Raw genomic sequence first — 55,947 nt, forward strand, 5'->3', positions numbered from 1 at the left:
CGCGTACGGCATCACCGTCAACGCGGTCGCCCCCGGCTTCATCGAGACGCGGATGACGGCCGCCGTCCCCCTCCTCATCCGGCAGGCCGGCCGCCGGATGAACTCCCTCGGCCAGGGCGGACTGCCGGAGGACGTCGCCGAGACGGTGGCCTGGCTGGCCCACCCCGGCTCGGCCGCCGTCAACGGGCAGGTGGTCCGCGTGTGCGGGCAGAGCCTGCTGGGGGCGTGAGCGCGATGGTGCTGCACATCCTCGCGGGCGCCGCCCGCTCCCCCTTCAAGCGGACCCCGGGCGCGGGGGCACCACTCTCCGCGCCGCCTCTCGTACGCAAGGGCGTCCAGCTCGGCTCGCAGAAGCTCGCACCGTACGCCCGTATCTGCGGCTTCGACCGCGCGGCACCCGTACCGCTCCCCTACCCCCACCTCCTCGGCTTCCCGCTCGCCATGCGGATCATGGCGGCCCGCGACTTCCCGCTGCCGCTGCTCGGGCTGGTACACACGGGCATCGAGATCACTCAGCGGCGGGCACTGAGCCCGGCCGAGAAGGTGGACGTGACGGTGTACGCGGACGGGCTGCGCGAGCACCGGCGCGGTACCGAGGTGGAGATGGTGACGGAGGTACGGGCACACGACGACGTACCGGGCGGCGCGGCGGAGCCGGTGTGGGAGTCCCGGAGCACGTACCTGGCGCGGACCGCGTCCCGCACCCGGGCCGACCCGCCGAAGGGCACGCCGGACGCCCCCGCCCCCACCGCGCGCTGGGATCTCCCCGGCGACCTGGGACGCCGCTACGGCCGCGTCTCCGGCGACCTGAACCCCATCCACCTCTCGCCGCTCACCGCCCGCCCCTTCGGCTTCCGGCGGCCCATCGCGCACGGGATGTGGACGTTCGCACGCTGCGTGGCGGAGGTGGAGCCCGCCGAAGCCGCCCACGTACGAGCCGACTTCAGGGCCCCGGTGCTGCTCCCGGCCCGCGTCTCGTACGCGGCGACCGGCGACGGCGGCTTCGAGCTGCGGGGCACGGACGGCAGGCTCCACCTGCGCGGGTCGGCGACGGCGCTGCTCGGCTGAGGCGGACGGCAGCCGTCAGCGCGGGCCCGGCCCCGACATCGATGTCGTCTCCCGCGCCGAGCCCGTCGGGGACCAGCTGACGCCCTTCATCAGGTTCTCCAGGCCCGCCCAGGCGAAGTTCATGAGGGTGGCGGCGGCCTCCCTGGCGGTCACCGCCGGAGTGTCGTTGGCCCAGCCCGCCAGGGACTCGGCGGCGCCCACCAGCGCCTGCGCGAGACCGGCCACCTCGCGGTCCGCGAGATGCGGATCGCAGCGGGCCTCACGGGCCGCGTCCCCGATCAGGTGGGTGACGAAGGCGACGATCTCCGCACGCATCGCGGCGACCTCGGCGGCGAAGGGCTCACCGTGCGTACGGGCCTGGCTGTGCAGGACCGACCAGCCGTCGGGGTTCTGCGCGGTGTGCGTGAAGAAGGCGGTGAGCCCCTCCCAGAGCTGCCGGTCGGCGGGCGCGTCCGCCTCGACCCCCGCCTGCACCGCATCCACGAGCGCCTTGGCCTCCCGCCGGATGCACGCGGTGAACAGCTCGTCCTTGGAGTTGAGGTACAGGTACACGAGGGGCTTGGACACCCCCGCCAGCTCCGCGATCTGATCCATCGACGCGGCCCGGTAGCCGAGCCGTGCGAAGGACTGCACGGCGGCATCGAGCATCTGCTGCTCCCGCACGGCCCGCGGCATCCGCTTCCCCCGCCCGGGCCCCCGCCCCGGCCCGCTCTCCGCCCCACCCGCCGCTGTCACCCTGTCGGCCCCCACCATCGCCCTGTCCCCTTCGCCCCGCCGCATCCCGCCCGATTGACGCCCGGTCAAGCCTACGGGTCCGGGCAGCGCCGAAGGGCCCCCGGCCGAGGTGCTCGGCCGGGGGCCCTTCGAGGGTGGTGCGGGCGGTGCTTACGCGGGAACCGGCTCGCGCTCCTTGGACTCGACGTCCACCGCGGGCTTCGCCTCGTGGTCGTCGTCGTCGATCGGGGACGCGCTCGCAGAGTTGTACATGTCGTGGTCGAGGATCTTCTCGCGGGACGAGACGATCACCGGTACGACGACCTGACCTGCAACGTTCGTTGCCGTGCGCATCATGTCCAGGATCGGGTCGATCGCCATCAGGAGGCCGACGCCCTCCAGGGGCAGGCCCAGGGTGGAGAGGGTCAGGGTCAGCATGACCGTCGCGCCGGTGAGGCCTGCCGTGGCGGCCGAGCCGATCACCGAGACGAAGACGATCAGGATGTACTCCTTGATGCCCAGCTGCACGTCGAAGATCTGCGCGATGAAGATCGCGGCGAGTGCCGGGTAGATCGCGGCGCAGCCGTCCATCTTCGTCGTCGCGCCGAACGGCACGGCGAAGGACGCGTACTCCTTCTGGACACCGAGGCGCTCGGTGACCCGCTGGGTGACCGGCATCGTGCCGACCGAGGAGCGGGAGACGAAGGCCAGCTGGATGGCGGGCCAGGCGCCCTTGAAGAACTGGATCGGGCTGACCTTGGCGACCGTGGCGAGCAGCAGCGGGTAGACGCCGAAGAGCACCAGTGCGCAGCCGATGTAGATGTCGGCGGTGAACGTCGCGTACTTGCTGATCAGGTTCCAGCCGTAGTCCTCGATGGCGTGGCCGATGAGGCCGATGGTGCCGATCGGGGCCAGCAGGATGACCCACCACAGGGCCTTCTGGAGCAGTTCGAGGATCGAGGAGGACAGGTTCAGGACCGGCTTGGCCTTCTCGCCAAGGGCGAGGGCCGCGATGCCGGCGACGACCGCCAGGAAGACGATCTGGAGGACTTCCAGGTCCTGGAACGGCGTGATGATGTCCGTCGGGATGATCCCGGTGAGGAAGTCGATCCAGGAGCCGGCGCCCTCGGGCTTCTTGCCGTCCGCGGCGGTGAGGCCGGTGCCGGCGCCCGGGTTGGTGACCAGGCCGATCACGATGCCGATGGCGACCGCGATCAGTGAGGTGATCATGAACCAGAGCAGCGTGCGGGTGGCGAGGCGGGCGGCGTTCTGGACCTGCCTGAGGTTGGTGATCGACACGAAGATCGCGAAGAAGACCAGCGGGGCGACGGCCAGCTTCAGCAGCTGGACGAAGAGGCTGCCGACGGTGTCCAGGGTGGTGGCCAGCCAGCCGATGTCCTGGCTGTTGGCCAGCCAGCCGAGCAGGACACCCAGGACGAGACCGGTGAGGATCTGCGCCCAGAACGGGATCTTCGATATCGGGTTCTTCTTCTTGGGCTTCGCAGGCTGCTGATCAGCCTGGTCGGCCTGGGGCGCGGGCGCTGAGGACGCGGACACGGACACACTCCGGTGAAGGAAGCTGCGGGAGAGCAGGGAGGTCGAGAGAGAAGGAGGTCGCGCTGAGCTTCGAAAGCCTGGACTTCGAGAACTTCAGACGGAGCGGCGACACGCGGCCGAGACACGGCGGCAGAGATCGACATCGAGGCGCGCCACGAGCGGAACGCTCATGGGGTTCTGGGGCGCGGCGGATGTCGTCATGGCGAACACGTTAACACTTGTACTTTGAGATCATCAAAGGTGTTCTTTGGGGAAGTCCGGGGCGGGTCCCCGGTGGGCGCGGGGCGGGTCCGGCGCGGATGTGGTGAAAAACGGGCGGCGCCCCGGGAGTTGAGCCGTTGGCTCGGTTCCCGGGGCGCCGTCGGGTGTGACGCGGCTTACAGCCTGGCGAGGGGCCCTATGCCAGGTCCTCCTGGTTGCGGTTGGCCTCCAGGCGGGCCTTGGTCCTGTCGACCCGGCTGACGATGTGCTCGGACATCGCGTCGCGCTGCTTGCGCAGCAGTACGAAGCTGAGCGGCGCGGAGACGACGATGGCGAGCAGCAGCACCCACAGCACGTTGGACATGCCGCCGAGGCCCGACGGCAGCACGCGCAGGCTGACCAGGCCCCCGATCACCGCGAAGCAGGCGACGAAGATGCCCAGGCGCATGGCGGTGTAGCGGATCGTGGCGTGCTTGGTGCTCACGCCGGTGGCGCTCTCGGCCTTGGTGCTCACGGCGGGACCTTCTTCTCAACGGCGGCCTGACGGACTTCGTCCAGTCAAGCACAGGGGGCGGATGATCAGTTCGGCACGTCAGACGCGCATGGCCTGCGGGCTCTCGCGGCGGTCCGCGTCCGGGCCCTCGTACTCCTTGATGATCTCGTAGCGCGTGTTGCGCTCGACCGGGCGGAAGCCGGCGTCGCGGATGAGTTCCAGGAGGTCGTTGCGGCCGAGCTTGTTCGGGGTGCCGTAGTCGTCCGCGTCGTGCGTGATCTTGTATTCGACGACCGAGCCGTCCATGTCGTCGGCGCCGTGCTGGAGGGCGAGCTGGGCGGTCTGCACGCCGTGCATCACCCAGAAGACCTTGACGTGCGGGACGTTGTCGAAGAGGAGACGGGAGACGGCGAAGGTCTTGAGGGCCTCGGCGCCGGTGGCCATGGTGGTGCGGGCCTGGAGCTTGTTGCGGACCTTGCCGTCCTTCATGTCCACGAAGTCGTGCTGGTAGCGCAGCGGGATGAAGACCTGGAAGCCGCCGGTCTCGTCCTGCATCTCACGCAGCCGCAGCACGTGGTCGACGCGGTGGCGGGGCTCCTCGATGTGGCCGTAGAGCATGGTGGCCGGGGTCTTGAGGCCCTTCTCGTGGGCGAGGCGGTGGATGCGCGACCAGTCCTCCCAGTGGGTGTTGTGGTCGACGATGTGCTGCCTCACCTCCCAGTCGAAGATCTCGGCGCCGCCACCGGTGAGGGATTCCAGGCCGGCCTCGATCAGCTCGTCGAGGATCTCGGATGCGGAGAGGCCGGAGATCGTCTCGAAGTGGTGGATCTCGGTGGCGGTGAACGCCTTGAGGGAGACCTGCGGGAGGGCTTCCTTCAGGGCGGACAGCGAGCGCGGGTAGTAGCGCCACGGAAGCGTCGGGTGCAGGCCGTTGACGATGTGGAGTTCGGTGAGGTTCTCGTTCTCCATCGCCTTGGCGAGGCGGACGGCCTCCTCGATGCGCATCGTGTACGCGTCCTTCTCGCCCGGCTTGCGCTGGAAGGAGCAGTACGCGCAGGAGGCGGTGCACACGTTGGTCATGTTGAGGTGGCGGTTGACGTTGAAGTGGACGACGTCACCGTTCTTGCGGGTGCGCACCTCGTGGGCGAGGCCGCCCAGCCAGGCCAGGTCGTCCGACTCGTAGAGCGCGATGCCGTCCTCGCGGCTCAGCCGCTCGCCGGCCCGGACCTTCTGCTCCAGTTCGCGCTTGAGTCCCGCGTCCATACCCGGCCGCCTCCATTGTCTGCGTACGTACCTGTTCAAGCCGTGGACAACGGTACTCCCCCGCCTTTCCGGCGGGAGGGGCCCCCGTCCTGCGCGCAGACGCGCCTACGACTCCTCGGGGAGTTCGCCGACCCGGTTCTCCCACTTGGTGGAGAGCACGATCGTGGTGCGGGTCCTGGACACGCCCCGGGTGCCGCTGAGCCGGCGGATGGTGCGCTCCAGGCCGTCCACGTCACCGGCGCGGATCTTGAGCATGTACGAGTCGTCGCCTGCGATGAACCAGCAGTCCTCGATCTCCTCCAGGTCCTTCAGCCTGCGTGCCACGTCCTCGTGGTCGGCGGCGTCGGAGAGCGAGATGCCGATCAGGGCGGTGACGCCGAGGCCGAGCGACTTGGCGTCGACGGTGGCGCGGTAGCCGGTGATGACTCCTGCGGTCTCAAGCCGGTTGATGCGGTCGGTGACGCTCGGGCCCGAAAGGCCGACGAGGCGTCCCAGCTCTGCGTACGAGGCCCTGCCGTTCTCCCGAAGGGCCTGGATGAGCTGCCTGTCCACGGCGTCCATATGCCTGAAGCCTTCCATTGTTCAGCGATACCGCGAGTTGGGTGCAGAAACCAGTGCGCTACGGGGTGCGGGAGCCTCTGCCGAGCTCCCCCTCCCACCTGCGGTACAGACCGTGCGGCACGCCTGCCGCGTCGAGCGCCCGGCCCGCGACGAAGTCCACCAGGTCCTGGATGTGCGTCGCGCCCGCGTAGAAGGCGGGGGACGCGGGCAGCACCACGGCGCCCGCCTCGTCCAGGGTCACCAGGTGCTTGAGGGTCTGGCCGTTGAGCGGGGTCTCGCGCACCGCCACCACGAGCTTGCGCCGCTCCTTGAGCGTCACGCTGGCCGCCCGCTGCAGCAGGTCCTTCGAGAGCCCGAGCGCCACCCCGGCGACGCTCGCCGTCGAGGCCGGGACGATCAGCATGCCCTTCACCGGGTACGAGCCGGAGGAGGGGCCTGCGGCGAGGTCGCCCGCGCTCCAGTGCCGTACGCCGGACAGGTCCAGGCCGGTGAAGGTGTCCGGTTTGCCGTCGGCGCCGCGGGCCAGCCACTGGGCGAGGTCCTCGTGCCAGTGGCTGTCCCGGAAGGAGATGCCCGTCTCGTCCAGGAGCGTCAGGCGCGAGGCCCGGCTGACGACGAGGTCGACGCTCTCGCCCGCGTCGATCAGGCCGCGCAGCACCGCGGCGGCGTACGGGGTTCCTGAGGCGCCCGAGACCCCCACCACCCAGGGGGTGCGCGGGCGCTGCTCGGGCGGGGCGGCGGCGGGATCGGTCATGGGCGGAGCTTATCGGGGGCCCGGCCGCGGGGGCCGGGCAAGGGTGCGTCAGAGGGTCAGGCCGCGCACCAGCAGGTCGAGCAGCGCGCAGACGAACAGGGCGATCCCGATGAATCCGTTGACCTGGAAGAACGCCCTGTTCAGGCGGGACAGGTCGTGGGGGCGGACGATGGTGTGCTCGTAGACGAAGGCCGCGGCGACGATCACCATGCCGGCCCAGAAGAAGATTCCGGCGTCGGTGCGCACCCCGTACCAGACGAGGAGCGCGGTGGTGATCACGTGGCAGGCGCGGGCGCCGTGCAGGGCGGCCGGGATGCCGAACCGGGCGGGGACCGACTTCACGCCGTGCGCGCGGTCGGCCTGGACGTCCTGCGAGCCGAAGATCAGGTCGAAGCCGCCGATCCAGACGCCGACGGCGAGGCCGAGGACGACCGCGTCGCCCGACCACTGCCCGGTGATCGCGATCCAGGCGCCGACCGGGCCCATCGCCTGGGCGAGGCCGAGGATGGCGTGCGGGAAGTTCGTGAACCGCTTGCCGTACGGGTAGACCACCATCGGGATCACGGCGACCGGGGCCAGCGCCAGACAGAGCGGGTTCAGCAGTGCCGCGGCGCCTAGGAAGACGACGAGGGCGATGCCGGCGCCGGTCCAGGCGGCCTTCACGCTGACCGCGCCGGTGACGATCTCGCGGTTGGCGGTGCGCGGGTTACGGGCGTCGATCTCGCGGTCGATGATCCGGTTCGCCGCCATGGCGAAGGTGCGCAGGCCGACCATCGCGACGGTGACCAGGAGCAGCTTGCCCCAGTGGATGTTGCCGTCCAGCTGGAACATGGCCGTCAGGGCGGCGATGTACGCGAAGGGCAGCGCGAAGACGGAGTGCTCGATGAGGACGAGGTTGAGGAAGGCCCGCACCTTGCCGGGCTGTTCCTTGGGTGCGGCCGCGGCCGCAGAGGCCGCGCTCACAGGCCGTACTCCTTCCAGCGGCGGTCCACCTTGGCCGCCGTCGCCGGGTCCGACTCGACCATGTTCGGCCAGCCGCCGTCCCGGGTGTAGCCCTCGGCGGGCAGCTTCTTGGTCGCGTCGACGCCTGCTTTGCCGCCCCAGTACTGCTGGTAGGACGCGTGGTCGAGGTGGTCGACGGGGCCCTCGACGACGGTGAGGTCGCGGGAGTAGTCGACGTTGCCGAAGGCGCGCCAGGCGACCTCGTGGTAGTTCCGTACGTCGCAGTCGGAGTCGACGACCACGATCAGCTTCTCCAGGGACAGCATGTGCGCGCCCCAGATCGCCGACATCACCTTCTGTGCGTGCTTGGGGTACTTCTTGTCGATCGACACGATGATGCAGTTGTGGAAGCCGCCCGCCTCGGGGAGGTGGTAGTCCACGATGTCCGGGACGATGATCTTCAGGAGCGGCAGGAAGAAGCTCTCCGTGGCCCGGCCGAGCGGTCCGTCCTCCGTCGGCGGGCGGCCCACGACGATCGACTGGAGCAGCGGCCGCTTGCGCATGGTGACCGTGTCGATGGTCAGCGCGGGGAAGTCCTCCTGCGGCGTGTAGAACCCGGTGTGGTCGCCGAACGGGCCCTCGGGCAGCATCCGCCCCGGCTCCAGCCAGCCTTCGAGCACGACCTCCGCGTGCGCGGGCACCTGGAGCGGCACGGTCTTGCAGTCGACCATCTCGACGCGCCTGCCCTGGAGGAAACCGGCGAAGAGGTACTCGTCGATGTCGCCGGGCAGCGGGGCGGTGGAGGCGTACGTCACGGCCGGCGGCGCGCCGAAGGCGATCGCGACGGGCAGGCGCTCACCGCGCCTGGCCGCCACCTGGTAGTGGTTGCGGCTGTCCTTGTGGATCTGCCAGTGCATGCCGATGGTGCGCTTGTCGTGGCGCTGGAGGCGGTAGAGGCCGAGGTTGCGGATCCCGGACTCGGGGTCCTTGGTGTGGGTGAGTCCGAGGTTGAAGAAGGAGCCGCCGTCCTCGGGCCAGGTGAACAGCGCGGGCAGCTTGTCGAGGTCGACGTCGTCACCGCTCAGGACGACCTCCTGGACGGGGGCGTCCTTGACCTTCTTCGGCGGTACGTGCGCCATCGAGCCGAGCTTGCCGAAGGCTTCCCGTACGCCCATGAAGCCCTGCGGCAGCTCGGGCTTCAGCAGGCCGCCGATCTGCGCGCTGATGTCGTCGTACGACTTCAGGCCGAGTGCCTTGAGGAGGCGGCGGTCGGTACCGAAGACGTTCATGGCGAGGGGCATCGCGGACCCCTTCACCTTCTCGAAGAGGAGCGCGGGGCCGCCGGACTTGTTCACCCGGTCGACGATCTCCCCTACCTCCAGGTACGGGTCGACTTCGGCCTTGATGCGCAAGAGGTCGCCCTCACGCTCCAGTGCACGGAGGAACGAGCGAAGATCGTCGTAAGCCATGCCGTCCAGTATCGGACACCGACTACCCTGGGCCCCCCACCGGGGCCGCCGATTTGGCCCCTCTGACGCCATTACGCTCCCAGGGGGAAGCCACTCCATGCTCAGGGCACTGCTGTTCATCCTGCCGCTGGCGCTGACGATCTACGCGTTCATCGACTGCCTGAACACCCCCGAGGACGAGGTCAAGCACCTGCCGAAGGTGGCCTGGGTCTTCATCATCCTGCTGTTCTGGGTGGTGGGCCCGATCGTGTGGCTGGCCGCGGGCAAGAACCGGCACCCGGTCCGGGGCGGCGGCGCGGCAGGCGGCTACCGGGGCCGGCGGGCACAGCAGTGGGTGGCGCCCGACGACAACCCGGAGTTCCTGAGGTCCATCAAGGACGAGCAGAAGAAGGACGCGCCCCCCTCGCCGGACGCGGCCGAGAAGGACGAGAAGCAGCGGGACGAGCCCCGCGGGGACGGTGAGCCCGGCCCGGGCCCCGGCGGCCCCGAGGACTCCCCGAAGTAACGGCCGGCACCGGACAGCCGCTCCCTGTCGCGCAATCCCCTGGCCGCGCGCCGCCTCGGTGCGCCAGTCTGGGCGGCATGTCACACGAGGACGTACCGCAGCACCAGATACGCGCGCTGCACACCGCGGACACGGTCACCGTCTACCAGGCGTACCCGGCCTCCATCGGGGTGCCCGCCGTGCGCGACGGGAGGTTCCCGTGGAACTGGAAGCGGGACCGGATGACGTGGATCAAACCGTCGTACCTGTGGATGGCGTACCGCAGCGGCTGGGCCTCGAAGCCCGACCAGGAGGTCGTCCTGGCCGTGCAGATCCGCCGCGACGGCTTCGACTGGGCGCTGCGGAACGCGGTGCTCTCCCACCACGACCGCCGGCTGCACCGCGACAAGGCAGCCTGGAAACGGCAGTTGCAGTCCTCGCCGGTCCGCGCCCAATGGGACCCGGAACGCGACGTCCGCCTCCGGCCGCTCCCCTACCGCTCCCTCCAGCTCGGCCTCCGCGGCGAGGCGGTCGAGCGGTACGCGGACGAGTGGCTCGTCGGCATCCGCGAGGTGACGCCGCTGTTCCGGACCATGCGCGAGATGCATCCCGACGGCGTGTCCCTGCTGCTGCCGGTGGAATCGCCGTACCCGGTGCCGGCCGGAGCGCGCATTGTTCCGGGCGGGTGAGCGGGCGGGGACGGGACGCGTCGCTCTTCCTTCAGCGGTCCCCGTAGTCCGCCAGGAGTTCCCGGTAGCGCTCCAGGGACCAGGAGGACCAGTCGTAGGGGGTGCCGGCGAGGGCCGCGGCCAGGAGTTCGAAGTGGACGTGCCAGCCTGCGAGGCGGCTGTTGCGGTCGGCCTCGTCGAGGTCGTCGACCTCGTTGGTGAAGCGCAGGACGGTGGCGGCGGGGCCGTTGGGTTCCAGGTGGAAGCGGGCGCGGCCGTTGACGGTCATCGTGTACTCCGCCACCCGGCCGGGGTCCCAGGACGTGATGCGGCTGTCCTCGGTCATCCGCGCGCCCGCGTAGTGCCAGGTGAAGGTGGTCGCGGCGCCGAGGTGCGGGTCCCACGGGTCGGGGACCGCGAGCCACTGGCCGAGGCCCACCGGGGTGGCCACCGCCGCCCAGACGTGGTCCAGGGGGTGCGGCAGCGGCATCTCGTAGCGGAGGAACCAGGCGTCGCTCCGTGGTTCTGCCGTGCCGTAGGGGATGGAGGGTGTCGCCGTCGTCATACGCAACAGCCTGGCCCGGTCGCGTGGCGGACGCGACCGGGCCGGGCTGGATGGACGAAGCGGATCAGACGCCCGCGTAACTGTGCTTGCCCGTGATGAAGATGTTCACGCCGTAGTAGTTCCACAGCCAGGTCGCGAAGGCGAACAGGGCCAGGTAGGCGGCCTTGCGGCCCTTCCAGCCGGCCGTCGCGCGGGCGTGCAGGTAGCAGGCGTAGGCGATCCAGGTGACGAAGGACCAGACCTCCTTGGGGTCCCAGCCCCAGAAGCGGCCCCACGCGTCGCCCGCCCAGATGGCGCCCGCGACGATGGTGAAGGTCCACAGCGGGAAGACGCCGGCGTTGATGCGGTACGAGAACTTGTCGAGCGTGGCGGCGGCGGGGAGGCGGGAGACCGTGCTGTCCATCAGGCGGCGCAAGGGCACGCGGGCCTTGCGGACGGCCATGACGAAGCCGTTGGCGGGCGGCAGCGTCGCCAGGTGGGCCTTGAAGGCGTCCGCGTCCTCGCCGAGTTCGGCGCGGATCTCGTAGCGGTCGCGGAGCAGGTAGCCGACGGTGCCGACCGCGCCGACGTAGAAGACGGCGCCGCAGATGATCGCGGTGGAGACGTGGATCCACAGCCAGTACGAGTCCAGGGCCGGGACCAGGGCGTCGCTGTCGGTGTAGAGCCACTTGGTGGCGATGCCGAGGTCGAGGAGGACCGTGGTGACCAGGAGCAGGCCGATCCAGCGGACGTTCAGCTTGGTGAGGAGCAGGGCGAGGTAGACGCCGACCGCGACCGTGGAGAACGTGATGGAGAACTCGTACATGTTGCCCCAGGGGGCGCGCTGCACGGAGAGCGCCCGGCAGGCGACGCCGCCTGCCGCGACCAGGAAGCCCAGGAAGGTGAGCGAGACGGCGATGCGGCCGTAGAGGTCACCCTTCGCCGTGCCGCCGGCGGCGCCCGCGCCGTCCTCGGAGTCCCGGGTGCCGGCTGCCGCGCGGGTGACGACCTGCGGCTTGTCGAGGACCGCCGTCGAACCCTTGGCCCGTACCGTCACCGCAGGGGCGGCGGCGGGGGTGGTCGTCAGCGCGGCGGCCGTGCGGCCGACCTTGCTGCGGCTGCCGAAGGTCCACTCGGCGATGTGCGCGAGGAAGGCCAGGGTGTAGACGGCCATCGCGGAGTAGATCAGCACGTTGCTGATCTGCGCGAGGCTCTCGTTGATGGGGGTGACTGCGGCGGCTGCGAGGATCACGCGCGCGCTCCTTCGGCAGGGGGTTCAGCAGGAGGGGGCGTCGCGGAACTCGGCGCCGGGTCGGTGGGCGGCGTCGCGGAACTCGGCGCCCGGTCGGTGGGCGGCGTCGCGGAGGTCGGCGCCCGGGAGTGGAGGGAGCCGGCCAGTGCGGCCAGTTCCTCGGGGAGACGGCCCGACTCGCTGCGGCCGAGCCCGGCCATCTCGACGACGGTGACACCGTCGTCGCCCCGTACGGCACGGATCCAGATCCGGCGCCGCTGGATGAAGAGGGACGCGGCGAGGCCGAGGATGGCCGCGACGGCGCCCGCCAGCGCCCACATGTTGCCGGGCTGCTGGGAGATCTGGAAGGTCGCCCACTCCTTGACGTCCTTCTCGAAGGTGACCGAGCCGGCCCCGTCGGGGAGGTCCATCTTCTCGCCGGGCAGCAGCATCTTCGCGAAGGGGCTGCCGTCGGGCTTCTTGAACTGGGTCATCTTGCGGGTGTCGAGCTGGTACACGTTCTGCGGCAGGCCCGCGTCCACGCCGAGGCTGCCGTGGTAGCCGGTGAGGGCGAGGGCCGGGTAGTCCAGCCCCGGGTACTTGGAGAACATGCTGCCCTTGCCCGCGCCGCCGAAGGTCGGGACGAAGACGGCGGTGAAACCGAGCTGGGTCTTCTTGCCGGCCGCGTCCTTGTAGCCGTCCATCACCTTGACCGCGCCGGTGGAGGTCACGTTGGCGTCGGTGGGCAGCAGGGGGGCGGGGCCGCTGAAGACGACCTTGCCCTTGCCGTCGCGGATCGTGAGCACGGGCGCGTACCCGTGGCCGATCATGTGGACCTTGGAGCCGCCGACGGTGAGGGGGGTGTTGACCTCGATGACGGCCTTCTTGGCCGGGCCGTCGGCGCCCTCGGAGTACGTGATGTGGGACTCGTAGACGCGGGGCGTGCCGCGCTGCGGGCCCGAGCGCTCGTAGGTGCCGACGAAGTCGTCGAGGTGGAAGCTGAACGGCTCCAGGTCGTGGTCGCGGTCGAAGAGCGAGCCGGACTTGAAGTCGTCGTACTGGGTGAGCGTGTTGGAGAAGCCGCCGCCCTCGGTGATCAGCTTGCCGCCCTCGGACTTGAACAACTGGCCGGTCGCGAAGGCCAGCAGCAGCACGATCAGCGCGATGTGGAAGATCAGGTTGCCGGCTTCGCGGAGGTAGCCCTTCTCGGCGGTGACCGCGTTGCCGTCCTGGTGCGCCCGGAAGCGGCGCTTCTTCAGCATCGCGAGGCCCAGCGTGCGGACCTCGTCGGGCGTCGCGTCGGTGCGCCAGGTCGTGTACGCGGGCATCCGGGTCAGCCGGCCCGGCGCGCCCGGCGGACGGCTGCGCAGCTGGCCGACGAACTGCCAGGTGCGGGGCACGATACAGCCGATGAGGGAGACGAACAGCAGGATGTAGATCGCGGAGAACCACACCGAGCTGTAGACGTCGAACAGCTGCACCTTGTCGTAGAGCGGTGCCAGCGTCTCGTGCGCCTTGAAGAAGTCGGCGACCTTCGTCTCGTCGACGCTGCGCTGCGGGATGAGCGAGCCGGGGATCGCGCCGAGCGACAGCATGAACAGCAGGATCAGGGCGACCCGCATCGAGGTGAGCTGGCGCCAGAACCAGCGGACCCAGGCGATGACGCCGAAGGAGGCGGGGGCGGGAGTGGTGTCCTCGCGGTCGTCCCTGGGCGCGGTCGACAGGCGCTCGCCCGCCGCCCGCTCGTCCGTCTCGACGGCCGGTTCTTCGGTCTTGCTCATGGAACTAGATCCCCACCTGGAAGCTGTCGGACCAGCTTTGCATGCTCTGTACGGCGCTCGCCCAGAGGCCCGTGAGGAGCAGCAGCCCGGTCGCGATCATCATGATGCCGCCGATGCGCATGACCCAGACGTAGTGCTTCTTCACCCAGCCGAACGCTCCGAGCGCCTTGCGGAAGGCGATGGCGGCCAGGATGAACGGCACGCCGAGACCGACGCAGTACACGGCCGTCAGGATCGCGCCGCGGCCCGCGCTCGCCTCGTTGATCGAGAGCCCCATGATCACGCCGAGGGTGGGTCCCAGGCACGGCGTCCAGCCGATGCCGAAGAGCACCCCGAGCACCGGCGCCCCGATCAGCCCGGCGACCGGCTTCCTGTGGAAGCGGAACTCGCGCTGGGTGAGGAAGGGGAAGGCGCCCATGAAGAACAGGCCCATCAGCACCATCAGGATGCCGAGGACGATGTTGGTGGTGCCCTTGTACGACTGGAGGGTGCTGCCGAAGTAGCTGAACAGCGCGCCGCCGGAGACGAACACCGCGCTGAAGCCGAGGACGAACAGCGACGCCCCGGCGAACATCCGGCCCCGCCGCTGCTCGGCGAGATCGGTGCCGCTGGTGCCGGTGACGTACGAGAGGTAGCCGGGGACCAGCGGGAGCACGCACGGCGAGAAGAACGAGACCAGGCCCGCGAGCAGCGCGATCGGCAGCGCCAGCAGGAGCGCGCCGGACTGGACGGTCTCGGTGGTGTCGGCGGCGAGCAGGACCTGCGGGGCGGCGGCGAGGGCGGTGACGTCCACGCCCGTCACTTCTCGGCGATCAGCGGGTCGATCATCTTGCGGAGCTTCTTCTCGTTGAGTGCGGCCAGCGAGCGGCCCGCCACCTTGCCGTCGCGGTCGATGACGATCGTGGAGGGGATGGCCTGCGGGTTGAGGCTGCCCTTGGGGAAGCGCAGCATCAGCTTGCCGTCCGGGTCGTACAGGCTGGGGTACTCGATGCCCGCGTCCTTCTCGAACTGGATCGCGAGGGCCTTCTGGTCGTCGCGGGTGTCGATGCCGACGAACTCCACACCCTTGCTCTTCAGCTCCTTGGAGACCTTCGCGAAGGTCGGCGCCTCGGCCCGGCAGGGCGGGCACCAGGAGCCCCAGATGTTCAGTACGACGACCTTGCCCTTGAGGGAGGAGACGTCGAGGTCCTTGTCCTGGAGGGTCTTGCCGTCGAGCTTGGGCGCGGGCTCGCGGTCGGCGGCCGGCACCGTGTCGATGCGGTCCTTGCCGGCGACGAAGTTGCTGCCGCCACCGCTGGACGACTTGTCGCCGTCGCCGCCGCAGGCCGACAGGGCGAGTGCACCGGCGAGCACTCCGCAGACCGCGAGAGCGGTACGGGAGGCTCGGGTCGAGCGGCGGCGGGGGGCGCGGGCAGGACTCATGTGAAAAGTTTCGCATGGCAGTTCCATCGATCTTCCGCACCCCCCTACGTGCCCGCAAAGCCCCTTGTCAAGGGCCCATAAGGGACGCCGGGGACGGTTTGCCGGCTACGCGCCCGGGGTGCTGCCGGGTGTGGTGCCCGGGGTGCCGCCGGGTGTCGTGCCCGGGGTGCCGCCCGTCTTGCTGCCCGGCTTCAGGAAGGTGTTCCAGCCGCCCGCGGGCTGCTGCCCGACCTCCAGGGAGCGCAGCTTCGCGAGGACCTGGGGGTCCTGCACGTCGAGCCAGTCGACGTACTGCTTGAAGGAGACCAGCCGGGTCTCCTTCGTACCGGCTATGTGCTTCAGCGCTTCCTCGACGGCGTCCATGTAGATGCCGCCGTTCCACTGCTCGAAGTGGTTGCCGACGTAGAACGGCGCGCGGTTCGTGGAGTGCGCGCGCTGGAATCCCTTGATGTAGGCGCCCGTTGCCTGCTTTTTCCACTCGGGGTACCGCGAGGTCATTCCCTTGGTGGAGTTCTTCGACTGGTTGGCGAGCATGTTGTAGTCCATCGAGAGGACCTCGAAGCCGCGCCCGGGGAAGGGGATCTGCTGCAGGGGCAGGTCCCATACTCCGCCCCGCTTCACCGGCCACATCTGCCGGCCGCCGGGCGAGCTCGCGTCGTAGCGCCAGCCGAGCTTCTTGGCGACGGGCAGCAGGTTGTCCTGGCCGAGCAGGCACGGGGTACGGCCGCCGACCAGTTCCTTGCGGTAGTCGAAGGGCAGCGGGTCGAGGTCGCTCCAGCCGGAGTTCGTCCGCCACTCGGTGACGAACTTCACGGCCTGCTCGATCTCGCTCTCCCACTGCGCGGACGTCCAGTTGCCGACGGTGCCGTGGCCGGAGCAGAAGTGCCCGTTGAAGTGGGTGCCGATCTCGTGCCCTTCGAGCCAGGCCTGACGCACGTACTTCAGCGTCATCTTGATGTGCTCGTCGGTGAGGTAGCCGATGTCGGAGGCGCCGACCTTGTTGTTCGGCGGCTTGTAGAGGTTCTTCTTGGTCTCCGGGAGGAGGTAGAGCCCGGAGAGGAAGAAGGTCATCGCCGCGTCGTGTTCCTTCGCCAGCTTCAGGAAGCGGGGGAAGAGGCCGTTGCCGACCTCGCCCGCGCCGTCCCAGGAGAAGATCACGAACTGCGGCGGGGTCTCGCCCGGTTCCAGCGGCACCGGCTTGTCCGGCTGGTTCGGCTGCTTCCCGGTGTCGGCGGTCGAACCGTCACCGATCGGCCTGGCGGCGTCGGTCGGCGAGGGGGTGCCGCCCGTGCCGGGCTGCCGGGTGCTCCCGCCCTTGTCCGCGGGCGGGGCCGTCGGGTCCCCTCCCTTGCAGGCGGCGAGTCCGAGCGCCGCCGCGCCCGCCGCCCCGGCTCCCAGCAAACCCCTTCGACTGATGTCCCGCATAACTCCCCATCCGCATTCGTCGCGCCTTCGGCCCATCAGGATGGACACGTGGTGAGAGGGCGCGACGCACGCTCGGGTTCCGGCAAATTGCACATAATTCGCTGAGTGTTCGTGAAAACACGCGGCGAATATGCGCAGTTCGTGTGTACCCGCGGCTGCTACCCGGCGGACCGGACGCCGAACCTCCGCCCGGCCCCGCCGGAAACCGGGAACCGGCCGCCGAACCTCCGCCCGGCCCCCGCGAGAACGCGGGAGCCGGGCGCCGGGCTGAGGTCCCGCCGCGGGCGGGTCAGGCGCCGAAGGCCTTCGACTGCCCCTTCGCGGGCTTCGCCCCCGCCAGCAGGTGCGCCGGTACGAGATCCCTGGCGGGCTCGGAGTAGCCGACCGACACGATCTTGTCGCCCTGGTAGGTGAACGTGGTCAGCGAGGCCAGCGTGCACTGCCGCTTGCGCGGGTCGTGCCACAGCCTGCGCCGCTCGACGAAGCTCCGGACGGTCCAGATCGGCAGCTGGTGGCTGACACAGACCGCCTCGTGCCCGCGGGCGGCGTCCCTGGCCGCGTTGAGCGCGCCCATCATCCGTACGACCTGCTCGACGTACGGCTCGCCCCAGGACGGCTGGAACGGGTTGGTCAGGTGACGCCAGTTGGCGGGCTTGCGCAGCGCGCCGTCGCCGACCCCGAAGGTCTTGCCCTCGAAGACGTTGGCCGCCTCGATCAGCGAGTCGTCGGTGGCCAGGTCGAGACCGTGCGACTTGGCGATCGGCGCAGCGGTCTCCTGGGCGCGCTCCAGCGGGGAGGACACGACGTGGGTGATGTCACGGCCCTCCAGGTGCTCGGCCACCCGGTCGGCCATCTGCCGGCCGAGCTCGGAGAGGTGGTAGCCGGAACGGCGGCCGTAGAGCACGCCTTCGGGGTTGTCCACCTCGCCGTGGCGCACCAGGTGGACGACGGTGAGATCACTTCTGTTGGTCATGCGGTGGCCTCTGCTGCGGCGCGGGCGGCGGCGGGCAGGGCGGCGGCGATCCGCTCGACGGCCCGCGCGTCGTGGCTGGTGGAGACGAAGTACGACTCGAAGGCGGACGGCGGGAGGTAGACCCCCTGCGACAGCATCGAGTGGAAGAACGCGGTGAAGCGGAACGACTCCTGCTTGCGGGCGTCGTCGTAGTTGCGCACCTCGTCCTCGGTGAAGAAGACGGAGAACATGTTGGAGGCCGTCTGCAGCCGGTGCGCCACGCCCTCCTTGGTGAGCGCGCCGGTGATCAGCTCCTGGATCTCGCGGGAGACCGCGTTCACCTTCTCGTACGCCGCGTCGTTCAGCAGCCGCAGCTGCGCGAGGCCGGCGGCGGTGGCGACCGGGTTACCGGAGAGCGTGCCCGCCTGGTAGACCGGGCCGACCGGGGCCAGGTGCTCCATGACGTCCTTGCGCCCGCCGAACGCGGCGGCGGGGAAGCCGCCGCCCATGACCTTGCCGAAGGTCATCAGGTCGGGGGCGACGCCGTCGACGCCGTACCAGCCGGCCTTGCTGGTGCGGAACCCGGTCATCACCTCGTCGGAGATGTACAGCGCGCCGTTCTCCTCGCAGGCCGCCTTGAGGCCCGCGTTGAAGCCCTCGCCGGGCGGGACGACGCCCATGTTGCCGGGGGACGCCTCGGTGATCACACAGGCGATCTCGCCAGGGTGCGCGGCGAACGCGGCGTGCACCGCGTCCAGGTCGTTGTACGGCAGGACGATCGTGTCGCCGGCCTGCGCGCCGGTCACCCCGGGGGTGTCCGGCAGCGCGAAGGTCGCCAGGCCGGACCCGGCGGCGGCGAGCAGCGCGTCCACGTGCCCGTGGTAGCAGCCGGCGAACTTGACGACCTTCGCGCGGCCGGTGAAGCCACGGGCCAGCCGGATGGCCGACATCGTCGCCTCGGTGCCGCTGGAGACCAGCCGTACCTGCTCGACGGGCTCGATCCGGGCCACGATCTCCTCGGCGAGCGCGACCTCGCCCTCACCGGGCGTACCGAAGGAGGTACCGCGTGCGACGGCTTCCTGGACGGCGGCGACGACCTCGGGGTGCGCATGGCCGAGGATCATCGGCCCCCACGAGCACACGAGGTCGACGTACTCACGTCCGTCGGCGTCGGTGAGGTACGGACCGGTACCGGAGACCATGAACCGGGGCGTACCGCCCACGGCCTTGAAGGCCCGTACCGGGGAGTTCACGCCGCCGGGCGTCACGAGGGACGCGCGGTCGAAAAGCGTCTGCGAAACTGGGGCGTCATAGGGGAGGCTCACACAGCAATGGTGTCAGAGGCCCGCCCGGTCTTGCGGACAGGTGTTTCACCGCATGGGGGCTGGGGAGGTCACTGGGACGATGATCGGGTTGCGCGGCCCGGGTCGCGAGTGGTCGGGTGGAGATATGCATCGCGGTGGCGGACTGGGTGAGGGGACCGACGATCTGGGTCCCGAGCGGGCCCGGCGCGGGCGGCACAGGCGGCGTGAGCGTGCGGTGCACGCGGACGCCGACGCGGTCGCCGAGGTCGGAAGGCAAGCGGGCAGGGAGAGCAGGGTTGGCCGGGTGGGGGTGACCTACAAGTACTTCGGCGCCCCGAACGGCGCGACGGCGGCCCGCGTGCCCATTTCCATGCGCCCCGAGGAACTGGGCGGTGACGAGCTGGGCATGGGCGGCATGTTCACCAAGATCAAGCCGGAGACGATGGCCGCGATGGTCCTCACCGGCATCCAAGGGATACCCCTGCACAAGGTCCCCCCGCTGGAACTGGTCGTCCTGCACCCTGACTACGCCGTGGTGAAGCTGCCCATGACGGTCGTCGACCCGCTGCGCGGAGTCGGCGAGGAGTCGGTGGGGGCGGCCGCGTTCATCTGGTCGACGGTCCCGGACCGGGGCGGCCCGAGCGACGCGTTCAACGTCTACCAACTGCTGCACGAGTGGCAGGACTTCAGCCACCGGCTGCACGACGCGGGCCACCAGGCGTACTGCCTGGTGTGGCCCTGATCTCATTCCGCGGGCTCCGCGACAGCCCCGCAACCCTTCTCCCAGACGGTTTTCAGGCCATTCTCAGCTGCCGGGACCGGCGTTTGTCAGTGCCACCACCTACGCTTGTCCGCATGTCCTTCACCTCTCCTACCCCTGATGCCCCTGGTTCCGTGCGCTCCGCCTCCGCCGTCAACGCGGAGATCCGCGCGCTCTGGTCGCGGGTCGACGGCGCGCTGTCGCCCGCCGACGAGGCGCGGTACCAAGAGCTGCTGGTGGAGTGGGCCGAGGCGGTGCGGGCCGCTCTGGTCAAGGCCGCGTAAGTCGGCGCGCAAGGACGGCCGGGGACGGGCAGACTCCCCGTCATGCCTCTCAAGCACCTGCCCCAGCACCTCCCCCTGCAGCGCGGTATGCGCCGGCTGCGCACCGCCGCACGCCGGCGGATGGACTCCGTGCGCCGCACGGTGGATCTCAGCCATCCCGCGCGCTCACCGCTCGGCAGCGCCGTCGAGAACTGCGTGGTCTTCGAAAGGGGTGTGCGCCGCCCCCGGGACTGCTCGGCGGCCGAGGCCCTGGAGCGGGTGCGCAAGGACGACGGCGCGGCCTTCGTCTGGATCGGGCTGCACGAACCGGACCAGGCCGAACTCGACGAGCTCGCCGCACTGTTCGGACTGCACCCGCTCGCCGTGCACGACGCCTCGCAGGGCCACCGCCGCCCCAGGCTGGCGCGCTACGACGACACGCTGCTCGCCGTGTTCAGGACCGTCCGCTACGTCGAGCACGAGGAGCTCACCGCGACCAGTGAGGTCGTCGACACCGGGGAGCTGACCGTCTTCGCGGGACCCGACTTCGTGATCACCGCCCGGCACGGCGGCTCCGGCTCGCTCGGCCCGATCCGCGAGGCCCTGGAGGACGTGCCGGAACAGCTGGCGATGGGCCCCGCCGCCGTGCTGCACGCCATCGCCGACCACGTCGTCGACGAGTACGAGGCGGTGGCGGACGCCGTGCAGGTCGACGTGGACGCGGTGGAGACGGTGGTCTTCAGCGCGGACTCCGGGCGGGCGGACCCGGGCCGGATCTACCAGCTCAAGCGGGAACTCCTGGAGCTGCGGCGCGCGGTGGCCCCGCTCGCCCGCCCGCTCCAGGTGCTCGCCGACCCGCTGCGGCCGACCCCGCCCGTCGTACCCGGCCTGCAGCCGTACTTCCGGGACGTCGCCGACCATCTCGACCGCACCGTCGAGCAGATCGCCTCCTTCGACAACCTGCTCGACTCGATACTCCAGGCACACCTCGCGCAGGTGACCGTCACGCAGAACGAGGACATGCGGAAGATCACCGCGTGGGCCGCCATCATCGCGGTGCCCACGATGGGGTGCGGGGTGTGGGGCATGAACTTCGACCACATGCCGGAACTGGGGTGGACGTACGGCTACCCGCTGGCCCTGGCGGTGATGGCGCTGGCCTGCTTCACGGTGCACAGGAGCTTCCGGCGCAACGGATGGCTGTGACCGGCGCCGTACCGCGCCCCGCTCACGCCTTGCAGAGGCAGAACGGGTGGCCCACCGGGTCCGCGTACACCCGGAAGCTGCGTCGGCGGTCCTCGACGTCGAGCGGCCTGGCCCCGAGCGCGAGCACCTGCTCCTCCGCCGCGTCCAGGTCCGGCACGTCGAAGTCGAGGTGCATCTGCTGGGAGTTGCGCTCCGCGTTCGGCCACTCGGGCGGCCGGAAGTGCGGCGCCAGCTGGAAGGAAATCCGGTGCCCGCCCGGCACGTGCAGGTCCCACCACTCGTCGTTGTACTGCTTCACCTCACCGCCGAGGACATCCGCGTAGAAAGCGGCGAGCGCGGGCGGATCGGGACAGTCGATCGCGACGAGGCTGTACGTGGCGATGGGCATGGCGGCGCTTCCTCTCCTCGGGGACCGTGGTCCTTCGCAGCCATCAGGGTTCCCCCTCGGGGCCGTCCCGACGCAGGCGCACGGGTGATTTCGACCCCGTCCACGAGAGCCCGGCGTCCGGGGCCGCCCCGCGCCCCTACAGGCCCTTCTGGAAGTGGAACGCGGTGATCTCCATCCGCTCCCGCAGGTAGAACTGGTGCGCCCGCGTGCGCTGCGTCCCCGAGTCCAGGTGGAACTCCCGGCAGCCCGCCTCCCGCGCCCGGTCCTGGAGAGACCCGAGGAGATGCGCGCCGACGCCGGTCGAACGGGCCGCCCCCGCCGTCACCAGGTCATCCACGTACAGCATCCGCAGCGTGCTGGTGTTGGCGACGACCCGCCAGCCGGCCGCCCCGACACAGAAGCCCTCGTCGTCGTACACGGCGGAGAACCGCAGCCCGGCCGGGTGGCCCTCCTCGTACACCGCGGTGAAGGTTTCCGGCGTGAGGTGCGGACGCAGCTCCAGGAGTACGGGGAGCAGGTCGGCGAGCAGCCGGGGGTCGCCCGGCGCGAGATCGATCGTCTTCATCGCGGCAGCCTAACGGGCGGCGGGCCGGCCGGGCAGGGGCGCGAGGCCCGCGGGAAAGTGACGCGACCGCAACGCCCGCCGGTGGCATTCTGGCGGCGTGAACGGACCGCAGATCCAGATAACCTTCGCCCCCGAACTCCACCTCTTCGTCTCCGCCGAGCGCCGCGCGGGCCGCACCGACGCCGTCACCGACGGCGCCTCCACCCTGGGCCACGTCGTCGAGTCGCTCGGCGTACCGCTGACCGAGGCGGGTGAGCTGTACGTGGACGGGCGAGCGGTCCCCGCCGCCCACATCCCCTCCGCCGGCGAGCACGTCGAAGTACGGGCGGTAGCCCGCCCCCAGTCCGTCCCCGGCGCCCCGCTGCGCTTCCTCCTCGACGTCCATCTGGGCACGCTCGCCCGCCGGTTGCGGCTGCTCGGTGTCGACGCCGCGTACTTCAGCGAGGACATCGGCGACCCGGCGCTCGCCACCCTCTCGGCGCGCGAGCGGCGCGTCCTGCTGTCGCGGGACCGGGGCCTGCTGCGGCGGCGCGAGCTGTGGGCCGGCGCGTACGTCTACAGCGACCAGCCCGACCGGCAACTGCGCGACGTCCTGGGCAGGTTCGCCCCCACGCTCGCACCCTGGACCCGCTGCACGGCCTGCAACGGCGAACTGGAGGAAGCCACCAAGGACTCCGTGGCCGGCCTGCTGCAAGGCGGTACGGAACGCTCGTACGACGTCTTCGCCCGGTGCACCTCCTGCGAACGCCCGTACTGGCGCGGCGCACACCACGCCAGGCTGGCGGAGGTGGTGGAGCAGGCGGTGGCGGAGTTCGGCGACCGCTGACCGGACGAGGTGGCGGAGGGTCCCGTTCCACGGGTGTACGGGTCCGGGGAGGCGGGGAGGGTGCCGTCATGCCGAGCCCTCAGGACGACCCGACGCCGCACCGAACGCCACCCCACACATCCGCCGGACCGCACGGCGACCGGCCACGGACGGCCCCGGCCACGGCCCCCGCGCCGACACCCGCCCCGTCCGCCCGCCCGGCGGCCCCCGACGCGATCGTCGTCGGCGCGGGGCCCACCGGCCTGCTCCTGGCCGGCGACCTCGCCTCCGCCGGGCTGCGCGTCACCCTCGTCGAGCGCCGCGCACACACCGCCGGCAACCTCACCCGCGCCTTCGCCGTGCACGCCCGCACCCTCGAAGTGCTCGACGCCCGCGGCCTCGCCGACGAACTCCTCAAGACGGGCCGCCCCCTCACCCGCCTCAACTTCTTCGGCAGCCTCTCCCTCAACCTCGACCGCCTCCGCTCCCGCTTCCCGCTCGTGCTGATCACCCCGCAGTACGAGGTCGAGCGCCTGCTGGAGCGCCGCGCCCGCGCCGCGGGGGTCGACTTCCGTTACGACACCGAACTCTTGGGGCTCACCGCGCACACCACCGCGGTCACCGCCCGCCTGCGCACCCCGGACGGCGGAGAGGGCGAGATCAGCGCCCCGTACCTGATCGGCGCGGACGGGGTGCGCAGCACGGTCCGCGAGTCGCTCGGGCTGCCGTTCCCCGGCGAGTCCGTGATCAAGTCGATCATCCTCGCCGACGTACGCCTCACCGAGGAGCCCGACTCCACCCTCACCATCGGCGGCCAGGGCGACGCGTTCACCTTCATGGTCCCGTTCGGTGACGGCTACTACCGGGTGATGGGCTGGAACCGCCGCCACGAGGTCCCCGAGTCCGATCCGGTCGACCTCTCCGAGTTGCGCGAGATCGCCAACACCGCGCTCGGCAACGACTTCGGAATGCACGACGAACGCTTCCTGTCCCGCTTCCACAGCGACGAACGCCAGGTCCCCGCCTACCGGGCGGGCCGCGTCTTCCTCGCCGGCGACGCCGCCCACGTGCACTCACCGGCCGGCGGCCAGGGCATGAACACCGGCATCCAGGACGCCGCCAACCTCTCCTGGAAGCTCGCCGCCGTACTGCGCGGCCGGGCGGAGGACCCGCTGCTCGACACGTACCACAGCGAACGCCACCCGGTCGGTGCCATGGTCCTGCGCACCAGCGGCGCCCTGATCCGCATCGCCATGGCCCGCACCCCGCTCCAGCGCACCGGCCGCGCGGTCGCCACCCGCCTGGTCAACGGCCTGCGCCCGGTCACCTCGCGCGCGATGGGCATGGTCTCGGGCATCGGCATCTCGTACGGTGCGCCGCGCGGCGCGCATCCCCTGGTGGGCCGCCGCGTCCCGGACCTGGCACTCGCCGAGGGCCGGCTGTACGAGCTGCTGCGCAAGGGCGAGTACGTACTGGTGGCGGCGGTCGACGGCCCGCTCCCCGCCGACGTTCCGCCGCACACGGTCAGGGCGCACTGGGCACGGCAGTCCTCGGTACTGGTACGGCCGGACGGATACGTCGCCTGGGCGGCCTACGCACCGGGGAAGCGCGCCCGCAGGCGGACCGAGCGCAGGGGGTAGCTCTCGGGGGCCGCCCGTCAGAGGCAGCACACGGGAGCCGCCCGTCAGAAGTAGTAGACGTCTCCCGTGTCCGGGGCCACCACCCGCTGCCTGTCGTTGCCCGGGTTGAGGTCCTGCGCCGGCCCGCGTACGCCCTGTTCCGCGACCGCCATCCGTTCGGTCCTCACCTCCACCACGACCTCGTCGGGTGCCCGGCCCACCCGCAGGTCGAACCCGAGCGTGCGCGCGGTCAGCGAGCCGGCCCGCAGGGGCCCGGTCTCGCAGACCAGCGCGGCCGGCGCACTTCGGGCGCAGCCACGCGGCAGCTTCCCGTCCGCCAACTCGACCGGGGCCGAGAACGACACCCGCACCGCGCCCGAAGTGAGGTCCTGCGGCCCGTGGTTCCAGGTCCGCAGCTGCATGGCGAGCCGCCCGTGCCCGTACACGACCTGCCCGTGGTGCGCGAGGTCGGCCTCCCCCACGAGGGCGGCCGATCTCGCGCCCCCGCCGAAGGCATTCCCGGTGGGCCCGGCGAAGGCCGTTCCTCCCGCGCCCAACGGGACCAGCGGGAGCAGCCCCGCGACCACCAGCACGAACAGCCCCTTGCGCAACAGAGATGACATGCCCACCCCTCTACCCGTTTGTCCCCCGGCCCTCCACCCCCTCAGCGCGCACACCACCCGCATGCCGCTCCCGCGCCACCCCCCGTGCCACCCTTGTCGCCATGCACGTAGCCCGCTCAGCAGCCCTCTTCGTCGCCGCCGCGCTGTTCGAGATCGGTGGCGCGTGGCTCGTCTGGCAGGGCGTACGCGAGCACCGCGGCTGGATCTGGATCGGCGCGGGCGTGCTCGCCCTCGGCCTCTACGGCTTCGTCGCCACACTCCAGCCGGACGGCGACTTCGGCCGGATCCTGGCGGCGTACGGCGGGGTCTTCGTCGCGGGCTCGATCGTGTGGGGCACGGTCGCGGACGGCTACCGCCCGGACCGCTGGGACATCGCGGGGGCCCTCGTCTGCCTGCTGGGCATGGCCCTGATCATGTACGCCCCACGAGGCCGCTGACCACGCCCCATATCCTCGTACGTACGCCACCCCGACCCCCTCCGTAGGAGCAGCCCGCATGCCCAGCGCCCCCATCGCCGTCGTCACCGGAGCGAGCAGCGGAATCGGCGCGGCCACGGCAAGGCAACTCGCCGCCTCCGGCTACCGCGTCGTCCTCACCGCCCGCCGCAAGGACCGCATCGAGGCCCTCGCGGACGAGCTCACGGCCGCGGGCCACCAGGCCGTGCCGTACGCGCTGGACGTCACCGACCGGGCAGCCGTGGACGAGTTCGCCACCGCGTTCCGCACCGTCGCCGTACTCGTCAACAACGCCGGCGGCGCACTGGGCGCCGACCCCGTCGCCACCGCCGACCCCGCCGACTGGCGCCAGATGTACGAGACGAACGTCCTGGGCACCCTCAACCTCACGCAGGCCCTGCTCCCGGCCCTGACCGCATCGGGCGACGGGACGGTCGTCGTGGTCTCCTCCACGGCGGGCCACGGCACGTACGAGGGCGGTGGCGGTTACGTGGCGGCCAAGCACGGCAGCCACGTCCTGGCGGAAACCCTCCGCCTGGAGATCGTCGGCACACCGGTCCGGGTGATCGAGGTGGCGCCCGGCATGGTCAAGACGGAGGAGTTCGCCCTCACCCGTTTCGACGGCGACGAGGACAGGGCCGCCAAGGTGTACGCGGGCGTGGCGGAGCCGCTCTCCGCCGACGACGTGGCGGAGACCATCACCTGGGCGGTCACCCGCCCCAGCCACGTCAACATCGACCTCCTGGTCGTCCGCCCCCGCGCCCAGGCCTCCAACACCAAGGTCCACCGGGAAGGGTGACACCGGGCGGGCGGGCGGCGGGGCGGCCGGACGGGGTGCGGGGGCGGGGGCCCTCGGGAGGCGGGCCGGGCTAGCCCCAGTGCGCAGGCCGCTCCAGGCCCGCCGGGAGTGCGGTGCGGCTGTCCCCGCGGGCCGCGTTCACCTGGGTCTGGGTGAGGAAGAGCGCCGAGCCGAGGTCCGCCCCGCGGACGTCCGCGTCCCGGAAGTCCGCGCCGATCACGTCGGCGCCGCGCAGGTCGGCCCCGCTCAGGTCGGCGGCGATCAGATACGCCCCGCGCAGATTCACCCCGCGCAGGTCGGCGCCCGCCCGCCGGGCACCCATCAGATCCGCGCCCCGCAGATCCGTCCGCCGCTTCTTGCCCTTCTTCGGCGGCGGCACCAGGGCGGCCCACTCCGCCCGCACCAGCTCGCTCACCCGCACCAGCGACGCGTTCACGTGCTGCCGGTGCCCTTCCACGTCGAGCGCCACCAGTTCCTCCGCGCTCCCGCGGGTCAGCTCCTCGGTCTCGTCCCGCAGCGCCCGCAGCTCACGGTGCACGGCCCGCGCACTTCCGGTGGCGAGAGCGACCTCCACGTACCAGAGCAGCTCGTGCAGCTGCTTCATGATGGGCAGCAGGGCGAACATCAGCTCCGCACTGCCCGGCTCAGCACGCCAGTTGACCCCGGCGAAGGTCACCTGCGAGACCTTCTGCCCCGCGCCGAAACAGTCGTACACGGTGCACCCGGGAAACCCCTCGCGCCGCAGCTTCGAGTGAATCCCGCACCGGAACCCCTCCCCCAGATTGGGACAGGGCTCCCCGGCCGGCTTGTCGATCGCGAAGTCCGACGACTTGGTCAACGTAAGAGCCACGCAGCACAACCCGAAGCAACTCCCGCAGTCGGAACGCAGCTCGGACGTCTTCTCGGTCTCGGGCACGGGTAGGACTCCATTTGTACGGTTGTACGGCGCGACAGGTACGGCAATGCGGACGAACCCCCGGCACCTTAACCGGGGGTCCGTCCGTGCCGTCCGTTCAGCCCTTCACGCAGATGACCTGCCTGAGCTTGGCGACGACCGCCACCAAGTCCCGCTGGTGGTCCATGACCTGCTCGATCGGCTTGTACGCCGCGGGGATCTCGTCCACGACACCGGAGTCCGTCCGACATTCCACGCCGCGGGTCTGCTCCGCCAGATCACGTGTGGAGAAACGTCGTTTGGCCGCACTACGGCTCATCCGCCGCCCCGCCCCGTGCGACGCCGAGTTGAAGGCCGCCGTGTTGCCAAGGCCCTTCACGATGTACGTACCGGTGGCCATCGAGCCGGGGATGATCCCGAAGTCGCCGGAACCTGCACGGATCGCCCCCTTACGCGTCACCAACAGGTCCATGCCGTCGTAGCGCTCCTCGGCGACGTAGTTGTGGTGGCAGCTGATCTCCTGCTCGAAGGTGACACGGGACTTCTTGAACTCCCCGCGCATCACGTCCTTGAGCAGGCCCATCATGATCGTCCGGTTGTGTTTCGCGTACTCCTGCGCCCAGTAGAGGTCGTTGCGGTAAGCGGCCATCTGCGGGGTGTCCGACACGAAGACTGCGAGGTCGCGGTCGACCAGACCCCGGTTGTGCGGCAGCTTCTGCGCCACGCCGATGTGGTGCTCGGCGAGTTCCTTGCCGATGTTGCGTGACCCGGAATGAAGCGAGAGCCAGACAGCACCGTCGGTATCGACCAGTACCTCACAGTGATGGTTGCCGCTTCCGAGCGTCCCCATCTGCTTCGCAGCCCTGTCCCGACGGAACTTGACCGCGTCCGCCACCCCCTCGAACCGCCCCCAGAAGTCCTCCCAGCCCGCCGTCGCGAAGCCGTGCAGTCGTCCCGGGTCGACCGGGTCGTCGTGCATCGCGCGGCCCACCGGGATCGCCTGCTCGATCTTCGAGCGGAGGCGGGAGAGATCGCCGGGGAGGTCGTTGGCGGTCAGGGAGGTCTTGACGGCGGACATTCCGCAGCCGATGTCGACGCCCACCGCCGCCGGGCAGACCGCGCCCTGCATCGCGATCACCGAGCCGACCGTGGCGCCCTTTCCGTAGTGGACGTCCGGCATGACGGCCAGACCCTTGATCCAGGGGAGGGTGGCGGTGTTGTGGAGCTGGCGCATCGCGCCCTCGTCGACCGACGCCGGGTCGGTCCACATCCGGATCGGGACCTTCGCACCCGGTACCTCAACGTATGACATTTCTCCTCGTTTCCCCCGAGTAGACCCAACCCCCGAGACATCAGCAAAGTTCGCAAAGCGCAAAAAGGGTGGGAAAGGTCGGCGAAAGGGACAGCCGACCGACATCCACACCGGCGTGTGCGATAGACATTGTGGTCATCGGCCACCTACGGGCGGCAAACAATTTTCCTCCGAAGGAGGCCTGGGAACGTGCTGCGAAAGCCGACCGTGTACGTCAAGGGGCGCGCACCTGGCCTCGTACTGCTGGCAGCCCTGGCCCTGGGCGTCACCGCCTGTTCGTCCGACGGCGACAGCACGGACGGCGCCACCGACGCCAAGCCCGGGGACTCCTCCGTGTCCGCCGCCCAGCCCGGCAAGTACCGCACTCTTCCCGAGCCGTGCCGGATCATCGACCAGGGCACGCTGCAGGCCATGCTGCCCGGCGCCGAATCCCTCTCCGACGAACAGCGGCAGCGGCTGTTCGGGGGCGAACCCGCGGTGACGTACGACACGGACCGCCGGGTCGGCTGCGACTGGAAGGCGGAGTCGCCCGACGCGACGCATCTGCTGAGTGTGGACTTCGAGCGGGTCGTCTCGTACGACACCGCGGTGAGTGACGACGACCGCGCCCAGGCCGTGTACGAGGAGAAGTTGGACGCCGCCGACCTGCCGCAGCCGCGCCCCCCGGCCACACCCCCCGCCACCCCCACCTCGTCCGCAACCCCCACCTCACCGGCCTCGCCCGGCACGGCGACACCTCCCGGTGCGCCCTCCGCCTCCGCCCCGGAGCCCGACGCGTCCGGACTGGAGCCGCGTACCCTCGGCGGTCTCGGGGACGCCGCCTTCCTGGACGAGACGAAGGCGGGGTCGGGCGCCGCCCAGGACCTCACGGTCTCGGTGTACTTCCGGACGTCGAACGTGATCGTGAACGTCAGGTACGGCGAGCAGCCGGGCGGTACCGGTCAGGTCCCGGACAGCAAGGTGCTCCAGGACCGGTCGCTGGGCCTGGCCCGTAAACTCGCCGAGCAGTTCTCCTCCGACGGCGAGTGAGTGAGTGAGTGACCGACAGCGGCGAGTGACCCACGCGCGACGAAAAACGAAATGCGCCATACGCGATCAGTGAAGGAACGACAGGAACCATGTACCGAAAAGCCCCCCGTATCGCCCGCATACTGACCTGCGCGGTCGCCGCTCCGGCACTGCTCGTCGTGGCCGGCTGTTCGTCGGACTCCGGTTCCGGTTCGGGTTCCGGCTCCGGTTCCGCGGACGGCGGGAAGCAGGACCAGGGCGCCGCGGCGACGCAGCAGCCTTCGGCGCCCGCGACGGTGGCCCCGGCGAAGTTCGCGCAGCTCCCGGACGCGTGCAAGGCGCTGGCCAAGGGCACGATCGAGGAGCTGGTACCGGAGGCCGAGGAAGCCGCGGGCACGGCCGACAAGTCCTCGGACCCGGAGATCCGCCGGGGCTGCTCCTGGAAGGGCCTGGACGACAAGGGCGTGAAGGGTTCGCAGTACCACTACCTGACGTACTCGCTGCAGCGCTTCGAGTCGAACCAGGCGCTGGGCACCGGTGAGAAGCGGGCCACCGAACAGGTCGCCAAGCAGGTCACCAAGGTGAAGGACAAGGACGGGGCGAAGGACGCCAGGACCAATCCCGTGAGCGGGATCGGTGACCAGGCGTCGATGACCTCGTACAAGGCGCGCGAGTCGGGCACGGACTTCCAGCACGCGGTCGTGGTGACCCGTACCGGCAATGTCGTGGTGACGCTGGACTACAACGGCGCGGGTTACTCGGGCTCGAAGGCGCCCGAGGCGGCGGACCTGATGAAGGGCGCGCAGAAGGCGGCGAAGGAGGTCGTGGCGTCGGTCGCCACGGCGAACAAGTAAATCAAGTAGGGGACGGGCGCGGGCTCGGGCGCGGGCACGCGCCGGGGGCACGCGCCGCGCCGGGGGCACGCGTCGGGGGCAGGTAGTCAACGACTTGACCACAACTGGGCCCGGTTCAGTTGGGTTTGCGGGGGTTCGTTCCCCATCCGAGGGCCGGGCCCCCGCACGCGTGTGCCAGGCTGAGGCCCGCCGGGCAGGCTCCGCCGGGTTTGGACGTACGGGAGGGGATCGCGGGTGGCCGCGATGCAGTTGACACGCACGCACCGGGTACTGATCGGTGTGGTGGTCGCCGGTGCGGTGATCATCGCGGGCATCGGTTTCGCGGGTTCCTACGCGGCGGTGCGCGAGCTGGCCCTGGAGAAGGGCTTCGGCAGCTTCTCGTACGTGTTCCCGGTCGGCATCGACGCGGGCATCTGCGTGCTGCTGGCGCTGGACCTGCTGCTGACCTGGATGCGGATCCCGTTCCCGCTGCTGCGGCAGACGGCGTGGCTGCTGACGGCGGCGACGATCGCGTTCAACGGTGCGGCCTCCTGGCCGGACCCGCTGGGCGTGGGCATGCACGCCGTCATCCCGATCCTGTTCGTGGTCTCCGTCGAGGCGGCCCGGCACGCGGTGGGCCGGATCGCGGACATCACCGCGGACAAGCACATGGAGGGCGTGCGCCTCACCCGCTGGCTGCTCTCGCCGCTGCCGACTTTCCGGCTGTGGCGGCGGATGAAGCTGTGGGAGCTGCGCAGCTACGAGCAGGTCATCAAGCTGGAGCAGGACCGGCTGATCTACCAGTCCCGGTTGCAGGCCAGGTTCGGCCGCTCGTGGAAGCGGAAGGCGCCGGTCGAGGCGCTGATGCCGCTGCGGCTGGCGAAGTACGGGATCCCGATCGCGGACACCGCCGCGGCGGGTCTCGCGGCGGCGGGCATCGAGCCGATGCTGCTGCCGCCGGCGCCGGCGACCGCGACCGCCCCTGCGCTGCCGGCGGCTGCGGGAGGTGACGGCACGGACGACCGGGGCCCGATATCCCCGGCCCCCGAGGACCTCGGCCAGACCACGTCCGGGCCGCCGAACGGGCCGCACGAGACACAGACCGCGGCTACCGGCGTCCAGGACCCCGGGACGGACCACCCGGCACGGACGAATCTGCACAAGCAGAATCCCGAGACGGTGTCCGCACCCGCGCCCGCGTCCGTACCCGCGTCCGTACCCGCGTCCGATGCCGGACACGAGGCCGAGGCCGAAGCCGCAACGGCAGCCGCAGCCGGAATCCCGGGCACGGCGCCCGCCACAGTGCCCGCCCCCGCTCCCGCCGAGCAGCCGCAGCAGCACCCGAGTCCGTGGTTCGCCGCCCCGGCCGGACCGGGGCAGCACCAGGTGCCCGCGCAGACACAGGGTGGCGAGCAGGCTCCGTACGGCGGCCCCGAGCAGTACGAGGACCACCAGGTGATGGTGCCCTCCGGCCCCGGCCGCAGCCGCCCCCTGGGGGGCTACCACCCGGACTACGACGCCGAGTTCGGGCCGGACTTCACCTCGGCCGAGGGCGCCGACGCCGACTTCGTCCTGGACGACGACGCGTACTACGACGCGTTCCGCAAGTGTGCGGGGGCCAACGGCGCGTTCCCGACGCCGTTGCAGTTCGGTTCGTACCTGGAGGACCTGTACGGGCAGCAGCTGCCCGTGGAGGAGCTGGAGATGTACACGAAGCGGTACGAGGAACGGTTCCAGCTGGAGCTGGACGAGTACATCGCCTGAGACTTGTGAGAATTGTGAGACTTGTGGGCGGGGCCCCGGTCAGTAGGTCCTGGCCCTGACGCGCTTCTTGGCCGTCTCGCCCAGGACGGCGAGCGCGCCGCCGACGACGGCCATGGCGATGTAGAGGGCGCTGGGCGGGTCGAACCACAGGGTCAGCAGGCCCCAGTCCTTGTCGAACCAGGTGCGGCCGACGAAACCGAGAACCCCCTGGATGCCGAGGACCCAGCCGACGGTGAGGACGATTTCGTTCTTCATGCCCTCAGCATGAGTCACGTCACCTTCACCCCGCGTCCTGCCCACGGGCGAGCCCAGCCACCCCCCACTCCACCGAAAGTCGCAGTCCCCGGCCCGCTTCCCGCCGCCGGCCCGCTTGGGCAGCGGCCCCCCGGGGGCGGGACGGGTGGGCAAGGGGGCGGCCCCTCGCGCGGAGCGCACCCCTTCGCGTGCCCCCTCTCGCGACTTTTCGTTCGCGCGGGCGCGTCGTGGCTGGTCGCGCAGTTCCCCGCGCCCCTAGGAGGTGCCCCCCGGGCGGTGGGTGTGAGACGTACGGGCGCGTCGTGGCTGATCGCGCAGTTCCCCGCGCCCCCAGGAGGAGCCCCCCGGGCGTAGGTAGAGACGCGCGGGAGCGCCGTGGCTAGGCGCCGCCCAGCCACGGCGCTCCCGAAAGGTCCCCGTCCCGCCTCCGCGAGGCGAAGAGCTACGCCCCCAGCAGTCCCCGCACCCTCTCCGCCCCCACCGCCAGCAGCAGCGTGGGCAGCCGCGGGCCCGTGTCGCGGCCGACCAGGAGCTGGTACAGCAGCGCGAAGAACGTTCGCTGCGCCACCTTCAGCTCCGGCGTCGGCTTCGCGTCCGCCGGCAGTCCCGCCTGGATCTTCGGGACGCCGTAGACGAGCGTCGTCAGCCCGTCCAGGGACCAGTGCGAGTCGAGGCCCTCGACCAGGAGCCGCAGCGACTCCCGGTCCTCGTCGCCCAGCGCGCCGAGCGTCTCTGCGTCCGGCTCCGACCGCACCAGCGTCCGCTGCTCGGCCGGCACGTACGCGGAGATCCACGACTCCGCCCGGTCGAGCCTCGGCCGTACCTCGTCGAGCGAGGAGATCGGGTCCGCGGGGTCCAGCTCGCTGAGGATCCGCAGCGTCTGGTCCTCGGCGCCGGCCGTGATGTCGGCGACGGAGGCCAGCGTCCGGTACGACAGCGGGCGCGGCGTGCGCGGCAGCTCGCCGGCGGCCGTGCCGACCGCACGGGAGTGGGCGGCCGCGTCGGCCGGCAGCACGGACCCGTCCGCGACCTTCGAGGACAGCTTGTCCCACTCGTCGTAGAGCCGCTGGATCTCCTGGTCGAAGGCGATCTTGAACGACTGGTTGGGCCTCCTGCGCGCGTACAGCCAGCGCAGCAGCGGTGCTTCCATGATCTTGAGCGCGTCACCCGCGGTCGGCACGCCACCCTTCGACGACGACATCTTCGCCATGCCGCTGATGCCGACGAAGGCGTACATCGGGCCGATGGGCTGGACGCCGTCGAAGACCTCACGCACGATCTGGCCGCCGACCACGAAGGACGACCCCGGCGAGGAGTGGTCGACGCCGCTGGGCTCGAAGATCACGCCCTCGTACGCCCAGCGCATCGGCCAGTCGACCTTCCAGACCAGCTTGCCGCGGTTGAACTCGTCGAGGTGGACGGTCTCGGAGAAGCCGCACACGCAGGTGTACGTCAGCTCGGTCGACTCGTCGTCGTACGCGGTCACCGTGGTGAGGTCACGCTCGCACTGCCCGCAGTAGGGCTTGTACGGGTAGTACGCGCCACCGCTCGTGCCGTCGTCCTCGGACGCGGCGCCGGAGCCCTCCGCCGCCTCCAGCTCGGCCTCGTCGACCGGCTTCTGCTGCTTGGGGTTCTTCGCCCCGGCCGCCGGGTCCTTCTTGGTCCGGTAGCGGTCCAGCACGGCGTCGATGTCCGCGCGGTGCCGCATCGCGTGCAGCACCTGCTCGCGGTAGGTGCCCGCGGTGTACTGCTCGGTCTGGCTGATGCCGTCGAACTCCACGCCCAGCTCGGCGAGCGCCTCGACCATGGGGGCCTTGAAGTGCTCGGCCCAGTTCGGGTACGCGGAGCCGGCCGGGGCCGGGACGGAGGTCAGCGGCTTGCCGATGTGCTCGGCCCAGGAGGAGTCGATGCCGGGGACGCCGTTCGGCACCTTGCGGTAGCGGTCGTAGTCGTCCCAGGAGATGAGGTGGCGGACCTGGTACCCGCGGCGGCGGATCTCGTCGGCGACCAGGTGCGGGGTCATGACCTCGCGGAGGTTGCCGAGGTGGATCGGGCCGGAGGGCGAGAGCCCGGACGCGACGACGACCGGTTTGCCAGGCGCACGTCGCTCCGACTCGGCGATGACATCGTCCGCGAAACGGGAGACCCAGTCGGTCTCGGGGGTGCTGCTCTGAGCCACGGTCGGCACGTCCTTGTTTCTCCGGGTTCCTTGAAAGCCATTCCTTCAAAGCTGGCGTACGCCATTCTCCCAGACAGGCAGACGGCGGCCTCACGATTTAGGTTGCACCCTGGCCCCGGGAGCTGCGTGAAATACTCGGAGGACACACACCTCCATCCCCAACAGGAACGGCACCCCATGGCCTCGGTCCCTTCCCTCGCCTCGACCGTCAACCAGCGGCTCGCGGACGCGCTCTCGGCTGCCCTGCCGGAGGCCGCCCCTGCCGACCCGCTGCTGCGCCGGAGCGACCGGGCCGACTTCCAGGCCAACGGGATCCTCGCCCTCGCCAAGAAGGCGAAGGCGAACCCTCGCGACCTGGCGGCCACCGTCGTCGCGCAGCTCCCGGCGGACGACACGGTCCTCCAGGGCATCGAGGTGTCCGGCCCCGGCTTCCTCAACATCACCGTCGCCGACCGCGCCATCGTCGAGACGCTGGCGGCGCGGGCCGCGGACGACCGGCTGGGTGTTCCGTACAACGAGAACGCCGGCACGACGGTCGTCGACTACGCCCAGCCGAACGTCGCCAAGGAGATGCACGTCGGCCACCTGCGGTCGGCGGTGATCGGCGCGGCCATGGTGGAGCTGCTGGAGTTCACCGGCGAGAAGGTCGTCCGGCGCCACCACATCGGCGACTGGGGCACCCAGTTCGGCATGCTCATCCAGTACCTGGTGGAGCACCCGGGCGAGCTGGACCGCACCGGCTCCGACCAGGTCGACGGCGAGGAGGCGATGTCCACCCTGAACCGGATCTACAAGGCGTCGCGGGTGCTCTTCGACTCCGACGAGGAGTTCAAGGCGCGGGCCCGTGGCCGGGTGGTGCAGCTCCAGGCCGGCGACCCGGAGTCCCGGGCCCTGTGGCAGCGGTTCGTCGACGAGTCGAAGATCTACTTCTTCTCGGTCTTCGACAAGCTGGACATGCAGATCGCCGACGCGGACATCGTCGGTGAGTCCGGCTACAACGACATGCTCGAAGAGACCTGCCGGATCCTGGAGGAGTCGGGCGTCGCGGTCCGCTCCGAGGGCGCGCTGTGCGTCTTCTTCGACGACGTGCTGGGCCCGGACGGCAATCCGACCCCGCTCATCGTCAAGAAGTCCAACGGCGGTTACGGGTACGCGGCCACCGACCTCTCCGCGATCCGCAACCGGATCGGCGACCTCAAGGCGAGCACCCTGCTGTACGTGGTGGACGTCCGGCAGTCGCTGCACTTCAAGATGGTCTTCGAGACGGCCAGGCGGGCAGGCTGGCTGACCGACGACGTCACGGCGCACTTCCTGGGCTTCGGCACGGTGCTCGGCAAGGACGGCAAGCCGTTCAAGACCCGTGAGGGCGAGACGGTCCGGCTGATCGACCTCCTCGACGAGGCCGTCGAGCGGGCCACCACGGTCGTTCGCGAGAAGAACAACGCGAAGGTCGCTCTCTCCGAGGAGGAGATCGTCAAGAACGGCGCGGACATCGGCATCGGCGCCGTGAAGTACGCCGACCTCTCCACCTCCGCCGCCCGCGACTACAAGTTCGACCTCGACCAGATGGTGTCGCTCAACGGCGACACCAGCGTCTACAGCCAGTACGCGTACGCGCGGGCCCGCTCCATCCTGCGCGACGCGGGCGAGCGCGGCCCGGTGGCACACCCGGAGCTGCCGCTGGCCCCCGCGGAGCGGGTGCTGGGCCTGCACCTGGACCAGTTCGGCGAGGTCGTGTCCGAGGCCGCGGCCGCCGCCGAGCCGCACAAGCTGGCGGCGTACGTCTACCAGCTGTCGTCCCTGTTCACCACGTTCTACTCCGAGTGCCCGGTGATCAAGCCGGCCCCCGCCCAGGAGGTCGCCGAGAACCGGCTCTTCCTCTGCGACCTGACGGCCCGCACGATCCACCGGGCGATGGCGCTGCTGGGCATCCGGACGCCTGAGCGGCTCTGATCCTGCCGGGCCCCAGGGAGGGCCGGATCCTGGGGGCGGGCCCCTCAGGACCCGGCCCTCGGGCCTTTCAGGGGTACTGTTCCCCGCCCCCGTCGTCCAGCGTCCGCTGCCAGGCGGCGGAGCCCAGCGGGTACCCGTACTCCGGCCGCCCCGCCGAGCCGCTCGTGCGGAACGGCCTTCCGTGGTCGTCGACGACCTGGACACCGCTTCGGCCACCGCTGGACCACTCCAGCTCCAGGTACCAGGTCACGTCGTGGGCGGCGGCCCTCGCCCTGAGGTAGAAGACCTCGGGATCCTTCTCGCTGATCTTGTACGGGAAGTCCCGCTGCCCGGTCTGCGGGGTGACGGCCGGACGGTCGGCGTCCAGGTCCACGGCGAAGGACCTGGTCTCGACGCCGCCCCCGCAGGCGGAGGTGCCGGTGTAGAGGTTCCAGGGCAGGGGTGCGCCGGTGCGCACGACGCGTACGTGCAGCGCCTCCAGCACCACGGTGTCCTCGGTGCTGCCCTGGAGCGTGAGGGCTACGAGCTGTTCGTCGGCGGAGACCGCGCCCTGCGAGGCGACCCAACCCGGTGCCTCCTGCTCGCCGGGCGGCGGGGCGACCTTCCGGGGCGGGCTGTCGACCAGGAAGTGCCGGCCGCACGGGGACTCGTAGACGAAGGGCCGGACCGCGGCCGAGAAGGGCGCAGCGGCGCTGCCGCCGCCGCTCGGCGCGCGGGAGGCGACGGCGCCCGCCGCGCGGCTGCCCGCCCCCTCGCCCGGCCCGCCGGCGCCCAGCAACTGGACGGCGAGCAGGGCGGACGCGGCTACCGCAAGGGCGGCGACGCCACCGACGAGAACGTGACGCCGCCGCCTGCCGCTCGGGGCCGCTTCCCGGAACAGGGGCAACTGCGCGGCCCCGGGCTGCGGTTGCGGGCCCGGCCCGGGTTCCAAGCCCGGCTCCGGTTGCAAGCCCGGCTCCGGTTGCAGGCCCGGCTCCGGTTGCAGGCCCGGCTCCGGCCCCTTCTTGCCGCGGGCCGCGTCCGCCAGGATCCACAGCCGGTGTGCCCGCACCATCTCTTCGGGCGTGGCCCTGCACAGCCTGGCCAGCCGTTCCACGGGGGCGAATTCCGTCGGTACGGCGTCCCCGTTGCAGTACCGGTGCAGCGTTGACGCACTCATGTGCAGCCGCTTGGCGAGCACTCCGTAACTGAGCCCCGAACGGTCCTTCAGCGCGCGCAGTGCCTGCGCGAGTTCGGCAGCCGCGCCAGTTTCGGACACCGGTATCCATCCCATCCCGGCGTTCCAGGAACACCGCATCACCGCAGGTCGAAGCCGGTGCGAACGTTCCAGCGTCCCTGGCTCGCCGTCAACTGTGGTGGCCGGGACGGACCGTCGTACAGGCTCCGGGCATCAAAGCACGCCACGACGAAACGAGAATCCCGTGTCCGTACGCACCGCCCGCCGCACCCGCCTGTTCGCCCTCTCCGCGGTGGCTCTCGCCACGACGCTCTCGCTGACCGCCTGCGACAACGGCGAAGGCACCAAGGACGCGGGAGCCGCACCGACTTCCGCCCTGCCCGCCACGTCGCCCACCTCGCCCACGTCGGCCATCTCGCCCACGCCCGCCACCTCAGCCACGTCCGCACCCTCGGCCGCCTCCGCACCCTCCACCGCCTCCACCGCCTCAGCCACGAAAGCCACCCGCGTCCGTCGCGCCCGCTGCGACGCGTCCACCGTCACGGTGACCGCCCAGGTGGTGACCCGGCCGCTCAACACGATGATCCTGACGGCCACCAACAAGGGCCAGAAGCTCTGCGACCTCTACTACGCGCCGGTCCTCCGCTTCGAGGGCGCCCAGTCCGTACCGCCGACGATGGAGGACACCCAGCCGCAGGCCGTCGTCAGCCTCAACCCCGGCGAGAGCGGATACGCAGCCGTGAAACTCTCCTCGCCCGAAGGCACCCCCGACCCCGGGTACACCGCGAAGTCGCTCTCCCTCGGCTTCTACGACGCCCAGCACCACAACCTGGACGGCTTCGCCCCGGTCGCCCTGCCCGCCGGCGGCGTCCACATCGACAGCTCGCTCCGCGTCTCCTACTGGCAGTCGGACCTCGACGCGGTCAGCGGTCTGTGAGCTCCCGCGCGGTCAGCTCGCTCGGTCCCGCGTGACCGAAGCAGTCCAGGTCGTGCGCGGTGGAGTCGTAGAAGTCATCTATTTCGCAACCGCAGTTCGGCGGGTCACTCAAAAATGTGTCCGTTGTGTACATGTTTCCCCCGTCAAGCAGGCACCCAGCGGGCACATTTGGCGCATTGTTGATCACCCTAGTCATACCTGTGGCCGCAATGTGAAGAGTAGGGAGATACCTTTGTGGCTCTTGTTCATCGAGGGGAAGGGCGAAAGCCACCGTGCCGGAGATATCCGAACCGGACATATCCGTGGTCGTCATCGTCTACAACGATGCCGTCCGGCTGCCGGCCGCGGTTCAGTCCGTGCTGGACCAGACGCTCAAGAGCGTCGAGGTCGTGATCGTCGACGACTGCAGTACGGACCGCTCCTTCGCCGTCGCGCAGGAGTTGGCCGCGGCCCACCCGGGCAAGGTCCGCGCCTTCCAGCTGCCGGAGAACAGCGGGGCCGGCGGCGAACCCCGCAACGAGGGCATCCAGCGGGCCGTCGGCCGCTACGTGATGTTCCTCGACAGCGACGACGTCCTCGAACTCAACGCCTGCACCAACCTGTTCGAGGCGGCCGAGGAGACCCGGTCCGACATCGTGTCGGGGCTGTGCGTACGGCTGCACAAGGACACCCGGAACCAGAAGCGCGACGAGTGGTACTCGTGGCTCTACTCGACGACCCGGACCCTGGAGTCCGTCACCGAGCTGCCCGACCTGTTCGTGTGGGACACCCTGTCCACGAACAAGTGCTACCGGCGCGACTTCCTCCTGGACAACGAACTCCGCTTCCCCAAGGGGATGTTCTACGAGGACCTGATGTTCATCGCGGAGGCCTACCTGGCCGCCGGACGCATCACCCTCATCCCCAACCAGGTCTACTTCTGGCACGTGCACGAGCGCGCCGCGGCGAAGTCCGTGACCAACAGCCGGCACGAGATGACGAACTACATCCACCGCCTGGAGGTCCACCGGCGCATCGACGCCCTGCTGGAACAGCACGGGCTGACCGAGATGAAGCTCGCCAAGGACGTCAAGTTCCTCAAGCACGACCTGGTGCTGCACCTGCGGGACCTGCCGTTCCGGGACGACGCCTACCGCCGGGAGTTCGCCGAGCTCTCCCGGGGCTACTTGAGGACGCTGTCCCGCGAGGCGTACTCACTGTGCCGTCCCATCCAGGCCATCTGCGCCGTGCTGCTCGAAAAGGGTGACTGGGAGCGGCTGATCCCCGCCGTGGACACCCTCACCCACCTCGCGAAGATCTCCTCGCCGCTGGCGGAGGTCGACGGCCGGATCTACTGGTGCGAGGAACACCTCGACGACGAGTTCGCCCGGAGCGTCCTGGACGTCACCGACCTCGGCTACCACCAGAAGCCGGTCGGGCAGATGTACCTGCGCAACCAGCTCACCGAGCTGAGCAGCGAGGGCGGCAGGACCAGGCTGGCCGGCCGGATCACCAACCCCCTGGGGATCGTCCCGGCGGACACCGTCCTCAAGGGCGAGCTGCTGTTCAGCGCGCGCCGCCGCAGCCTCCAGTCGTTCTCCTTCCCCCTCTCGTCACTGCGGCACGACGGCGAGACGGTCCACTGGGAGGCCGTCGCCGACCTGGCGGGCCAACTGCGCCCGCTCGGCATAGTCGACACCGTCTGGGACGTCCGGCTGCACCTGGACGTGGACGGCGAGCGCACCACCACCCGCCTCACCGTCGGGGACACCGACCTGACCGGCGCCACGCTGCCGGTGCGGCCCCGGTTGACCCGGGTGGTCGCCGACCACCTCGAACCGCACTCGACCGCCCGCGGGCACCTCGCGTTCCGCCTGGTCACCGAGAATCCGTCGAGCGAGCGCGTCCAGGAGTACATCGACCGCGGCATCCACGGGAAGCCCGGCGCCCTCGCCAAGGCGACGTACCGCAAGGCGAAGGAGGTCCGCAAGACGCTCGTCTCCGGCGAGACCAAGCTGCGGCTCTACCACGAGGTGTACCGCCGGCTCCCGGTCAAGAAGCGCACCGTCGTCTTCGAGAGCCACATGGGCATGCAGTACAGCGACAGCCCGCGCGCCATCTACGAGGAGATGCGCAGGCAGGGCCTGGAGTTCGAGGCCGTCTGGTCCTACCGCGGCGAGCGGCCGCAGGGCTTCCCCAAGGACGCCACCCTGGTGCGCCAGTGGTCGCTGCCCTATCTGAAGGCGCTCGCCCAGGCCGAGTTCTGGGTGGACAACCAGAGCTTCCCGACGAAGCTGCAGAAGCGCCCGGAGACCACGTACATCCAGACCTGGCACGGTTCCGCGCTGAAGCGGATGGGCTTCGACCTGCCCTCGCAGAAGGCCGTCACCCGCGCCAGGCGCGAGGAGCAGCAGCAGAGCCTGAACCGGTTCGACCGCTTCCTGATCCGTTCCGAGCACGACGTGCACACCCTGGCCAAGGCCTTCTGCCTCCAGGAGAAGACGCTGCTGCGGGTGGGCTACCCGCGCAACGACGCCCTGGTGCGCGCCCGGCAGCGCGAGCTCGCCGCGGGCACCCGTGAACGCAACGCACTCGCCGCCGAGTTGGGGATCCCGCAGGACAAGAAGATCCTGCTGTACGCCCCCACCTTCCGGCGGACGGGCGGCCGTTACAACCAGTTCCGCCTGCCCTTTGACGTGGAGCGCTTCGCCGACGAGTTCGGTGACCGCTACGTGCTGCTGGTCCGCTCGCACTACCTCAACCACGTCGTCCTGCCGCCCACCGTGCGCGACCGGGTGATCGACGTCTCCAAGCGGCACGACATCTCGCCGATCCTCGAACTCGCGGACGCGATGGTCACGGACTACTCCTCCGTGATGTTCGACTACGCCCTCCTGGACCGCCCGATGCTCTTCTTCACGTACGACTACGAGGCCTACGTGAACGAGGACCGCGGCACCTACTTCGACCTGGCCGAGACCGCGCCGGGCCCGGTGTTCCGCACCGAGGAGGAGTTCCACGAGGCGGTCCACTCGCTGGAGCGCGAGACCGACCAGTACGCCGCGCGCCGCAAGGACTTCCTCGCGCGCTACGGCGAGTACGACCAGGGCAACGCCGCCCAGAGCATCGTCGATCAGTTCTTCGCGCACTGGAGGCGTTGATGAGCACCGAAACCACCGCCGCCGTCGAGCGGGACGTCTTCTTCGTCTCCAACAGCGTGAACGAACTGGGCGGCATCACCAGTTGGTCCCACCAGATGGCCCGGCTGTTCAGCGCGCGCGGCCACCGGGTGCACATGCTCGGCATCACGCCGGCGCCACAGGGCAGGGGCGCGCCGCTCGGCGACGACCTGCCGTACCGCACGACGACGCTGTACGACGTGCACCCACCGACCCTGGGGTCCATCAGCGGACTCAAGGGCCGGCTGAACGTCGCCGAGCAGCGCCGGCACGCCGCCCGCGCCGCGGGGATGCGTGCCCAGGCGGCGAAGCTCACCGCGCTGTTCCGGGCCGCGCGGCCGGGCGCCGTGGTGATCGTCACGCAGGTCTGGGCCATGGAGTGGGTCGCGCTCGCCGACACCTCGAGGGTGACGGTCGTCGGCATGAGCCACGAGTCCTTCGTGACCTGCCGCAAGTCCTCCCGGTTCGGGCGGGTGAAGCAGTTCTACGCGGACGTCGACCGGATGCTGACACTCACCCGCGAGGACGCGGACCTGTGGATCCGCCAGCGGATGGACAACGTCGGCTTCATGCCCAACCCACTGCCGTTCTTCCCCGAGGAGCCCTCCCGCCGGGAGGCGAAGACGGTGGTGAGCATCGGCAGGCTGCACGAGGAGAAGGGCGTCGACCTGCTGCTCGACGCCTGGTCCCAGGTCGCCCCGCACCACCCGGACTGGAAGCTGCGTGTCTACGGCGCGGGCGAGGAGGAGAGCGCCCTGCACAAGCAGAGCGCGAACCTGGGCATCGAGTCGTCGGTGGAGTGGATGGGCCGCACCGGCGACGTGCCGGGCGCGCTGCGCGAGAGCTCCCTGTTCGTGCTGAGCTCGCGTGGCGAGGGCTTCCCGCTGGCACCGATGGAGGCGATGGCGACCGCCGTTCCCTGTGTCGCGTTCGACGTGGCCCCCGGGGTGCACGAGATCATCACGGACGGCGAGGACGGGCTGCTCGCCTCGCCCGGAAACACCCGGGAACTGGCCCTCCAGATACGGAAGTTGCTGGCCGACGACGAGCTCCGCGACCAGATGGGCGAGCGCGCCAGGGTGAACATCCAGCGCTACTCGACGGACCGCGTGGTGAGCCGCTGGGAGAGCCTGTTCGCCCTCCTGGACCGGCGCTGAGGGCAGCGGGCAGGTAGGTGGGGGTGGGGGGGGGGGGGGTGGGGAGACAGGGCCCCCCCCCCCCCCCCCCCCCGGGGGCCCCGGCCCCCCCCCGCCCCCCCCCCCCCCCCCCCCCCGGGGCCCCCGCCGGCCCCCCGCCCGCCCCCCCGCCGGCCGGCGCCGGCGGCGGCCGGGGCGGGGGGGGGGGGGGCCCCCCCGCCCCGCCCCACCCCCCCCCCCCCCCCCACCCCTTCCCCCGCGTGCTCCGCCGGCCGCCGCTCAGCGCAGCAGCCGCGCCGCCTCCGTCGCCCAGTACGTCAGGATCATCTGCGCGCCCGCGCGCTTGATCCCCGTCAGCGTCTCCATGATCGCCCGCTCGCGCTCGATCCAGCCCTTCTCGGCCGCCGCCTCGACCATCGCGTACTCACCGCTGATCTGGTACGCGGCCACCGGCACGTCCACGCTCTCGGCGACCTTCGCGAGGATGTCGAGGTACGGTCCGGCCGGCTTGACCATCACCATGTCCGCGCCCTCGGCCAGGTCGAGCGCCAACTCCCGCAACGACTCACGGACGTTGGCCGGGTCCTGCTGGTAGGTCTTGCGGTCGCCCCGCAGCGAGGACCCGACGGCCTCCCGGAACGGCCCGTAGAAGGCGCTCGAGTACTTCGCGGTGTACGCGAGGATCGACACGTCCTCACGGCCGATGCCGTCCAACGCGTCCCGGATCACGCCGACCTGACCGTCCATCATGCCGCTGGGCCCCACCACGTGGGCGCCCGCGTCGGCCTGCACCTGCGCCATCTCCGCGTACCGCTCCAGCGTCGCGTCGTTGTCCACCCGGCCCTCGGCGTCGAGCACCCCGCAGTGGCCGTGGTCGGTGAACTCGTCCAGGCACAGGTCGGACATGACCACCAGGTCGTCCCCGACCTCCGCGCGCACCGCGCGCAGCGCGACCTGGAGGATGCCGTCCGGGTCGGTGCCGGTCGTTCCCGCAGCGTCCTTCTTGTCGTCATCGGGCACGCCGAACAGCATGATCCCGGAGACCCCGGCCTCCACCGCCTCCACGGCCGTCTTCCGCAAGGTCTCCAGCGTGTGCTGGTACACGCCCGGCATCGCGGAGATCGCCACCGGCTCGCTGATCCCCTCCCGTACGAACGCGGGCAGGATCAGGTCGGCGGGATGCAGCCGCGTCTCCGCCACCATGCGCCGCATCACAGGCGTCGTCCGCAGCCGGCGGGGCCGGGCCCCGGGGAAGGATCCGTACTCAGTCATGCGTCCACGCTAAACCCGCCCCGCACCCCGCGTTACCGACACCCTGCCGGTCCCGGGACCGTACGAAAGCGCGCACGGGAAAGGGGCGGGCCGCAGGAGTTCCTCCGGCCCGCCCCTCGTAGGGCCCTCGCACACCTCTCAGGTGGTGCGCCGTCTGCGCGATCCCGGCCTGCGCTCGCTCGGCCTGGCCACGTGCTCGCCCGCCTCCAGCGCCGCCGTGCGCCGCGCCGCGCCGAACTCCGCCAGCGCCTCGGCCAGCTTGTGCACCGAGGGCTCCGGCGAGAGCACGTCGACCCGCAGGCCGTGCTCCTCCGCGGTCTTCGCGGTGGCGGGGCCGATGCACGCGATGACGGTCACGTTGTGCGGCTTGCCCGCGATGCCGACCAGGTTGCGGACCGTGCTGGAGGAGGTGAAGAGCACCGCGTCGAAGCCGCCGCCCTTGATGGCCTCCCGCGTGTCGGCCGGCGGCGGGGACGCCCGCACCGTCCGGTAGGCGGTCACGTCGTCGACCTCCCAGCCGAGCTCGATGAGCCCGGCGACCAGCGTCTCCGTCGCGATGTCCGCCCGCGGCAGGAAGACGCGGTCGATCGGGTCGAAGACCGGGTCGTACGGCGGCCAGTCCTCCAGGAGCCCGGCGGCCGACTGCTCCCCGCTGGGCACGAGGTCCGGCTTGACGCCGAACTCGACCAGTGCGGCAGCGGTCTGCTCGCCCACGGCGGCGACCTTGATGCCCGCGAAGGCACGCGCGTCGAGCCCGTACTCCTCGAACTTCTCGCGGACCGCCTTGACGGCGTTCACCGAGGTGAAGGCGATCCACTCGTACCGCCCGGTGACCAGGCCCTTCACCGCCCGCTCCATCTGCTGCGGGGTGCGCGGCGGCTCGACGGCGATGGTCGGCACCTCGTGCGGGACCGCGCCGTAGGAACGCAGCTGGTCGGAGAGCGAGGCCGCCTGCTCCTTGGTGCGCGGGACGAGCACGCGCCACCCGAAGAGCGGCTTGGACTCGAACCACGACAGCTGGTCGCGCTGCGCGGCGGCGCCGCGCTCGCCGACCACGGCTATGACGGGCTGGTGGCCCTCCGGGGACGGCAGCACCTTCGCCTGCTTGAGCACCTGGGCGACGGTGGCGAGCGTGGCGTTCCAGGTGCGCTGGCGGGTCGTGGTGCCCGCGACGGTGACGGTCATCGGGGTGTCGGGCTTGCGGCCCGCCGAGACCAGCTCACCGGCGGCGGCGGCCACCGAGTCGAGCGTGGTGGAGACGACGGCGGTGGCGTCACTCGCCCCGACCTCGCTCCAGCACCGCTCGTCGGCCGTACGGGCGTCCATGAAGCGCACGTCGGCCCCGGCCGCGTCCCGCAGCGGCACCCCGGCGTAGGCGGGCACGCCGACCGCGGTGGCGACTCCCGGCACGACCTCGAAGGCGACGCCCTCGGCCGCGCAGGCGAGCATCTCCTCGGCGGCGTTGCCGTCCAGGCCCGGGTCGCCACAGACCGCACGGACGACCCGCTTGCCGCTGCGCGCGGCCTCCATGACAAGATTGACCACGACCTTGGACGACATGGGCGTCCGGATCGCAGACGTGCCCGAAGTTACTGACGAGTCGTCAACTACGGCCAGCTGAGGCGTGCTTACGCCCGCCTTGACATGGGCGCGTACGACGTCGAGCACAGCGGGCTCGGCGATCAGTACGTCGGCGCCCGCCAGCGCCTCGACGGCACGCAGGGTCAGCAGGCCCGGATCACCGGGGCCGGCGCCGAGGAAGGTGACGTGCCCGGGTGCAGAGAACACCGAGGACGCCGAGGATGCAGGTGTGGTGGTGGGGCTCAAAGTGCTCGCTCCCCCATAAGACCGGCCGCACCCTTAGCGAGCATCTCGGACGCGAGTTCGCGCCCCAGAGCCTCCGCGGCATGGTGCGACGTGGGTACGGGACCGGTAGTGGACAGCTGCACCAGCTCGGCGCCGTCGGTCGAGCCGACGACGCCCCGCAGGCGCATTTCATTGACAATCTGCCCGTCAACCAACAAGTCGGCCAGGGCACCCACAGGTGCGCTGCAACCGGCTTCCAGGGCGGCGAGCAGGGCTCGTTCGGCCGTCACGGCGAACCGCGTGTGCGGGTCGTCGAGTTCGGCGAGCACGGCAGCGAGGTCGACGTTGACCGCGGCGCACTCGATGGCCAGTGCCCCCTGGCCGGGGGCGGGCAGCATCAGGTCGGTGGCCAGGAACTCGGTCACCTCGTCGACGCGGCCGATGCGGCGGAGCCCGGCGGCGGCGAGAACCACCGCATCCAGCTCGCCGCTTCGTACGTATCCCACCCGGGTGTCGATGTTGCCCCGGATCGGCACGGTCTCGATCCTCATCCCGTGGCTACGGGCGTACGCGTTCAGCTGCGCCATCCGGCGCGGCGAGCCGGTACCGACCCGCGCCCCCTCGGGCAGCTCGGCGAAGGTCAGCCCGTCGCGCGCCACCAGCACGTCGCGCGAGTCCTCCCGCACCGGCACGGCGGCCAGCGTCAGGTCGTCGGGCTGCGTGGTGGGCAGGTCCTTCAGCGAGTGCACGGCGAAGTCGACCTCGCCCCGCAGCAGGGCGTCGCGCAGCGCGGTGACGAAGACACCGGTGCCGCCGATCTGGGCGAGCTGCTCCTTCGACACATCGCCGTAGGTGGTGATCTCCACCAACTCCACGTCGCGGCCGGTCAGTTGACGCACCGCCTCGGCGACGTGTCCGGACTGGGCCATGGCCAGCTTGCTGCGCCGAGTCCCCAGCTTCAAGGCCGGTCCGGCCTTAGCGGCATCAGTCATGCCCGCCCTCTCTTCGCACTCTCGGCACCGTCGGTGTCATCTCGGTCGGCCTGCGGGCCGCTCTCGGGGCCGCTCCCCAGGAAACCGCTCCCGGGGCCGCCCTGCGGGCCGGCTTCGAGACCGCCCTTGAGGCTGTCGGCCCTGCTCACGGCCGCGACCGTCTGCGGGTCGAGGTCGAAGAGCTCGCGCAGCGCGTCCGCGTACCCGGCGCCGCCGGGCTCGCTGGCCAGCTGCTTGACCCGTACGGTCGGCGCGTGCAGGAGCTTGTCGACCACGCGCCGTACGGTCTGCGTGATCTCCGCCCGCTGCTTCGCGTCGAGGCCGGGCAACCGGCCTTCCAGCCGGGCCACTTCATTGGTCACGACGTCGGCCGCCATGCTGCGCAGGGCCACCACGGTCGGGGTGATCTGCGCGGCCCGCTGGGCGGCGCCGAAGGCCGCCACCTCGTCCGCGACGATGGTGCGCACCCGGTCCACGTCGGCGGCCATCGGCGCGTCCGCGGCGGCGTCGGCCAGGGACTCGATGTCCACCAGGCGCACGCCGTCGAGCCGGTGCGCGCCGCCGTCGATGTCCCGGGGCATCGCCAGGTCGAGCAGCGCCAGCCGCACCGGCCGCCCGTCGTCGGCCGGCGGGCCGGTCCGGGGCTGCGCCTTCGCGGCGAGCTCCCCGTTGTCGGCCCAGGCGGCGTGCAGTTCGAGGGAGTTGGGGTCGCTCTCGGCGCGTATCTGCGGTACGTGACCGGGCTCGGCCTCCCGCGCGACGTCGGCGGGCACCCCGAGCGCGGCCGCGACGTCCTCGACGGTCAGGACCAGGCCGGTCGCGCCGGTGCACGAGACGGCGACGTCGACTCGTGTCAGCTCGCGGGCCACCTCGTCCATCGGCACGGCACGCGCGGCGCCGCCCGACTCGCGGAGGATCTCCGCGAGGCGCTCCGCGCGCTCGGCGGTCCGGTTCGCCACCACGACCTCGGCCACTCCGACGCGGGCCAGGGTCGCCGCGGCCAGCGAGGACATCGAGCCTGCGCCGATCACCAGCGCCCGCTTGCCCGCGGCCCATTCGGCGACCGGCGCACCGGCGGCGAGCTGTTCCAGCCCGAAGGTGACGAGCGACTGCCCGGCCCGGTCGATGCCGGTCTCGGAGTGCGCGCGCTTGCCGACCCGCAGTGCCTGCTGGAACAGGTCGTTGATCAGGCGGCCCGCGGTGTGCAGCTCCTGCCCGAGCGCGAGCGCGTCCTTGATCTGCCCGAGGATCTGACCCTCGCCGACCACCATCGAGTCGAGCCCGCAGGCCACCGAGAAGAGGTGGTGGACGGCCCGGTCCTCGTAGTGCACGTAGAGATAGGGGGTGAGCTCCTCAAGGCCGACCCCGCTGTGCTGGGCCAGCAGCGTGGACAGCTCGGCGACACCCGCGTGGAACTTCTCCACGTCCGCGTACAGCTCGATGCGGTTGCAGGTGGCGAGCACCGTCGCCTCGGCGGCAGGCTCGGACGCGAGGGTGTCCTGGAGCAGCTTCGCCTTGGTGTCCACGGAGAGCGAGGCCCGCTCCAGCACGCTGACGGGCGCGCTGCGGTGGCTCAGCCCGACGACCAGAAGACTCATGCCGGCATCACGGCGGGCACGTCGCCGTCGGGTCCCTTCCGGGTCGGGCCCTCTTCGCCGCGCACGGCGGTCGGCAGCCCCGCGGCAGCGGCGGCAGCCTCGGCGTCGCCGGCCTTGCGCTGCTCGTGGAAAGCGAGGATCTGCAGCTCGATCGACAGGTCGACCTTGCGCACGTCCACCCCCTCCGGCACCTGGAGGACCGTCGGTGCGAAGTTGAGGATCGAGGTGACGCCGGCCGCGATCAGCCGCTCGCTGACCTGCTGGGCGGCGCCCGCCGGGGTCGCGATGACCCCGATGGAGACCCCGTTGTCGGCGATGATCTTCTCCAGCTCGTCCGTGTGCTGGACCGGCATGCCGGCGACCGGCTTGCCCGCCATCGCGGGGTCGGCGTCTATCAGCGCGGCCACCCGGAACCCGCGGGAGGCGAAGCCCCCGTAGTTGGCGAGTGCGGCGCCGAGATTACCGATACCGACGATGACGACCGGCCAGTCCTGGGTGAGACCCAGCTCACGGGAGATCTGGTAGACGAGGTACTCGACGTCGTAACCGACGCCACGGGTGCCGTACGACCCGAGGTACGAGAAGTCCTTCCGCAGCTTCGCGGAATTGACCCCCGCGGCCGCGGCCAGCTCCTCCGACGACACGGTCGGAACCGACCGCTCGGAAAGGGCGGTCAGGGCGCGCAGATACAGCGGAAGTCGGGCGACGGTGGCCTCGGGAATGCCTCGGCTACGGGTCGCCGGTCGGTGAGTTCGGCCAGTTGCCACGGTGCTCCTGCGGGATGAGCGGGGCTGTAGGCGGCCGTATGTCCCAAGACCGCCCCGTCGGATGCAGGCTATGTCTTTGTGAACGCGTGCACAAAGATTGTGTCCGATTTGTCCAAGCAAAGTGACCGGGGTCACGCGTTCACGCCGTGTCACCTGGGAACCAGGACACACGTGGCGACGTTGCGCTCCCACGAGGGACAAACCGGTACGCACCTCTCACTAGCCTGCCCCCAAGCCGACCCAAACCGCCCTCGATGGTACGCCGCCAACCACCCCTCCCCGGCCCACCTGCCCGCGCCACCAGCCGCCCCGCGTCAGCCCCACCGGCTCGCGGCGCGCCTCGCCCCACGTCACCTGCGCCTCGCCCACGTCACCCCGCCAGCTCGCGCCGCAGGCGGTCCGCGTCGACCTTCCAGAAGGTGTGCTGCTCGCCGTCGACCAGCACCACCGGAATCTGCTCCCAGTACTCCCGGTGCAGTTCCGCGTCCACGGAGATGTCCTTCTCCTCCCAGTCCACCCCCAGCTCCGCGCAGACCGCCTCGACCACCGCGCGCGCGTCCTCGCACAGGTGACAGCCGGGCTTGCCGATCAGCGTGACCAGACGCTCACCGGGCTCCTTCTTCCTACGGCGCAGCAAAGGGCTCATCCCTCCATTCTGACCCGCCCGCACGGCGCCCCGCCGCCGGCGCCGGCACGGTACGGACGCGGAGAGTTCACGCCCCCGCACCCGGTCGACTCGGGAAGTTCCGAACAGAATGGCTATGCTCACGACATGGCCGCACTGGGATGGCTCACCCCCCGTAGGCGCTCCGCGACCGCACGGAGCGTGCTGGCGGGCGAGGCTGCAGCCGAAGCAGCACGCAAGTCGTCACAGGAACTCGAGGAGCTGGAGGCGGCCCGCGCCGCCGAGCCCGGCTCAGCCGGCCCCGCCGAGCCCGAGTTCCCGGTCGCCGGCGACACCGAGGCCGCCGCCTTCTTCGACCTAGACAACACCGTCATGCAGGGCGCCGCGATCTTCCACTTCGGCCGCGGCCTGTACAAGCGGAAGTTCTTCGAGCGCCAGGAGCTCGTCCGCTTCGCCTGGCAGCAGGCCTGGTTCCGGCTGGCCGGCGTGGAGGACCCCGAGCACATGGAGGACGCCCGCGAGAGCGCGCTGTCCATCGTCAAGGGCCACAAGGTCTCCGAGCTGATGACCATCGGCGAGGAGATCTACGACGAGTACATGGCCGAACGCATCTGGCCCGGCACCCGCGCCCTCGCCCAGGCCCACCTCGACGCGGGCCAGAAGGTCTGGCTGGTGACGGCCGCGCCCGTCGAGACCGCCACGATCATCGCCCGCCGCCTCGGCCTCACCGGCGCCCTGGGCACGGTCGCCGAGTCCCATGACGGCGTCTACACCGGCCGCCTCGTCGGCGAGCCCCTGCACGGCCCCGCGAAGGCCGAGGCCGTCCGCGCCCTGTCCGCCGCCGAGGGCCTCGACCTCAACCGCTGCGCCGCGTACAGCGACAGCCACAACGACATCCCGATGCTCTCGCTGGTCGGCCACCCGTACGCGATCAACCCGGACGCCAAGCTCCGCAAGTACGCCCGCGAGCGCGACTGGCGGCTGCGCGACTACCGCACCGGCCGCAAGGCGGCCAAGGTCGGCATCCCGGCCGCCGCCGGCGTCGGCGCCCTCGCGGGCGGCACCGCGGCGGCCCTCGCGCTGCACCGCCGCCGCCGCTGACCCGTCCGCCACCGCCGGGGGACCGCCCGCCACCGCTGACCGTCCGCCACCGCCACGGCCGCCACCGCCACGTTCCGTTTGCACGGGAGTTTCGGCGCCACCGCCGTTTCGTTCCGTTTCCGTACGGGAGTTCTGTACGAGGCAGCCGCACCACGGCCGGGCCCCACCCCCGTACTGGGGTGGGGCCCGGCTCTGCCTTGTCCTGCGGCAATCCCCGGCTCTTACCCCCCGGTTCACGCCGCCAGTCCTCTCCCCCGCACTCGGCCACAACAGAACCCGCAAGCAAGCAGACCGCGACACGAAACGATCAACAACCGGTCACGAAGCGTTGCTTGATTCGCCGCGTAGTCGACACGGAAGCGACGGAACCGGTGATTTGAGCAACTGGGTGTAGTGCTGCCTGTACGAAGCGTTATTCTCCTCAGACGCATTCCGGAACCCATTCATCAGCATCACGAGTGAACAGTCCGGCACTGCACGTGATGGAAGCTCTGCCTCTGGGAGTCCCGTGTACCCACACGTCGGGGTTGACGCCTCGGGCCTGGCTACGCTGCGCGCAACGGTCGTCGACCGACTGCGCGGCTTCGTCCCCACCGCGTACGCCGTCCCCGCTTTTGCCACCCCTCTACCCGCCGGTCCCTGCTACGCCCTTGCCGACGGCGGTGCCGCCGTCGGCAGACGTAGCCGTGGCACCGGCGGCTCGGGCACCGGCACGTCCACCGTCCGTCGGCCCATGGCCGACAGCGACAGCGCCCGCATGATGGATCTTGTCGAGCGGGCACAGGGCGGCGAGGCCGATGCCTTCGGCCGCCTCTACGACCAGTACAGCGACACGGTCTACCGCTACATCTACTACCGCGTCGGCGGAAAGGCGACGGCAGAAGACCTGACCAGCGAGACGTTCCTGCGCGCCCTGCGGAGGATCTCCACCTTCACCTGGCAGGGCCGTGACTTCGGCGCCTGGCTGGTCACCATCGCCCGCAACCTGGTCGCGGACCACTTCAAGTCGAGCAGGTTCAGGCTCGAAGTGACCACGGGCGAAATGCTCGACGCCAACGAGGTCGAGCGCAGTCCGGAGGACTCCGTCCTGGAGTCGCTCTCCAACGCGGCCCTTCTGGAGGCCGTGCGCAAGCTCAACCCGCAGCAGCAGGAGTGCGTCACACTCCGGTTCCTGCAAGGGCTGTCGGTCGCCGAGACCGCTCGTGTCATGGGCAAGAACGAGGGCGCCATCAAGACCCTCCAGTACCGGGCCGTCCGCACCCTGGCCCGGCTGCTGCCCGACGACGCCCGTTAGACATCCCTCGCGACGCCCGGTGACCGTTCGATCACCGGGCGTCGAAGTTCTGCCTCGATACGGCACAACAGGCAGTCGGATCATCCTTCGTCCGTAACCCAAGTGCCCGGAGGCTCGTTGTGCGGAATGCAGGCTCCCTGCGGTCACGCCATGCCCGCAGCCACTCACTCCATCGTGTGGATGCGCTCATGGCGTGCAACCTTCCGGACACCCAGGGAGTCGATCGTCATGACGAGAGGAGGTGCCGCCAGTGATCGCAAATGTATCGGCGCACCGGCGGGCCAACGCCTTCGCCCAGGCCCTGGAGGACCAGGAACTCCAGGGCACGGCGGCCGAACAGCCCGAAGGTACGGCCGGAGCAGCCGAAAGGCCTGCTGACCAGGGGACACTGCTGTCCCTTGTCACAGACCTGGGCGGCCTGCCCGCACCGACAATGGACCCCGAGGTCAAAGTGGTGCAGCGAGCCCAGCTCGTCGCCGCCATGGAAGCCATGATGCTGGAAGGCACCGCGGCGGGCCCCACCGGTCCGCAGGTGCCCCAACAGCGCACGGGGCGGGGCGCCCACCGGGCCTCCGCCCTCCGCAAACTGCGCCCCCGCTCCCGCTGGTCGAAAGGCCTGGCGGCGGGCGGACTCACCGTGGGTGTGGTCGGAGGAGCCTTCGGCGGCGTGGCCGCCGCCAGCTCCAACGCCCTCCCCGGTGATTCGCTGTACGGGCTCAAGCGCGGCATGGAAGATCTGAAACTCACCATGGCGGACGACGAGTCCGACCGCGGCCAGATCTACCTCGACCAGGCATCCACCAGACTCCAAGAGGCCAGACGCCTCATGGAGCGGGGCAGAGCGGCCGACCTCGACCACGAGCAACTGGGCGAAGTAAGACGCACGTTGACCGGGATGAAGCACGACGTCGGCGAGGGCCACCGGCTCCTCTACCAGGCGTACGAGAGAGACGGGAACATCGGCCCCATCCAGGCGCTGAACGCGTTCGCCCAGTCCCATCGCGACAGCTGGAGCAGCCTGCGCGGCCTGCTGCCCGCCCAGCTCGGCGATGTGGGCTCACAGGTGAGCTCGGTCTTCGACGCCATAGACCAAGAGGTCGGACCGCTGCGGTCGCTGCTGCCCAAGCCTCCGCAGACGGACCAGAAGCCGACGGCCCCGGGGGGTACCCACAAGGACCTCCCCGGCACCCCGCACCGGACCGACGGGACCCGTCCCGCCGCCCCCGACAACACGCCCGGCAGCCCGCGTCAGGGCCGGCCGGGAAGCCCACCGCCCGCGACCTCCGACGGCCGGCCGTCCGAGGGCCTGATCGGCGGTGCAGGCGACCTGTTGGACCCCCCGGCCAACAAGCCCGCCCCGCCCGCGACACCCGACAAACCGGGCCTGCCCGGAAAGAACCCGGCCGTCCCCGACGTCACGATCCCGCCCATCCTCCCGGACGTACTCCCGGGCCTGGGCATCGACGGCGAGGACCTCGACCCGCAGTGACCGCCGTGCGGCGGCGGCCGGTCGTCCCCGGACCACCGCCCGCCGCCGCGCCGGCAACGCAGGCCCCGGCCTCCCAACCAGAAGAACGCCCGGAAGAACGCCTGGCAGAACTCCTGGAGGAGGCCTGGAAGAACGCCTAGAAGAACACCGACCGCCGCTGCACCAGCAACTTGTAGAGGGTGTGCTGGATCTGCTCGCGGACCTGGTCCGTCAGGTTGAACATCAGCATCGGATCGTCCGCGGCGTCCGCCGGGTACCCCTTGGTCTCGATCGGCTCGCCGAACTGGATCGTCCACTTCGTCGGCAGCGGCACCGCCCCCAGCGGCCCCAGCCACGGGAACGTCGGTGTGATCGGGAAGTACGGAAAGCCCAGGACCCTGGCCAGCGTCTTCGCGTTCCCGATCATCGGGTAGATCTCCTCCGCGCCCACGATCGAGCACGGCACGATCGGAGCCCCCGCCCGCATCGCGGTCGACACGAAACCGCCCCGCCCGAACCGCTGCAGCTTGTACCGGTCGCCGAACGGCTTTCCGATCCCCTTGAACCCCTCGGGCATCACCCCGACCAGTTCGCCGCGCTCCAGCAGCACCCGCGCGTCCTCGGCGCACGCCAGCGTGTGGCCGGCCTTGCGTGCCAGCTCGTTCACCACCGGCAGCATGAAGACCAGGTCGGCGGCCAGCAGCCGCAGATGGCGTCCCGCGGGATGCTCGTCGTGCACCGCCGCCTGGAGCATCAGCCCGTCCAGCGGCAGCGTCCCTGAGTGGTTGGCGACGATGAGCGCCCCGCCGTCCGCGGGAACGTTCTCGATGCCCTTCACCTCGACCCGGAAGTACTTCTCGTACAGCGGCCGGAGCATCGACATCAGGACCTGATCGGTCAGCTCCTCGTCGTACCCGAACTCGTCGATCTCGTAGTCCCCGGTGACCCGTCGCCGCAGGAAGGCGAGCCCGCCCGCGATCCGCCGCTCCCAGCTGCCGCCCGGCGCGGGCGTCTCCCCGGGGGCCGTCGGGTCTGCCTCCGGCGCCTCGGGGGACGCCCCCCGCTGCTCCGGTACGGGCGCGAGCGCGCCTCCTCCGGCCGCCGCGGAGCCGCTCTTGCGCCCGCCGGTGCCGCGCTTCCCCACAGGCGGACGCGCGGCGCCTGAGCTCCGCCTCGACCGCGGCTCGTCGCCGAAGGGGATGACCTTGGCATCGGCCATGTCAGCTGCGCTCCTTGGGTTCCGTGTCCGCGCCCCGGCCCTCGTGCGGGGCGGACTGCGGCGTCGACTGCGGGGTGGACGAGGGCCGCGGGCGTACGAGGTGGGCCAGCCCGGCGACCCGGTCGGCGGCCCGGTCCACGGTACGGGCGAGCGCCTGGGGAGGCAGCAGCCCGCCGCCCCTGCTGCGCGCGAACTCCGTGAAGGTCTCCGCGGTCGTGTACCTGGGCTCGAAGCCGAGCGTCTCGCGCATCTGCGTGGTCCGCACCACCCGCCCGTGGGTGAGCAGCCGGATCTGCTCGGGCGAGAAGTCACTCATCCCCACCGTCCGCAGCGCCGACCCCACCCATCGCACGGCGGGCAGCAGGAACGGCACTGTCGGCCGCCCCAGCCGGCGCGCGCACTGCGAGAGCAGCAGCACCCCGTCACCTGCGATGTTGAAGGTCCCGCTGTTCAACGTCCCGCGCCGCGGCTCCTGCGCGGCGATCCGCAACACCTCCACCACGTCGTCCTCGTGCAGGAACTGCAGCCGCGGGTCGTACCCGAGCACGGTGGGCAGCGCGGGCAGCGAGAAGTAGTCGGCGAGCGGGGAGTCCGCGGAGGGGCCCAGGATGTTCGCGAACCGCAGCACGCACACCGCCACGTCGGGCCGCCGCCGCGCGAACCCGCGTACGTACCCCTCGACCTCGACGGCGTCCTTCGCGAACCCTCCGCTGGGCAGCGCCTTCGGGGAGGTCGTCTCGGTGAAGACGGCGGGGTCGCGCGGGGCCGACCCGTACACGCTCGTGGTCGACTTCACGACCAGCCGCTGCACGGTGGGCGACTTCTGGCACGCGCCGAGCAGCTGCATGGTGCCGATGACGTTGGTCTCCTTGACCGAGGTCC

At 70.9% G+C, this 55,947-nt stretch carries 53 protein-coding genes (2 of these 53 only partly in view); 21 read left to right on the forward strand and 32 right to left on the reverse strand.

What is annotated here, in order from left to right; translation table 11 throughout:
• Positions 1–229, forward strand: partial view of a 3-oxoacyl-ACP reductase gene (locus tag ACIQM4_RS08940; protein ID WP_401587926.1) — the end only. 1,103 nt of this gene lie to the left of the window's left edge; only the last 229 of its 1,332 coding nucleotides appear in the window; the start codon falls outside the window, past its left edge; it ends in the stop codon at positions 227–229.
• Positions 230–234: 5 nt separating this feature from the next.
• Positions 235–1,068, forward strand: a complete 834-nt coding sequence (locus ACIQM4_RS08945) for a MaoC/PaaZ C-terminal domain-containing protein (protein ID WP_401588265.1) — start codon at positions 235–237, stop codon at positions 1,066–1,068.
• Between the two features lie 15 nt (positions 1,069–1,083).
• On the opposite strand, the gene ACIQM4_RS08950 is transcribed toward ACIQM4_RS08945, so the two are convergent.
• From ACIQM4_RS08950 to ACIQM4_RS08985, 8 genes are all read right to left on the reverse strand, one after another.
• Positions 1,084–1,743: a TetR/AcrR family transcriptional regulator gene (locus ACIQM4_RS08950; RefSeq protein WP_401587928.1), complete on the reverse strand. Its 660-nt coding sequence runs from the start codon at positions 1,741–1,743 to the stop codon at positions 1,084–1,086.
• Positions 1,744–1,953: 210 nt separating this feature from the next.
• On the reverse strand, positions 1,954–3,339 hold the full coding sequence (locus ACIQM4_RS08955) for a dicarboxylate/amino acid:cation symporter (RefSeq protein ID WP_401587931.1): 1,386 nt from the start codon (positions 3,337–3,339) through the stop codon (positions 1,954–1,956).
• A 397-nt stretch (positions 3,340–3,736) separates the two neighbouring features.
• Positions 3,737–3,988: a DUF4229 domain-containing protein gene (locus tag ACIQM4_RS08960; protein WP_401588268.1), complete on the reverse strand. Its 252-nt coding sequence runs from the start codon at positions 3,986–3,988 to the stop codon at positions 3,737–3,739.
• Positions 3,989–4,132: 144 nt separating this feature from the next.
• A complete protein-coding gene (gene mqnE, locus ACIQM4_RS08965; protein WP_401587933.1) occupies positions 4,133–5,296 on the reverse strand; it encodes an aminofutalosine synthase MqnE in 1,164 nt (387 codons plus the stop codon).
• Positions 5,297–5,401: 105 nt separating this feature from the next.
• Complete coding sequence (locus tag ACIQM4_RS08970; RefSeq protein WP_401587935.1) at positions 5,402–5,857, reverse strand: Lrp/AsnC family transcriptional regulator; 456 nt, start codon at positions 5,855–5,857, stop codon at positions 5,402–5,404.
• 58 nt (positions 5,858–5,915) lie between these two features.
• Positions 5,916–6,611 carry a UbiX family flavin prenyltransferase gene (locus ACIQM4_RS08975; protein ID WP_401587938.1) on the reverse strand — a complete coding sequence of 232 codons (696 nt, stop codon included), beginning with the start codon at positions 6,609–6,611 and terminating at the stop codon, positions 5,916–5,918.
• 48 nt (positions 6,612–6,659) lie between these two features.
• A complete protein-coding gene (gene mqnP / locus ACIQM4_RS08980; protein ID WP_401587941.1) occupies positions 6,660–7,574 on the reverse strand; it encodes a menaquinone biosynthesis prenyltransferase MqnP in 915 nt (304 codons plus the stop codon).
• Entirely contained in the window at positions 7,571–9,022 is a 1,452-nt protein-coding gene (locus tag ACIQM4_RS08985) for a menaquinone biosynthesis decarboxylase (RefSeq protein WP_401587944.1), read from the reverse strand. The genes mqnP and ACIQM4_RS08985 overlap by 4 nt, the downstream gene beginning before the upstream one ends.
• 97 nt (positions 9,023–9,119) lie before the next feature.
• Here ACIQM4_RS08985 and ACIQM4_RS08990 point away from each other — a divergent pair, with 97 nt between their 5' ends.
• Together ACIQM4_RS08990 and ACIQM4_RS08995 are read left to right on the forward strand one after the other, a co-directional pair.
• Positions 9,120–9,527: a PLD nuclease N-terminal domain-containing protein gene (locus tag ACIQM4_RS08990; RefSeq protein WP_401587947.1), complete on the forward strand. Its 408-nt coding sequence runs from the start codon at positions 9,120–9,122 to the stop codon at positions 9,525–9,527.
• A gap of 77 nt (positions 9,528–9,604) precedes the next feature.
• The gene (locus tag ACIQM4_RS08995; RefSeq protein WP_401587950.1) at positions 9,605–10,195 is read left to right on the forward strand and encodes a DUF4291 domain-containing protein; all 591 of its coding nucleotides are present in this window, start codon (positions 9,605–9,607) and stop codon (positions 10,193–10,195) included.
• A 31-nt stretch (positions 10,196–10,226) separates the two neighbouring features.
• Here ACIQM4_RS08995 and ACIQM4_RS09000 read toward each other — a convergent pair whose 3' ends face one another.
• From ACIQM4_RS09000 to hemL, 8 genes are all read right to left on the reverse strand, one after another.
• Positions 10,227–10,739 carry an SRPBCC domain-containing protein gene (locus ACIQM4_RS09000; protein ID WP_401587953.1) on the reverse strand — a complete coding sequence of 171 codons (513 nt, stop codon included), beginning with the start codon at positions 10,737–10,739 and terminating at the stop codon, positions 10,227–10,229.
• A 64-nt stretch (positions 10,740–10,803) separates the two neighbouring features.
• Entirely contained in the window at positions 10,804–11,970 is a 1,167-nt protein-coding gene (gene ccsB, locus ACIQM4_RS09005) for a c-type cytochrome biogenesis protein CcsB (RefSeq protein WP_401587955.1), read from the reverse strand.
• Positions 11,967–13,730: a cytochrome c biogenesis protein ResB gene (locus ACIQM4_RS09010; protein WP_401587958.1), complete on the reverse strand. Its 1,764-nt coding sequence runs from the start codon at positions 13,728–13,730 to the stop codon at positions 11,967–11,969. The genes ccsB and ACIQM4_RS09010 overlap by 4 nt, the downstream gene beginning before the upstream one ends.
• 4 nt (positions 13,731–13,734) lie before the next feature.
• Positions 13,735–14,523 carry a cytochrome c biogenesis CcdA family protein gene (locus ACIQM4_RS09015; protein ID WP_401587961.1) on the reverse strand — a complete coding sequence of 263 codons (789 nt, stop codon included), beginning with the start codon at positions 14,521–14,523 and terminating at the stop codon, positions 13,735–13,737.
• Positions 14,524–14,528: 5 nt separating this feature from the next.
• Positions 14,529–15,152, reverse strand: coding sequence for a TlpA family protein disulfide reductase (locus tag ACIQM4_RS09020; protein ID WP_401587964.1), 624 nt, complete (start codon positions 15,150–15,152; stop codon positions 14,529–14,531).
• A 105-nt stretch (positions 15,153–15,257) separates the two neighbouring features.
• The gene (locus ACIQM4_RS09025) at positions 15,258–16,577 is read right to left on the reverse strand and encodes a twin-arginine translocation signal domain-containing protein (protein WP_401587967.1); all 1,320 of its coding nucleotides are present in this window, start codon (positions 16,575–16,577) and stop codon (positions 15,258–15,260) included.
• Positions 16,578–16,866: 289 nt separating this feature from the next.
• Entirely contained in the window at positions 16,867–17,550 is a 684-nt protein-coding gene (locus ACIQM4_RS09030) for a histidine phosphatase family protein (RefSeq protein WP_401587969.1), read from the reverse strand.
• Positions 17,547–18,854 carry a glutamate-1-semialdehyde 2,1-aminomutase gene (gene hemL / locus ACIQM4_RS09035; RefSeq protein ID WP_401587971.1) on the reverse strand — a complete coding sequence of 436 codons (1,308 nt, stop codon included), beginning with the start codon at positions 18,852–18,854 and terminating at the stop codon, positions 17,547–17,549. Before hemL ends, ACIQM4_RS09030 begins: the two co-directional genes overlap by 4 nt.
• 124 nt (positions 18,855–18,978) lie before the next feature.
• Between hemL and ACIQM4_RS09040 the strand changes: the two genes are divergently transcribed.
• The 3 genes from ACIQM4_RS09040 to ACIQM4_RS09050 all read left to right on the forward strand — a co-directional run bounded on the left by ACIQM4_RS09040 (position 18,979) and on the right by ACIQM4_RS09050 (position 21,062).
• Positions 18,979–19,575, forward strand: a complete 597-nt coding sequence (locus ACIQM4_RS09040) for a hypothetical protein (protein ID WP_401587974.1) — start codon at positions 18,979–18,981, stop codon at positions 19,573–19,575.
• 113 nt (positions 19,576–19,688) lie between these two features.
• On the forward strand, positions 19,689–19,877 hold the full coding sequence (locus ACIQM4_RS09045) for a hypothetical protein (protein ID WP_401587976.1): 189 nt from the start codon (positions 19,689–19,691) through the stop codon (positions 19,875–19,877).
• A 42-nt stretch (positions 19,878–19,919) separates the two neighbouring features.
• Positions 19,920–21,062, forward strand: coding sequence for a magnesium and cobalt transport protein CorA (locus tag ACIQM4_RS09050; RefSeq protein WP_401587979.1), 1,143 nt, complete (start codon positions 19,920–19,922; stop codon positions 21,060–21,062).
• A 22-nt stretch (positions 21,063–21,084) separates the two neighbouring features.
• Here ACIQM4_RS09050 and ACIQM4_RS09055 read toward each other — a convergent pair whose 3' ends face one another.
• A complete protein-coding gene (locus ACIQM4_RS09055; RefSeq protein ID WP_401587982.1) occupies positions 21,085–21,450 on the reverse strand; it encodes a VOC family protein in 366 nt (121 codons plus the stop codon).
• A gap of 136 nt (positions 21,451–21,586) precedes the next feature.
• A complete protein-coding gene (locus tag ACIQM4_RS09060) occupies positions 21,587–22,015 on the reverse strand; it encodes a GNAT family N-acetyltransferase (protein ID WP_401587985.1) in 429 nt (142 codons plus the stop codon).
• A gap of 97 nt (positions 22,016–22,112) precedes the next feature.
• On the opposite strand from ACIQM4_RS09060, the gene ACIQM4_RS09065 reads away from it, so the two are divergent.
• Both ACIQM4_RS09065 and ACIQM4_RS09070 read left to right on the forward strand, forming a co-directional pair.
• Entirely contained in the window at positions 22,113–22,841 is a 729-nt protein-coding gene (locus ACIQM4_RS09065; protein ID WP_401587987.1) for a Mut7-C RNAse domain-containing protein, read from the forward strand.
• A gap of 68 nt (positions 22,842–22,909) precedes the next feature.
• Complete coding sequence (locus ACIQM4_RS09070; protein ID WP_401587990.1) at positions 22,910–24,460, forward strand: FAD-dependent monooxygenase; 1,551 nt, start codon at positions 22,910–22,912, stop codon at positions 24,458–24,460.
• 44 nt (positions 24,461–24,504) lie between these two features.
• Here ACIQM4_RS09070 and ACIQM4_RS09075 read toward each other — a convergent pair whose 3' ends face one another.
• A complete protein-coding gene (locus ACIQM4_RS09075) occupies positions 24,505–25,062 on the reverse strand; it encodes a hypothetical protein (RefSeq protein ID WP_401587992.1) in 558 nt (185 codons plus the stop codon).
• Between the two features lie 101 nt (positions 25,063–25,163).
• Here ACIQM4_RS09075 and ACIQM4_RS09080 point away from each other — a divergent pair, with 101 nt between their 5' ends.
• On the forward strand, positions 25,164–25,499 hold the full coding sequence (locus ACIQM4_RS09080) for a YnfA family protein (RefSeq protein WP_401587995.1): 336 nt from the start codon (positions 25,164–25,166) through the stop codon (positions 25,497–25,499).
• A 58-nt stretch (positions 25,500–25,557) separates the two neighbouring features.
• Complete coding sequence (locus ACIQM4_RS09085) at positions 25,558–26,316, forward strand: SDR family NAD(P)-dependent oxidoreductase (RefSeq protein WP_401587998.1); 759 nt, start codon at positions 25,558–25,560, stop codon at positions 26,314–26,316.
• A 70-nt stretch (positions 26,317–26,386) separates the two neighbouring features.
• Here ACIQM4_RS09085 and ACIQM4_RS09090 read toward each other — a convergent pair whose 3' ends face one another.
• Both ACIQM4_RS09090 and ACIQM4_RS09095 read right to left on the reverse strand, forming a co-directional pair.
• Entirely contained in the window at positions 26,387–27,232 is an 846-nt protein-coding gene (locus tag ACIQM4_RS09090; RefSeq protein ID WP_401588000.1) for a pentapeptide repeat-containing protein, read from the reverse strand.
• A 97-nt stretch (positions 27,233–27,329) separates the two neighbouring features.
• Positions 27,330–28,523 carry an RtcB family protein gene (locus tag ACIQM4_RS09095; protein WP_401588002.1) on the reverse strand — a complete coding sequence of 398 codons (1,194 nt, stop codon included), beginning with the start codon at positions 28,521–28,523 and terminating at the stop codon, positions 27,330–27,332.
• 189 nt (positions 28,524–28,712) lie between these two features.
• Here ACIQM4_RS09095 and ACIQM4_RS09100 point away from each other — a divergent pair, with 189 nt between their 5' ends.
• The 3 genes from ACIQM4_RS09100 (at position 28,713) to ACIQM4_RS09110 (ending at position 32,128) form a co-directional block, all read left to right on the forward strand.
• Positions 28,713–29,552, forward strand: coding sequence for a DUF3558 domain-containing protein (locus ACIQM4_RS09100; protein ID WP_401588005.1), 840 nt, complete (start codon positions 28,713–28,715; stop codon positions 29,550–29,552).
• Between the two features lie 89 nt (positions 29,553–29,641).
• A complete protein-coding gene (locus tag ACIQM4_RS09105) occupies positions 29,642–30,385 on the forward strand; it encodes a DUF3558 domain-containing protein (protein ID WP_401588007.1) in 744 nt (247 codons plus the stop codon).
• 243 nt (positions 30,386–30,628) lie between these two features.
• Positions 30,629–32,128, forward strand: a complete 1,500-nt coding sequence (locus ACIQM4_RS09110; protein WP_401588010.1) for a DUF2637 domain-containing protein — start codon at positions 30,629–30,631, stop codon at positions 32,126–32,128.
• Between the two features lie 39 nt (positions 32,129–32,167).
• Here the strand turns inward: ACIQM4_RS09110 and ACIQM4_RS09115 are convergent, their stop codons facing one another.
• On the reverse strand, positions 32,168–32,383 hold the full coding sequence (locus tag ACIQM4_RS09115) for a hypothetical protein (protein ID WP_401588013.1): 216 nt from the start codon (positions 32,381–32,383) through the stop codon (positions 32,168–32,170).
• 442 nt (positions 32,384–32,825) lie between these two features.
• Positions 32,826–34,571 carry a lysine--tRNA ligase gene (lysS, locus tag ACIQM4_RS09120; protein WP_401588015.1) on the reverse strand — a complete coding sequence of 582 codons (1,746 nt, stop codon included), beginning with the start codon at positions 34,569–34,571 and terminating at the stop codon, positions 32,826–32,828.
• Positions 34,572–34,739: 168 nt separating this feature from the next.
• On the opposite strand from lysS, the gene argS reads away from it, so the two are divergent.
• Positions 34,740–36,515: an arginine--tRNA ligase gene (argS, locus tag ACIQM4_RS09125; protein WP_401588018.1), complete on the forward strand. Its 1,776-nt coding sequence runs from the start codon at positions 34,740–34,742 to the stop codon at positions 36,513–36,515.
• A gap of 67 nt (positions 36,516–36,582) precedes the next feature.
• Here the strand turns inward: argS and ACIQM4_RS09130 are convergent, their stop codons facing one another.
• Positions 36,583–37,773 (reverse strand): helix-turn-helix domain-containing protein, encoded by a 1,191-nt coding sequence (locus tag ACIQM4_RS09130; RefSeq protein WP_401588020.1) that lies wholly within the window; start codon positions 37,771–37,773, stop codon positions 36,583–36,585.
• Positions 37,774–37,936: 163 nt separating this feature from the next.
• Here ACIQM4_RS09130 and ACIQM4_RS09135 point away from each other — a divergent pair, with 163 nt between their 5' ends.
• From ACIQM4_RS09135 to ACIQM4_RS09145, 3 genes are all read left to right on the forward strand, one after another.
• Complete coding sequence (locus tag ACIQM4_RS09135) at positions 37,937–38,629, forward strand: DUF4232 domain-containing protein (RefSeq protein ID WP_401588023.1); 693 nt, start codon at positions 37,937–37,939, stop codon at positions 38,627–38,629.
• A 281-nt stretch (positions 38,630–38,910) separates the two neighbouring features.
• Entirely contained in the window at positions 38,911–41,769 is a 2,859-nt protein-coding gene (locus ACIQM4_RS09140; protein ID WP_401588271.1) for a CDP-glycerol glycerophosphotransferase family protein, read from the forward strand.
• On the forward strand, positions 41,769–42,944 hold the full coding sequence (locus ACIQM4_RS09145; protein WP_401588024.1) for a glycosyltransferase: 1,176 nt from the start codon (positions 41,769–41,771) through the stop codon (positions 42,942–42,944). The genes ACIQM4_RS09140 and ACIQM4_RS09145 overlap by 1 nt, the downstream gene beginning before the upstream one ends.
• A gap of 258 nt (positions 42,945–43,202) precedes the next feature.
• On the opposite strand, the gene hemB is transcribed toward ACIQM4_RS09145, so the two are convergent.
• From hemB to ACIQM4_RS09175, 6 genes are all read right to left on the reverse strand, one after another.
• Complete coding sequence (gene hemB, locus ACIQM4_RS09150; RefSeq protein ID WP_401588026.1) at positions 43,203–44,195, reverse strand: porphobilinogen synthase; 993 nt, start codon at positions 44,193–44,195, stop codon at positions 43,203–43,205.
• Between the two features lie 138 nt (positions 44,196–44,333).
• A complete protein-coding gene (locus ACIQM4_RS09155; protein ID WP_401588029.1) occupies positions 44,334–46,022 on the reverse strand; it encodes a uroporphyrinogen-III synthase in 1,689 nt (562 codons plus the stop codon).
• A complete protein-coding gene (gene hemC, locus ACIQM4_RS09160) occupies positions 46,019–46,993 on the reverse strand; it encodes a hydroxymethylbilane synthase (RefSeq protein ID WP_401588031.1) in 975 nt (324 codons plus the stop codon). The genes ACIQM4_RS09155 and hemC overlap by 4 nt, the downstream gene beginning before the upstream one ends.
• Positions 46,990–48,591: a glutamyl-tRNA reductase gene (locus tag ACIQM4_RS09165; RefSeq protein ID WP_401588034.1), complete on the reverse strand. Its 1,602-nt coding sequence runs from the start codon at positions 48,589–48,591 to the stop codon at positions 46,990–46,992. Before ACIQM4_RS09165 ends, hemC begins: the two co-directional genes overlap by 4 nt.
• The gene (locus ACIQM4_RS09170) at positions 48,588–49,358 is read right to left on the reverse strand and encodes a redox-sensing transcriptional repressor Rex (RefSeq protein ID WP_401588036.1); all 771 of its coding nucleotides are present in this window, start codon (positions 49,356–49,358) and stop codon (positions 48,588–48,590) included. Before ACIQM4_RS09170 ends, ACIQM4_RS09165 begins: the two co-directional genes overlap by 4 nt.
• A gap of 370 nt (positions 49,359–49,728) precedes the next feature.
• Positions 49,729–50,004 carry a glutaredoxin family protein gene (locus ACIQM4_RS09175; RefSeq protein ID WP_401588039.1) on the reverse strand — a complete coding sequence of 92 codons (276 nt, stop codon included), beginning with the start codon at positions 50,002–50,004 and terminating at the stop codon, positions 49,729–49,731.
• 126 nt (positions 50,005–50,130) lie between these two features.
• Here ACIQM4_RS09175 and ACIQM4_RS09180 point away from each other — a divergent pair, with 126 nt between their 5' ends.
• From ACIQM4_RS09180 to ACIQM4_RS09190, 3 genes are all read left to right on the forward strand, one after another.
• Positions 50,131–51,084, forward strand: a complete 954-nt coding sequence (locus tag ACIQM4_RS09180) for an HAD family hydrolase (protein WP_401588041.1) — start codon at positions 50,131–50,133, stop codon at positions 51,082–51,084.
• Between the two features lie 508 nt (positions 51,085–51,592).
• Positions 51,593–52,378 carry an ECF subfamily RNA polymerase sigma factor, BldN family gene (locus ACIQM4_RS09185; RefSeq protein WP_401588044.1) on the forward strand — a complete coding sequence of 262 codons (786 nt, stop codon included), beginning with the start codon at positions 51,593–51,595 and terminating at the stop codon, positions 52,376–52,378.
• Between the two features lie 250 nt (positions 52,379–52,628).
• Positions 52,629–53,867 carry a DUF5667 domain-containing protein gene (locus ACIQM4_RS09190; protein ID WP_401588046.1) on the forward strand — a complete coding sequence of 413 codons (1,239 nt, stop codon included), beginning with the start codon at positions 52,629–52,631 and terminating at the stop codon, positions 53,865–53,867.
• A gap of 136 nt (positions 53,868–54,003) precedes the next feature.
• Here the strand turns inward: ACIQM4_RS09190 and ACIQM4_RS09195 are convergent, their stop codons facing one another.
• The gene (locus ACIQM4_RS09195; RefSeq protein WP_401588049.1) at positions 54,004–55,065 is read right to left on the reverse strand and encodes a 1-acyl-sn-glycerol-3-phosphate acyltransferase; all 1,062 of its coding nucleotides are present in this window, start codon (positions 55,063–55,065) and stop codon (positions 54,004–54,006) included.
• Between the two features lies 1 nt (position 55,066).
• Positions 55,067–55,947, reverse strand: partial view of an NAD-dependent epimerase/dehydratase family protein gene (locus ACIQM4_RS09200; RefSeq protein ID WP_401588051.1) — the 3' portion only. It continues 256 nt past the right edge of the window; the window shows 881 of its 1,137 coding nt (coding positions 257–1,137); the start codon falls outside the window, past its right edge — the gene reads right to left on this strand; it ends in the stop codon at positions 55,067–55,069.

Origin of the sequence: Streptomyces sp. NPDC091272 (assembly GCF_044757485.1) — a bacterium.
Classification (GTDB): Bacteria; Actinomycetota; Actinomycetes; order Streptomycetales; family Streptomycetaceae; genus Streptomyces.

Coding starts and splice junctions, on each gene's coding strand:
- ACIQM4_RS08945 (WP_401588265.1), top strand. CDS start 235: ATGGTGCTGCACATCCTCGCGGGCGCCGCCCGCTCCCCCTTCAAGCGG.
- ACIQM4_RS08950 (WP_401587928.1), bottom strand. CDS start 1,743: ATGCCGCGGGCCGTGCGGGAGCAGCAGATGCTCGATGCCGCCGTGCAG.
- ACIQM4_RS08960 (WP_401588268.1), bottom strand. CDS start 3,988: ATGCGCCTGGGCATCTTCGTCGCCTGCTTCGCGGTGATCGGGGGCCTG.
- mqnE (WP_401587933.1), bottom strand. CDS start 5,296: ATGGACGCGGGACTCAAGCGCGAACTGGAGCAGAAGGTCCGGGCCGGC.
- ACIQM4_RS08970 (WP_401587935.1), bottom strand. CDS start 5,857: ATGGACGCCGTGGACAGGCAGCTCATCCAGGCCCTTCGGGAGAACGGC.
- ACIQM4_RS08975 (WP_401587938.1), bottom strand. CDS start 6,611: ATGACCGATCCCGCCGCCGCCCCGCCCGAGCAGCGCCCGCGCACCCCC.
- ACIQM4_RS08985 (WP_401587944.1), bottom strand. CDS start 9,022: ATGGCTTACGACGATCTTCGCTCGTTCCTCCGTGCACTGGAGCGTGAG.
- ACIQM4_RS08990 (WP_401587947.1), top strand. CDS start 9,120: ATGCTCAGGGCACTGCTGTTCATCCTGCCGCTGGCGCTGACGATCTAC.
- ACIQM4_RS08995 (WP_401587950.1), top strand. CDS start 9,605: ATGTCACACGAGGACGTACCGCAGCACCAGATACGCGCGCTGCACACC.
- ACIQM4_RS09000 (WP_401587953.1), bottom strand. CDS start 10,739: ATGACGACGGCGACACCCTCCATCCCCTACGGCACGGCAGAACCACGG.
- ACIQM4_RS09010 (WP_401587958.1), bottom strand. CDS start 13,730: ATGAGCAAGACCGAAGAACCGGCCGTCGAGACGGACGAGCGGGCGGCG.
- ACIQM4_RS09020 (WP_401587964.1), bottom strand. CDS start 15,152: ATGAGTCCTGCCCGCGCCCCCCGCCGCCGCTCGACCCGAGCCTCCCGT.
- ACIQM4_RS09025 (WP_401587967.1), bottom strand. CDS start 16,577: ATGCGGGACATCAGTCGAAGGGGTTTGCTGGGAGCCGGGGCGGCGGGC.
- ACIQM4_RS09030 (WP_401587969.1), bottom strand. CDS start 17,550: ATGACCAACAGAAGTGATCTCACCGTCGTCCACCTGGTGCGCCACGGC.
- ACIQM4_RS09040 (WP_401587974.1), top strand. CDS start 18,979: ATGCATCGCGGTGGCGGACTGGGTGAGGGGACCGACGATCTGGGTCCC.
- ACIQM4_RS09045 (WP_401587976.1), top strand. CDS start 19,689: ATGTCCTTCACCTCTCCTACCCCTGATGCCCCTGGTTCCGTGCGCTCC.
- ACIQM4_RS09050 (WP_401587979.1), top strand. CDS start 19,920: ATGCCTCTCAAGCACCTGCCCCAGCACCTCCCCCTGCAGCGCGGTATG.
- ACIQM4_RS09055 (WP_401587982.1), bottom strand. CDS start 21,450: ATGCCCATCGCCACGTACAGCCTCGTCGCGATCGACTGTCCCGATCCG.
- ACIQM4_RS09060 (WP_401587985.1), bottom strand. CDS start 22,015: ATGAAGACGATCGATCTCGCGCCGGGCGACCCCCGGCTGCTCGCCGAC.
- ACIQM4_RS09070 (WP_401587990.1), top strand. CDS start 22,910: ATGCCGAGCCCTCAGGACGACCCGACGCCGCACCGAACGCCACCCCAC.
- ACIQM4_RS09075 (WP_401587992.1), bottom strand. CDS start 25,062: ATGTCATCTCTGTTGCGCAAGGGGCTGTTCGTGCTGGTGGTCGCGGGG.
- ACIQM4_RS09080 (WP_401587995.1), top strand. CDS start 25,164: ATGCACGTAGCCCGCTCAGCAGCCCTCTTCGTCGCCGCCGCGCTGTTC.
- ACIQM4_RS09085 (WP_401587998.1), top strand. CDS start 25,558: ATGCCCAGCGCCCCCATCGCCGTCGTCACCGGAGCGAGCAGCGGAATC.
- ACIQM4_RS09095 (WP_401588002.1), bottom strand. CDS start 28,523: ATGTCATACGTTGAGGTACCGGGTGCGAAGGTCCCGATCCGGATGTGG.
- ACIQM4_RS09105 (WP_401588007.1), top strand. CDS start 29,642: ATGTACCGAAAAGCCCCCCGTATCGCCCGCATACTGACCTGCGCGGTC.
- ACIQM4_RS09110 (WP_401588010.1), top strand. CDS start 30,629: ATGCAGTTGACACGCACGCACCGGGTACTGATCGGTGTGGTGGTCGCC.
- ACIQM4_RS09115 (WP_401588013.1), bottom strand. CDS start 32,383: ATGAAGAACGAAATCGTCCTCACCGTCGGCTGGGTCCTCGGCATCCAG.
- argS (WP_401588018.1), top strand. CDS start 34,740: ATGGCCTCGGTCCCTTCCCTCGCCTCGACCGTCAACCAGCGGCTCGCG.
- ACIQM4_RS09145 (WP_401588024.1), top strand. CDS start 41,769: ATGAGCACCGAAACCACCGCCGCCGTCGAGCGGGACGTCTTCTTCGTC.
- hemB (WP_401588026.1), bottom strand. CDS start 44,195: ATGACTGAGTACGGATCCTTCCCCGGGGCCCGGCCCCGCCGGCTGCGG.
- hemC (WP_401588031.1), bottom strand. CDS start 46,993: ATGACTGATGCCGCTAAGGCCGGACCGGCCTTGAAGCTGGGGACTCGG.
- ACIQM4_RS09165 (WP_401588034.1), bottom strand. CDS start 48,591: ATGAGTCTTCTGGTCGTCGGGCTGAGCCACCGCAGCGCGCCCGTCAGC.
- ACIQM4_RS09175 (WP_401588039.1), bottom strand. CDS start 50,004: ATGAGCCCTTTGCTGCGCCGTAGGAAGAAGGAGCCCGGTGAGCGTCTG.
- ACIQM4_RS09180 (WP_401588041.1), top strand. CDS start 50,131: ATGGCCGCACTGGGATGGCTCACCCCCCGTAGGCGCTCCGCGACCGCA.
- ACIQM4_RS09195 (WP_401588049.1), bottom strand. CDS start 55,065: ATGGCCGATGCCAAGGTCATCCCCTTCGGCGACGAGCCGCGGTCGAGG.